Raw genomic sequence first — 57671 nt, forward strand, 5'->3', positions numbered from 1 at the left:
TAAGCCCATTCTCAATACCCACGCAAAGCTTCGAGCTTCAAGCTTCAAGCTTCAAACCTATCCAGAATGTGCTCATATACCGAGCAAACACTCTCAATAGATAAACAAACTTCCAATTCGAACACTAGAATTCGGCAAGGCGCCATACCTCATAAGCCGGCGTCTCATAAGGATGGCTCCCCTTGAGCGCAGCGACGACCTGAGCAATCAGGCCGTCAGCAACCACAAGCTCCACCTTCCACTCCTCCACCACCTCGACCTGGCCAGCCTGCCCAAGGTACGGCTGGCTGCCGTCCAACGGGCGAAACTGCCCCTGGCCCAAGGCCTGCCAAGCGCAGTGGTCATAACCACCGATGCGCCCGCCACCAGCGGCGAACACAGCAGCCTTGACCACCTCCACATGGCTGGCAGGGACAAAGAAGGCGAGCTTGTACACGCCTTAGTTCACCCACACCCGAGCATTGCGGAACATGCGCATCAGTGCCGCGTCTTCCTGCCACTCATCCGGGCGCCAGGAGTTCTGCACGGCACGGAACATACGCTCCGGGTGCGGCATCATGATGGTCACACGGCCATCGCGGCTGGTAAGGCCAGTGATACCGCGCGGCGAGCCGTTCGGGTTAGCCGGGTAGGCTTCCGTGACCTTGCCGTGGTTGTCGACGTAGCGCATTGCCACGCAACCGGAAACATCCGCTTCCACCAATGCCTCTTCGCTGGCGAACTCGGCATGGCCTTCACCGTGGGCGATGGCAATTGGCATGCGCGAACCGGCCATGCCCTGCAAGAAGATCGAGTTGGACTTCTGCACCTCGACCATGGCCACCCGCGCCTCGAACTGCTCGGACCGGTTGCGCACGAAGTGCGGCCAGTACTCGGTGCCCGGGATCAGCTCGTGCAGGTTGGACATCATCTGGCAACCGTTGCACACGCCCAGGGCGAAGCTGTCGCTGCGCTCGAAGAAGGCCTGGAAGGCATCGCGGGCGCGGCTGTTGAACAGCGCCGACTTGGCCCAGCCCTCACCGGCACCCAGCACGTCACCGTAGGAGAAACCACCGCAGGCGACCAGGCCCTTGAAGGCTTCGAAGTCGACACGGCCAGCCAGGATATCGCTCATGTGCACGTCGATGGCGGCGAAACCCGCGCGGTCGAAGGCGGCCGCCATCTCGACCTGGCCGTTGACGCCCTGCTCACGCAGGATGGCCACCTGTGGGCGAATGCCTTTCTTGATGTAGGGGGCAGCCACGTCATCGTTGACGTCGAAGCCCAGCTTCACCGACAGGCCAGGGTTGTCTTCTTCCAGCAACAGGTCGAATTCCTGGTCGGCGCAATCGGCGTTGTCGCGCAGGCGTTGCACCTGGTAGCTGGTTTCGGCCCACTGACGCTGCAGCATGCGGCGGTCGTCGTCGAACAGCACTTCGCCGTTCAGGCTGATGGACACCTCGGCGTTGTTGACCGGCTTGCCGATCACGGCCACGCACTGCTCGCCCAGGCCGGCGGCGCTGAACTGGGCCAGAACGTCCGGGGTGGCATCCTGGCGAACCTGGATCACCGCACCCAGCTCTTCGTTGAAGAGGATGGCGGCCACATCGGCCTTGCTGTCGGTCAGCGGATCGAGCTGCAAGTCCAGACCACAGTGGCCGGCAAAGGCCATTTCCAGCACGGTGGTCATCAGGCCGCCATCGGAGCGGTCGTGGTAGGCCAGCAGGTGGCCGTCTTCGTTCAGGCCCTGGATCACCGCGAAGAACGCCTTGAGGTCTTCGGCGTCGTCGACGTCGGGTGCCTGGGCTGCGATCTTGCCGTAGGTCTGGGCCAGGATCGAGGCGCCCATGCGGTTCTTGCCACGGCCCAGGTCGACCAGAATCAGGTCGGTCTCGCCCTTGTCCATACGCAGTTGCGGGGTGAGGGTCTTGCGGATGTCGGTGACCGGCGCGAAGCCGGTGATGATCAGCGACAGCGGCGAGGTAACGCTTTTCTCGACGCCCTCTTCGCTCCACTTGGTCTTCATCGACATCGAGTCTTTACCGACCGGGATGGTGATGCCCAGTTCCGGGCACAGCTCCATGCCGACGGCCTTGACGGTGTCGTACAGGCGGGCATCTTCACCCGGGTGGCCCGCAGCGGACATCCAGTTGGCCGACAGCTTGATGTCGGACAGCTTGTCGATGCGCGAGGCGGCCAGGTTGGTCAGGGTCTCGCCAATGGCCATGCGACCGGACGCCGGGGCATCCAGCAGGGCCAGCGGGGTGCGCTCGCCCATGGCCATGGCCTCACCGGTGTAGACATCGAAGCTGGTGGCGGTCACTGCGCAGTCAGCCACCGGCACCTGCCAGGGGCCGACCATCTGGTCGCGGGCGACCAGGCCGGTGATGGTGCGGTCACCGATGGTGATCAGGAAGCTCTTGCTGGCCACGGCCGGGTGGTTGAGCACGCGCTGAACGGCGCTGTCCAGGTCCAGCTCGCTAGGGTCGAAGTCATCCCCCAGCTCGGCTTCGCGGGTGACCGAGCGGTGCATACGCGGCGGCTTGCCCAGCAATACGTCCAGCGGCATGTCCACCGGGGTATTGCCGAAGTGGCTGTCGCTTACGGTCAGGTGTGGTTCTTCAGTCGCTTCACCGACCACCGCGAACGGGCAACGCTCGCGCTCGCAAATGGCCTGGAACCGCTCGAAGTCGCCAGCGCTGACGGCAAGCACGTAACGCTCCTGCGATTCGTTGCTCCAGATTTCGTGCGGGGCCATGCCCGGCTCGTCGTTAGGCACGTTGCGCAGTTCGAAGCGGCCACCGCGGCCACCGTCGTTGACCAGCTCGGGGAAGGCGTTGGAGATGCCACCCGCGCCCACGTCGTGAATGAAGGCGATGGGGTTGCTGTCGCCCAGCTGCCAGCAGCGGTCGATGACCTCCTGGCAGCGGCGCTCCATTTCCGGGTTTTCGCGCTGTACCGAGGCGAAGTCCAGGTCAGCCGAGCTGGCACCGGTAGCCACGGACGAAGCAGCCCCGCCGCCCAGGCCGATGAGCATGGCTGGGCCGCCGAGCACGATCAGCTTGGCACCAACGGTGATTTCGCCCTTCTGCACATGGTCTTCACGGATGTTGCCCATGCCGCCTGCGAGCATGATCGGCTTGTGGTAGCCGCGCACTTCTTCACCGTGGGGGGTGTTGATGGCTTGCTCGAAGGTGCGGAAGTAACCGGTCAGGGCCGGGCGGCCGAATTCGTTGTTGAACGCAGCGCCGCCCAGCGGGCCTTCGATCATGATGTCGAGGGCGTCGACGATGCGCTCGGGTTTGCCATAGGCCTGCTCCCATGGCTGCTCGAAGCCGGGGATGCGCAGGTTGGACACGGTGAAGCCGGTGAGGCCAGCCTTGGGCTTGGCACCACGGCCGGTGGCACCTTCGTCGCGGATTTCACCGCCTGAACCTGTCGAGGCACCCGAGAACGGAGCGATGGCGGTCGGGTGGTTGTGGGTTTCCACCTTCATCAGGATGTGCACCGGCTCCTGCACCGCACCGTACTGGCGGGTTTCAGGGTTGGGGAAGAAACGCCCGGCGACGTTACCGACGATGACCGAGGCGTTGTCCTTGTAGGCCGACAGCACGCCTTCGCTGTGCATCTGGTAGGTATTCTTGATCATGCCGAACAGGCTTTTTTCCTGGGCCTGGCCGTCGATGTCCCAACTGGCGTTGAAGATCTTGTGGCGGCAGTGCTCGGAGTTGGCCTGGGCGAACATCATCAGTTCGATGTCGTTCGGGTTGCGCTTGAGGCCCTGGAACGCATTGACCAGGTAGTCGATCTCGTCTTCGGCCAAGGCCAGGCCCAGGTCGATGTTGGCCTTGGCCAGCGCATCACGGCCACCGGCCAGGATGTCTACCGAGGTCATCGGCTTGGGCTGGGCATGGCTGAACAGGTCGGCGGCCTGCTCCAGCTGGCCGAGCACGCGCTGGGTCATGCGGTCGTGCAACTCGGCAGCGATGCGGCCGGCGTCGGCCTCGCTGAGGTTGCCGGCAACGTAATAGGCGATGCCGCGCTCCAGGCGCTGGATCGACTGCAGGCCGCAGTTATGGGCGATGTCGCTGGCCTTGCTCGCCCAGGGCGAGATGGTGCCCAGGCGCGGCACGACCAGGAACAGACGACCGGTGGGTTCCTGTACCGGTACGCTGGGGCCGTACTTGAGCAGACGGCCCAGCACCTGCTGCTGGTCGGCGGTCAGCTCGCCGTCGACATCGGCGAAGTGGGCGAATTCGGCATACAAACCAGTAACAGCGGGGACTTTCTGGCTCAGTTGCTCGAGTAATTTACCGTGGCGAAAGGCAGAAAGGGCAGGAGCGCCGCGCAGGATCAACATCGTCGGGACAGCCTCAGAAGGGGTGTACTTGGAGGCCGTGCATTCTAGCCTAATTCGATGGCTTCGGCACCCGCTCTGCGCCACGCCTGCCAAGCGGCCGAACCGGACTTTCGGGTCAGAAAAGCAGCGGCAAGTTGCAAGCGGCAAGCTGCAAGAAAGAGCGAACTGTGCCGCACCCGCTTTTTCTTGCAGCTTGCCGCTTGCAGCTTGCCGCTTGCAGCTTGCCGCTCAAAAGCCGCTATCAGACTCCCTGGTAGTTGTCGAGATATGGCGCAGCCAGTCCTTTGCGTATACTGCAACCTATGTTCGCCCACACTGCTTTGCGCCAGCGTTGCGCCAAATGGCTTTTCGCAACCGGTCTCTTTCTGCTGCTCGGTGCCTGCGTTGAAAAACCCAGCACCCTCGAGCGCGTGAAGGAGGACGGCGTGCTGCGCGTGGTCACCCGCAACAGCCCGGCCACCTACTTCCAGGATCGCAACGGCGAAACCGGCTTCGAGTACGAGCTGGTCAAGCATTTCGCCGACGATCTGGGCGTGAAGCTGGAAATCGAAACCGCAGACAACCTCGACGAACTGTTCGACGACCTGGGCAAACCGTCCGGGCCAGTCCTGGCGGCGGCGGGGCTGGTCACCAGCGAGCGGCGCAAGGCCCAGGCCCGGTTCTCCCACCCCTACCTCGAGGTGACCCCCCAGGTCATCTACCGCAACGGCCGCCCACGCCCTACCGATGCCCAGGGCCTGGTGGGCAAGAAGATCCTCGTGCTCAAGGGCAGCAGCCATGCCGACCAGCTGGCCGAATTGAAAAAGCAGTACCCCGGCCTGCAATACGAGGAATCCGATGCCGTCGAGGTGGTCGACCTGCTGCGCATGGTGGACGAAGGCCAGATCGACCTGACCCTGGTGGACTCCAACGAACTGGCCATGAACCAGGTGTACTTCCCCAACGTGCGCGTGGCCTTCGACCTGGGCGACACACGCGACCAGCGTTGGGCCGTGGCACCTGGCGAAGACAACAGCCTGCTCAACGAGGTGAATGCATTCCTCGACAAAGCGCAGAAAAACGGCACCCTGCAGCGCCTGAAAGACCGCTACTATGGGCACGTCGACGTGCTGGGCTATGTGGGCGCCTACACCTTCGCCCAGCACCTGCAGCAGCGCCTGCCCAAATATGAAAAGCACTTCAAAAGCTACGCCAAGGTCGAGCAGGTGGACTGGCGCCTGCTGGCAGCCATTGGCTACCAGGAGTCCATGTGGCAGCCGGAAGTCACTTCCAAGACCGGCGTGCGTGGCCTGATGATGCTGACCCAGCGCACGGCCCAGGCCATGGGCGTGTCCAACCGACTGGACCCCAGGCAAAGCATCCAGGGCGGCGCCAAGTACTTCATGAAGATCAAGGCCGAGCTGGACGACAGCATTCAGGAACCGGACCGCACCTGGTTCGCGCTGGCAGCCTACAACGTGGGCACCGGGCACCTTGAAGATGCACGCACCCTGGCCAAGCGTGAAAAGCTCAACCCCAACAAATGGCTGGATGTGAAGAAGATGCTGCCACGGCTCGCGCAAAAGCAGTGGTATCGCCAGACCAAATACGGGTACGCCCGCGGCGGCGAGCCGGTGCACTTCGTCGCCAACATTCGGCGGTACTACGACATCCTGACCTGGGTGACCCAGCCCCAGCTGGAAGGCCAGGTGGCCGAGGGCAACCTGCATGTACCTGGGGTGAACAAGGACAAGCCTGCGGAGCAGGCTCCGCCGATGTAAGCTCGCGGGCCCTGTCGCCTGCAAGCCACCGCACAAGGCTCATGGATTTAGCAGGGCCCTGTGGAGCAACTGTCTTCCACAATAATCTCAAAGTTAGCGCAATCACTGTGGGAGCGGGCTTACCCGCGAACACCGGCGAAGCCGGTGCCATACACCGCGGTGTCTGCTTCGCGGGTAAACCCGCTCCCACAGGTGTCGTGGTGTGCTTGAGAGATCGGTGGCTTGCCGAGATCAGGGCCAGAGCCGCTCAGCCCTTGGCGCGGCGAGCCTTGAAGAACTCGCTCAAGATCTGCCCGCACTCCTCGGCCAGTACCCCGCCCTCGAACATCACGCGATGGTTGAGAAAGCCTTGGTTGAAGAACTGGCCCTGGCTTTGCACGATACCCGCCTTTGGCTCCAGCGCCCCGTATACCACCCGCGCCACCCGCGAATGCACAATCAGCCCCGCACACATGCTGCAGGGCTCAAGCGTCACGTAAAGCGTGCTGCCCGGCAGGCGGTAATTGCTGACCGCGTGCGCGGCAGCACGGATGGCCACCATTTCGGCGTGCGCGCTGGGGTCGCTGTCGGTGATCGGCCGGTTGAAGCCTTGGCCAATCACCTGGCCATGTTGCACCAGCACCGCCCCCACCGGCACTTCACCCAGTTGCGCACCCTCGGCGGCCAGGGCCAGGGCCATGCGCATGAAGTCCTGGTCACGGCTGCGGTCGATGATCTGCGGGCGCATCAAACCACCGCGATCGCGGCCATCAGGCCGGTTTCCATGTGGTCGATGACATGGCAGTGGAACATCCAGGTGCCAGGGTTATCGGCCACCAGCGCCACCTGAGCACGCTCGTTGCGGCCCAGCAGGTAGGTGTCGGTAAACCAGGGCTCCTTGATGTCGTGGCGATTCGACCCGATCACCTTGAAGCTCATGCCATGCAGGTGAATGGGGTGCTGGTACTGGGTCATGTTCTTCAGCTCGAAGATGTAGCTCTTGCCCTGTTTGAGCGTAGCGATCGGGCGGTCGGCGCAGGTCTTGTCGGTGATATCCCAGGCCTGGCCGTTGATCTGCCACAGGCTGGGGGGCTTGCCCTGGTCGGTACCTACCGACACCTTGCCCGCCCATTCGAAATTGAAGTTCAGCTTTTCGGCATTCTCCAGGTCCGGCTCGGCGATCGGGTTGGCGGGCAATGCCGCCGGCCAGTCACCGGGGGTGTCGTTGCTGGCCACCGAACGCAGGGTACCCAAACGTACAAAACCGTCGCGCAGCGAGATCTCTTCACCCGCCTGGGGAATGCGAATGGCCAGGCAGATGCGCATGCCTGGGCCAAGCCAGTACTCATCCTCCAGCGGCCGCGGCGTAATAGGGTTGCCATCCAGCGCATACACCCGTGCCTCGCAGTTGCCCTTGAGGTTGAGCCGGTAGGTCCAGGTGTTGTCCAGGTTCAGCAGCCGTACCCGCACCACTTGCCCGGCCGGCAACTCGGTGACGGCATCGGCCTGGCCGTTGATGGTGATCAGCCGCCCGGCGGTGCCGTTGCGCGCAGCTTCGCGCGGGACGCTGAAGGGCATCCAGGCGCCCTGCTCGTCCACATGCCAGGTTTTCAGGCTGAGGGTGCGCTCGTGCTGGAAGCCCGTGGGCTCGCGCTCCTCGACAATCAGCGGCCCAACCAGGCCACGGCCAAGCTCTTCGGAGCTGCTGACGTGAGGGTGGTACCAATAGCTGCCGGCGTCTGGCACGCGGAACTTGTAGTCGAAATACTCCCCCGGTTTGACCGGCAATTGCGATACGTAGGGCACGCCGTCCATTTCCAGCGGCAGGCGGATGCCATGCCAGTGGATGGTGGTTTCGATCGGCAGGTGGTTGATGAAGCGTACCCGCAGCCAGGTGCCCTGACGCACCCGCAATTCGGTACCCGGGGCGCTGGGGCCAAAGGCCCAGGCCTCGGTCTTGTACCCGGCCACCAGCTCTACCTCCAGCGGCGCCGCAATCAGCTCGTAGTCGTGGCCCGCGTTATCGTCCTCGACCTTGCCCAGCCAGTACCGTGCAGCGCCACCGGCGCCCAGGCCAACCACAACCAGGCCGGTCAGGCCTTTGAGCATTTGTCGACGGGTGAAGGACATGCAGCGGGAACCTCGTGTTAGGCGCTATCAAGCTGCCAGCATGGCTGACGATCAAGGGCGAATACGATACACCTGCATTTGCGAAAGATTAAGTGAAGTGTTGCCGCAGCGCCCACCGCGTCCCGCAAAGCGGGTTGCAATACGGAAAATGCCGCGCTTAATATACGAACAATTCCCATTTACACCTCACTCGACAACCCGACGCCATGAGCATGCAGGACGCCTCTCTCAACACCCAGGTTTCCCACCTTTACCAGGCCCAAAGCCAATGGTTGCACGGCTGGCTACGCCCGCGTGTGAACTGCCGTCACCTGGCCGCCGACCTGGTCCAGGACGTGTTCATCCGGGTGCTCACGGCAGCGGATGCTGCAGCCAAGTTGAGTGCCGTGCGCGAGCCCAAAGGTTACCTGGCTGCCATTGCCCGGCGGCTGATGATTGATCGGCTGCGCCGCGCCCACCTGGAAAAAGCCTGGCTCCAAGTGATGGCCGAACAGCCCGAAGCGTTGCAAATGCCCCCCGAACAGCACTTGGCGTTGCTGGAAACGCTGTATGAACTGGATGCCATGCTTGCCGCCCTGGGAGAACCGGTGCGTCAGGCATTTCTGCTGTCCCAGGTGGAGGGCATGCCCTACAAGCACATTGCGACGACACTGGGCATCTCCGAGATGAGCGTACGGCGCTACATCACCAAGGCCGCTGAACACTGCATGCTCTACAGCCTGAGCCACGGGCTGTGAACCCTGCGCTAGGCCCCGGGCAGTTGGCTGCGTTGCGCCAGGCTGCCGAATGGCTGTGCCAGCTCAACAGCGGCGACGCCCGACAAAGCGATCACCACGCCTGGCAGCAGTGGCACGATGCAAGCCCGGACAACGCCTGGGCCTGGCAGCAGGCTGAGCGCCTGCAGGGCCGCATGACCGGGCAGGCCCTGCCCGTGGCCCGCCGCGTGCTGGACGTCAGTGCCGAGCATCGACGTGCCAGCAGGCGGCGGGTGATCAAGGCAGGCATGGTGCTGCTGGGTGGTACTGCGCTAAGCCTGGGCGGCTATCAGCAACGCACGACCCTGCCTTGGCTGGCCGACTACCGCAGCGGTGTGGGCGAGCAACTCAAGCTGAACCTTGGCAACGGCACCACCGTGCGCCTGAACACAGACACCGCGTTGGATGTGAGCGACACGCCAACGGGCACCCGCCTGAAGCTGCGCCAGGGGGAGATCATGGTGCAGGTGCCCCTCGGCCAGCAGTGCCAGGCGCAAACCACCCACGGGCGCGTAGACACCCAGGCCTGCCGCTTCTCGCTGCGGGTGCTGGAGACCAGCACCCGCCTGAACGTGCATCAGCAGCAGGCACGGGTCACCCTGCCCAGCGGCCAATCACTGGTTGCCAGCCAGCAGCAGCGCTGCGAATTCGACCGTGAGCGCTTCAGCCCGCTGCTCGCCCTGCCGGCCGGCAGCGACGCCTGGGATCAGGGCCTGATCATTGCCAACGGGCTACGGCTGGACCAGCTGTTGGCCGAGCTGTCCCGCTATCGCCCGGGCTGGCTGCACTGTGGGCCGGACGTGGCCGGCCTGCGCGTGAGCGGCACTTTCAGGCTGGACGACACCGAGCAGGCCCTGCGCGCCATCACCAGCGCCCTGCCCGTACGTGTGCAAGCGCGCACGCGCTACTGGGTGACGGTGGTCCGCGCCTGAATTGCTCCGTTACCTGAACACATTGCCTTGGCTCGTTCGACTTACAGGTGATGCCAGCACGGGCTGGCCCGGATCCCTTGAGAGAACACCATGACGCCCAAGCCTCTGCCCCGTTCGCGCACTCACCTGCTGCTTGCTCTGTTGCTCGCCGGCCCTGCCAGCATACTGGCTGCGCCGCTGCAGCAGTACCAGGTAGCACAGGGTGAACTGGATGCAGCGCTGACGCAGCTTGCCGCCCAGGCCGGCGTGGTGCTGTCGTTCGACACGCGCCTTGCCGCCGGCAAGCGCACCCCAGGCCTCAGCGGGCAGTACTCGTTGGACCAGGCCCTGGCGCAGCTGCTGCGTGGCACCGGCCTGCAAGCTATCCGCGAGCGTGACGGCCGCTACAGCCTGGTCAGCGCCCAACAGGGCGACGCCCTGGAACTGGCGCCCAGCACCGTCAACGCCGACGGCCTGGGGGACGTTACCGAAGGCTCCGGCTCGTATACCACCGGCTCGGTTTCGGTGGGCAAAGCGCCCCAGGCGATCAAGGACACCCCGCAAACCGTCAGCGTGATCAGCCACCAGCGTCTGGAGGACCAGAAGCTCACCACCGTGACCCAGGCAATGGCGCAGACCACGGGCATCAGCCTCTATGAGGGCAGCCTGACCTCCACCCGCTACCTGTCACGAGGTTTCGAGGTGACCAACTTCCGCATTGATGGCGGCGCCTCCATGGTCGATGGCGTGTGGAAGAATGCCGACACCGCCATCTTTGACCACCTTGAAGTGCTGCGCGGGGCAGACGGCCTGTTCGCCGGTGCCGGCGAGCCGGGCGGCACCGTCAACTTCGTGCGCAAACGCCCTACCTTCACCCCCCAGGTCAACTTCACCACTTCGGCTGGCCGTTGGGATGACTACCGCAGTGAACTGGATGCCGGCGGCCCTTTGGCTTTTGACGGCAAACTGCGGGGTCGGGCCGTGGTCGTCAGCCAGAACAAGCAGTCGTTTATGGACGATGCCGGCGCCAACCACGACCTGTTCTACGGCGTGCTGGAGGCAGACCTGACCGACAGCACCAACCTGCTGCTGGGCCTGACCCACAGCCGTTATCGCGACAGCGACCAGGCCTATGGCCTGCCCCGCTACAGCACCGGCGCCGACCTGAAACTGCCACGCAGCACGTTCCTTGCAGGCGCCCACGATTACCTGCTGCAACGCAACGACACCTACTTCGCCAACCTGAAGCAGCAACTGGGCGAAGACTGGAGCCTGAACCTGGATACGCTCTACAGCCGTACCCGCTCGCTGCGGGACTACTACAACTTCAACGGCGCCATAGAGCCGTCGACCGGGTCGGGCAGTGCGGCCACCTGGGGCGGCCAGAACGCCAAGGCGCATGAACGGTCGGTGGACGTGTCCCTGCGCGGCACGTTCAGCGCATTGGGCCTGGAACACAGCCTGGTCGCTGGCTGGATGTGGCATGACTACGAAAGCCGTACGCCCTTGTGGTCGTCTGACCCTGTCAGTGTTGCCAACATCTTCAGCTTCAACCCGCACGATTATCCGAGCCTTAAGGGCCAGGGGTTCTATGACGGCAGCAACAAACTGCACCGGCGCAGTGACGGCTTCTATACCAACCTGCGCGTGCAACTGGCTGAACCGCTGCACGTATTCATCGGCGCCAGCCTCACCCACTACCTTGACACCTACGCGTACACCACCCGGGAATCGAACGAATTCATCCCAACCCGCTACGAAGACCGCAATGTGCTGGTGCCCTACACCGGCCTCACCTATGCGCTCACGCCCGAGTGGACCGCCTATGGCAGCATCAGTGAAATCTACAAGTCCCAGGCCGATCGCCTGGCCGGCCCATTGCCAGGCAGCGGTGCGCTGGACCCGATCACCGGCCGCAGCCACGAACTGGGCCTCAAAGGCGCCCTGTGGGACGGCCAGGTCAACACCTACGTGGCGCTGTACGCCATCAAGCGCGAAGGCGAAGCGGTACGCGACCCGAACAGCGGCGCAGCCAGCGACCCCAATACCGGGGCCAGTTGCTGCTATGTGCGTGAAGGCGAGGTCACCAGCAAAGGCATTGATTTCGAAATCAGTGGCCAGGTGCTGGAGCGCCTGCAAGCGACGTTCGGCTACACCTACAACCACCTGGAAAAAAGCAGCAGCGCGCTGAGCTACACCTCGCTGACGCCCAGGCACCTGGCCAAGCTGTTTGCTACCTACCAGCTACCCGGGCAGTGGTCGGCGCTCAAACTGGGCGGTGGAGTGACCACCCAGAGCGCGACTTACGTCGAGGGCACTGCATTGGTGCGCGGCAGCGACGGCAACCTGAGCCAAGGCCAGGACTACAGTTTCAGCCAGGCCGGTTACACGCTGTGGAACGCGTTCGCCAACTACAAAATCGACAAGCACTGGGATGTCGCTGTCAACGTGGAGAACCTGTTCGACAAACGCTACTACTCCACGGTGGGCTACTCGGATTACGCCAACTTCTACGGCGAACCCCGACGTTACATGGTGACGCTCAGCGGGCGCTTCTAACGGTTGCAGCGCGCCCATGCAAAGCGCGCCACAGGCCCTTAACGCCCTGTGCGCGCCGCTGCCCATTCGTGGTGCAGCAAGGCGTACTGCTGGGTGTTTTCGTAGATCGGCAGCCCGTCCTGGTCGTTCTTGAACGTCACGAACTCTTTGAAGACGCCTTCGCGGCGCATGCCGAGCTTCTCGCACAGACGCTCGGATGACCTGTTGGTGTCTTCCACATAGGCGTACAGCCGGCGCGCCGCACGCTGCTCGAACAGGTGGGCGAACAACTGGGCAGCGGCCTCATAGGCATAGCCTTGGCCCCCGAAGGCTGGGTTGAAGTTCCAGCCCACCGAGAACGTATCGTCCTCGGCTTCAGCGAACAGATCGCCAATCAGCTTGCCGGAGGTACGCAAGCATACCGCCAGGTACTTGCTGCCGGATGCCCGGTCCAGCGCTTCGCACTCGGCCGCCTGCAGGTTCGCGAGGGCGAGCGACAAGAAGCAGCTGGAGACGGGTTGATGCAGGTACTCGAAAAGATCAGCCGCATCTTCCTTGGCGAATGGCCTCAAGATCAGCCGCTCGGTTGCAATGACTTCCATCTGCGTCTCCTGGCGCTCAACGGCGCACTGGGTGAGCTGACGATTATATTGACATGCGCCGCGTATGCAAATTAACGTACGCGGCGTATGCGATTTGTTCAGGAAAGCCCATGACCCAGCCACAACGGCGCACCCGCTCCAGCATGATCGAGGAAACCCGTGCCAAGCTGGTGGCGATCGCGCGGCAGGTGTTTGCCAGCCAAGGTTTCGCCAATACCTCAATGGACGACTTCACGGCGCAGGTGTGCCTGACCCGTGGGGCGCTGTACCACCATTTCGGCAACAAAGAGGGGCTGCTGATCGCGGTCATCGAGCAAATCGAGGCGGAAGTGGGCGAACGCCTGCAAGCTGTCTCCGACGCGGCCCCTACGCCCTGGGAGGGTTTCCGCCGCCGCTGCCGCACGTACCTGGAGCTGGCGCTGGAGCCGGAAATACGCCGGATCATCCTGCAAGATGCCCGCGCGGTGTTTGGCGATGTGCCCCCCGCTGCGCGCTCGGTCGGCGTTGCCGCTTTGCAGCAGGCGCTGGACGGGCTGGTCGCCGAGGGCAGCGTGGCGCCACTGCACACCGGGGTGACTGCGCGGATGATCTATGGCGCGGTCACCGAAGCGTCATTCTGGATCGCCGAGCCGGACGCCGAAATCGAAACACGCCTGGGCGAGGCCCTCGACAGCCTGGATCGCCTGTTGGGCAACCTGCTTACCCGCTGACGCCACCCTGCCAGGAGAAACACAATGCAATGGCGCAACACCGCCACCCGTTTTGGCGCCCTCGCCAAGTTTTTTCACTGGACCACCGCCGCCGCGTTCATCGCCGCCTACATCGTGGTCTATTACGTCATCTGGTTCATGGACGACACCTCGCCAGAGTCCTGGCCCGTGCTGAACGTGCATTGGGCGCTGGGTTTGCTGGTAGGTTTCCTGGTGCTGCCGCGGCTGCTGTGGCGCCTGCTGCAGGTACAGCCACATAGCCCGCCTGGCTCGAAGCTCGAGCACCGGCTGGCGCAGGTAGCCCATTGGGGGCTCTACGGGTTGCTGATCGTCATGCCGCTGACCGGCTACTTGGGCACAGGGGCGCCTACGGACTACGGCGTGTTCAGCGTGACAGGCTTCAACGAGACAGCCGCGTTTGCGTGGATCAGTGCCACGTATGGGGTGAGCTATGAAGCGTTCGAAGTTCCCATCGACGATATTCACCACTTCATCGGCAAATGGGTGGCGTGGGGGGTGGTCGGGCTGCACATAGTGGCGGCGGTGTTCCACCATCGGGTACGGCGTGACGATGTACTGGTGCGTATGCTGCCGGGTCACTGAGCCACAAGCGGTACAGGGGTTGCCTCTTCGCGAGCAGGATGCAGGCTTTCGAAGCAGGCATTACCCCTGCAAAGATTACTTATTTCTTGGCAGCCAGGTAATCGGTGAGGAAGGCTTCGGCATTACCCTGCTGTGACAGGCCTTCCGAATAGCCCACCGGGCGCGGCTGCGCTTCGCCGGGCAGGTACAGCTCGCCGCCCCATGTGCCCTGCACGATCAGCGCGACGAATTTCTTGCCGTCAACGGTGGTCCAGTAGCGCGTGTCCTTGCTGGTCTTTTCAACGTGCATTTTCTGAATGCGCATATCCCAGTCGTGGTCGATGCCTTCTACCTGCACCAGCGCCTCGTTGGCGGCGCGGTCGCCAATACGCAGCGTCCAGACCTTGGCACCTTCAGTGCCCAGGTAAGCGACAACATGCTTTGCCACTTCAGGGCGCTCCTCGGCCTGAGCCTGGCCGAACCACAAGCTGAAGCAAGCAGCCAGCAAAGCTGGCCATTTAAGATAACCGGTCATGATTTTGTTTCCTGATGTGCAACAAACGCGTATTGAAAGCCTCAATATGCACGCTGCCAAGCCACCTGCCCGACCCTCACAACAATCAGCCGGCTGATCACAACGGCCATTACCGAAAATGGGCGCGCGGTCCCATTTCTGCCCTACGCAACCCTAACGAGAACCACTGCCGCCATGCAATCGCTGACACCTTACCTGGACACCACCTTCAGTTTCGACAGCCCCGGCTCGCTGGCCCAGGCTGGCGTGCTGGATACGCGTGCAGCGCAGGTAATGGGCAGCGCCACAGGGCACTATCGGGCGCAGACGGTGCGGGAGGGTTTGCAGTACTTCGATTGCCATCTGTATTTTGCAGAACCCCTGCGCATCGACAAGGTGCTACCCGAAAGCCTGTGCATCGTGCAGGTGTTCGACGGGGTATGGCAGCACAAGGTAGATGGCACGCTGAACCAGTACGATGCCGGCCGTTTGCATGTTCTGGGCTTGAGCGAAAGCCTGGAGGCTCAAGACCAGTTGCCGGCCCACAGCCATGCGCGCATGGCGGGTGTGCGTATTGCCGGCGATGCGCTGCGCGAGCTGGCCCAGGACGATGTGCAGTTCAAGCCGCTGCTGGCGCTGATGGGCAACGGCATGCAGTTCAACCAACTGCCCCAAAGCCCCTCCTTGAGCCGTCTGTTCCAACAGCTATACCGCTCGCCCTACCACGGCAGCTTGAGGCGCTTGCACTATGAAAGCCTCAGCCTGGGGATCGTTGTGGAGTTGGCCAGCCATCTGTCTGGCCTGGCCCCAAAACCCACGCTGCACGAAGATCGCAGCCGCAGTGACCTGGCACTGGAAACACGCCGTTTGCTCGACAGCAGCCCTACTGCCCCGCCAACCGTCGCCCAGCTTGCCCGCCAGTTGAACGTGAGCGAAACCACCCTGCGCCGTACGTTCAACCAGCAGTTTGGGTATTCCATCCTGCAGCATGTACGGCGGCAGCGCCTGGAGCTCGCACGGCTGCTCGTGCTGGAGCGCAAGTGGCAGATCTCGCAGATTGCCTACCATGTCGGCTATGCCAACCCGGCCAATTTCTGCCATGCGTACAAGGCCTATTTCGGGCACACCCCGGGTTCCGAATAAGGCCTTGCTCGCCGCGACAGCTTCACACGGTAATGGGGTCGACCTTGTCCACGTCGATTTCCATGTCCGCCAGCGCCTTGGCTACCACATCGCGGCCAAGCACCCCGTCGTCCGCCAACGCCTTCAGCGCTGCCAGCACCACAAATTGCCGGTCCACCTCAAAATGTCGACGTAGCGCCTCGCGGGTGTCGGACTGACCGAAGCCGTCGGTACCCAGCGCCACGAAGCGACGGTTACCCACCCACGGCCTGATTTGATCGGCATGGATCTTCATGTAATCCGTAGCCACCACCACCGGGCCAGGGTGGCCTTCCAGCACTTCGGTCAGGTAAGGCACTTTGGGCTCATCCAGTGGGTGCAACAGGTTCCAGCGCTCGGCCTGCTGGGCATCGCGCCGCACCTCGGTGAGGCTGGTCGCGCTCCAGATTTCGCTGCTGACCCCGTAATCACGTGCCAGGATATCGGCCGCCGCGATGACCTCGGGCAGGATCGAGCCGCTGCCCATCAGCTGGACATGGCGCTTTTCGTTGCTGGCGTGCTCGATGGGCAACCGGTACAGGCCCTTGAGGATACCCGCCTCGCTACCCTGCGGCAGGTCGGGGTGCGGGTAGTTCTCGTTGAGCACGGTGATGTAGTAGTAGATGTCTTCCTGCTCGACGTACATGCGGCGCATGCCGTCGTGCACGATCACTGCCAGCTCGTAGGCGTAGGTGGGGTCGTACGACACGCAGCAAGGCACGGTAGCCGACATCACATGGCTGTGGCCGTCGTCGTGCTGCAAGCCTTCGCCCATCAGCGTGGTGCGCCCCGACGTAGCGCCCAGCAGGAAACCACGGGCGCGCGCATCGCCTGCGGCCCACAGCAGGTCGCCAACACGCTGGAAGCCGAACATCGAGTAGAAAATGTAGAACGGCAGCGTCATGACGCCGTGGTTGGCATACGAGGTACTGGCGGCAATCCACGAGGACGTGGCACCCGACTCGTTAAGGCCCTCCTGCATGATCTGGCCGTCTACGCTCTCTTTGTAGTACGACAGCGTACCGGCGTCCTGTGGGGTGTAGAGCTGGCCCACATGGGAGTGGATGCCGATCTGGCGGAACAGGTTTTCCATGCCGAAGGTACGTGACTCGTCCGGCACGATGGGCACCACAAGCTTGCCGATGTTCGGGTCCTTCAACAAGGTGCTGAGGATGCGCACAAAGGCCATGGTGGTGGAAATGGAGCGCTCGCCCGTGCCCTTGAGCTGAGCGTCGAGCGTGGACAACGGCGGGATTTGCAGCGGCTCCACCTGAGCGTGGCGGGCCGGCACCTGGCCACCCAGGCTGTCGCGGCGGCCTTTGAGGTAGCGGGCCTCTACGCTGTCATCCGCTGGGCGCAGGTAAGGCAGTTCACCGAGCTGGTCGTCAGTCAGTTCCAGGCCAAAGCGATGGCTGAATGCCTTAACCGCATCGGCGCCCATCTTCTTCAACTGGTGGTTGATGTTCTGCCCTTCACCCGCCTCCCCCATACCGAACCCTTTGACCGTTTTGGCCAGGATCACCGTGGGCCTGCCTTTATGACGGGTGGCCGAGGCATAGGCGTTGTAGACCTTGACCGGGTCATGGCCGCCGCGTGACAGCTTCCAGATCTGCTCATCGCTCAGGTCGCTGACCAGCTCCAGCAGCTCAGGGTACTTGCCAAAGAAGTGCTCACGTACGTAAGCGCCGTTCTGCGACTTGTAGGTCTGGTACTCGCCATCCACGCATTCCATCATGCGCTGGCGCAGCAAGCCGGTTTTGTCCTTGGCCAGCAGTGCGTCCCAGCCACTGCCCCAAATCACCTTGATGACGTTCCAGCCAGCGGCGCGGTACAGGCTCTCGAACTCCTGGATCACTTTGCCGTTGCCGCGCACCGGGCCATCCAGGCGTTGCAGGTTGCAGTTGACCACGAAGATGATGTTGTCGAGCTTTTCGCGGCCGGCCAGCGAGATGGCGGCCAGCGACTCGGGTTGGTCCATCTCCCCATCGCCGAGAAACGCCCAGACCTTGCGGCCCTGATGCTCCTTCAGCCCACGGCTTTCGAGGTAGCGCATGAAACGCGCCTGGTACGCCGCAGTGATCGGGCCCAGGCCCATGGATACCGTCGGGAACTGCCAGAAGTCCGGCATCAGGCGCGGGTGCGGATAGGAAGACACACCATCACGGTCGGTTTCGCGGCGGAAGTTGTCCAGTTGCTCCTCGGTCAGACGCCCTTCGGTATAGGCGCGGCCATAGATGCCGGGTGCCGAGTGGCCTTGTATGTAGACCATATCGCCCGCAAAGGTGTCGCTGCGGCCACGGAAGAAGTGATCGAACCCCACGTCATACAGCACCGCCGCCGAGGCATAGGTGGCGATATGGCCACCAACGCCGGAATGCTTGCCGGCGCGCAGCACCATGGTTAGCGCGTTCCAGCGGATGTAGGCGTTCAGGCGTTTCTCGACATCCAGGTCACCCGGGTAAGGCAGCTCGCGCTCGGGGGGGATGCTGTTGACATACGGGGTGGTCACCCGCCCGTGGAAGTCGCCGTGCACGGAAACGTCGAAGTCGAGCAGCTGGTCGATCAGGAAGTGCGCGCGTGGGCGCCCCTCGACCTCGACGACCGATGCAATCGAATCGATCCATTCGCGGGTTTCTTGAGGGTCTTCATCGCGAAGCGGATAGCCCTGCGCCATTGGTCACTCTCCTTGATGTGGCATCAGCTGGTCGTTGTTCAACCAACCCTTAGTTGCACTTGCAATTAAATCTATCGTCAATGTCTGTATGATTGCAACTGCAATGAACAGCCCTGACCTGGAAGAACCCATGACCATCCCGACGCCAGACCTCTGGTACAGCTTCATCCGTGCGCACCGCTGCCTCATCCGGGAAATCGAGCGGCGCCTGGCCGAACAGGGGCTGCCGCCCTACGCGTGGTACGACGCCTTGTGGGGGATCGAAAGCGGCGAAGAGGGCGCGCGGCGCATGCACGAGCTGGCCGACGTCATGGCCATCGAACGCTACAACCTGACCCGCCTGGTCGACCGCTTGGAGAAGGAAGGCTACGTGGCCCGGGAGAAAGCGGCCGAGGACGGACGCGGTGCAATTGCCCGTATCACAGACAGCGGCCGGGACCTGCGCAAACGGATGTGGGCGGTGTACAAGCACTCCGTCGAAGAGCTGTTTCTGGTGGCATTCGACGAGGAACAACAGCGCGTCTTCGCCAGTGCATTGGAGCAGGCGAGCGGTAACGCTCGCCTGTCGCCAACCCCCGGTCAGGCCAAGCGGTAGCGCGACAGCGCCTCGCTCACACTTGCAGTGCCCACTTCGCCACGCTCGGCCAAGGCGCGCAGCACCGTGACCACGATCCAGTGGCGATCGAGGTGCTGGTTAGGGTCCAGGCTATCGGCACCCAATGCCGTGAAGGGCGCCGCGACATAGGCCCCGAGCTGCGCTGCGACGAACTCGGCATAACCCGTGACCGCCACCACCGGCACCTCACTGGTACCCAGGCACTGTTGCAGGTGGCAACTGACAGGCGGCTCGGCGCGCTGCAGGCGCCTGGACCGGGCCTGCCGCTCGGCATCACGTGCCAGCCGTGTGTAGCTGGGGCAACTCCAGACCTCTGCATCAAGCCCCCACTCCCCGTGCAGCAAAGCCGCCGCCGCGCGCACCTCGCGCAGCATCAGCCCTGCTCCCAGCAAGCGCACCTGTGCCACGGCCCCCTCAGATGCCGACGTCAGGCGGTACATGCCCAGGTGCGCGGCCGAACGGTCGCAGGCCAGCCCTTCGCCAGGGATATCGTGCAACGTCATGTAGCAGAAGCCTGGCGCGCCTTCCAGATACAGCTCGTGCAGTGCACCGACCAGAATCGCCTTGGCCTCATCCCCGCAGGCCGGGTCGAACGGCGTGCACCTGCGGTTGGACGCCAGCCACAGAGGCAGCCAGGGATGCGCGCCCTTCGCCCAGCGCGACGGTGAGGACTCGATATCATTGAGGATGATCCCGCGTTCAGCCGTCTGGGCAGTCAGCATGGACACCTCGGCCGACGTCGGTGCCTGGGTCATGTAGAAAAGCGGGCGCTCGTCGCGGCGCGACTGCTCGCTGAACCACAAGGGCCATGCGCTGATCGCCGTACCGCCCTGGGGGTCGGTGGCGCGGTCGTTGATCATCCAGAACTGCCCACTGGTCGTGGCACTGCCCTGCAGTCGCTTGAGCAAATCAAAGACCGTGAACAGCGGCGAGCCGTGAGTGCCCGCCTTGTCCCGGTACCCCCGCTCGATCTCGGCGATGCAGGCTTGAGCGGCCGACATGGTATTGGGGGTGTGCTGTAGGCGCAGGTGGTCCATCCTTGAAACTCCTCATGCAGGTCTTGCGATCTGCAATAGGGATAATGCAGACTGATTGCAAATGCAACCACAAAGGAAGGATCCTATGGCTACGTCTGCATCGCTGCGCCTGTACACCGCCGACACCCCAAACGGCCAGAAAATCTCGATCGCTCTGGAAGAACTGGGGCTCGACTACGAGCAGACCGACCTCGACCTGGGCAAGGGCGACCAGAAGCAGCCCGACTTCGTGAAGCTCAACCCTAACGGCAAGATCCCCGTGCTGGTCGATACCGCACAGGGGCGCACCTTGTTCGAGTCAGCGGTAATCCTCACCTACCTCGCCGAGCAACAGGGGCAACTGGGCGGTGAACAGGGCGTGGACAAGCTGCTGATCCAGCAATGGCTGAGCTTTCAAATCGCTAGCATCGGCCCGATGCTGGGGCAACTGTGGTGGTTCAGGCACGGCACCGATGTCAAAAATGCCCAGGCGCTGGAGCGCTATACCCGCGAGTCCTTGCGCCTGTACGGGGTGGTGGAGGGCGAACTGAGCAAGCGCCCATTCATTGCGGGAGACCGCTACACCATTGCCGACATCGCGCTGTTCACCTGGCTGCGCACCTATGAGGAGCTGGGCCTGGACATCGGCGCCTTTCCCGCGGTGAAGGCATGGCTCGACCAACTGGAACAGCGCCCTGCCGTGCGCCAGGGCCTGAAGAAATCCCGCGCCAACGCCTGAACACTTTCCCGCCTGATATAAAGAAGATGTTGATCATGAATATCAACGCTCACCTTCCCATCAGGCCTGGCCAGGACCCCAACCTGGCCAACCTGATCGAATTGCTGCCCTGCGAAATTGACTGCCCCTTCACCTACACCATCATCGACAAGCGCACGCTTGGCTTGTCGACGTTTCTCTCCAGCTACCCGCTGGCCTGGCAACAGGAGTACTGCAGCAAGGCGCTATACCGCGTTGACCCGGTAGTCGCCCACGGCGTGGAAAGCGTGGCGCCCTATTCGTGGATCGAAGCCTTCCAGCGCAAACCGATTGCCGGGCAAGGCGAGTTCGAAGCGCTGATGCGCCAGTTCTCCCTGGACGACGGCTACACCTTCGTGGTGCATGACCCGCAACACAGAATGGGCCTGCTGAACCTGTTCAACCGCGAACACAGCCCAGACTTCCATGCCAGGATCGATGCGATCAAGGGCACCCTGCAACTGGCTTTGGTGGCTTTCCACAGCTCGCTCAACGTCAGCACGAGCAATGTATCGAGCATCGATCAGGCGCTCACACTGCGCGAGCAAACGATCCTCGGCTGGGTCGCCATGGGCAAGTCCTACAGCGAGATCGCCTGCATCTGCGATATACGCGAGCGGACGGTGAAGTTCCACATGGCCAATGTGGTGCGCAAACTCGACGTTCAAACCGCCAAGCAGGCAGTGTTCGAAGCATCGCGTCTAGGTATTGCCTGACGGCAGCGCGACCCACCCAGCCTGCCCGACAGCCCGGCCTGTACCTAGGTACAGTTATCAAGGGGCGCGGAAACCACAATGATTGAGCAGCACTACTGGTCAACCCAACAAGAAGAAGGGAATCACCATGAACCTGTCAGTCCTGCCCGCCCCCGCCTCCACCAGCCGTGCCTTGGAGGACATCACGCAACACGAGATCTCGGCGCTCAAGACGCGCCACAATCTTGCTGATGCTCACACGCACCAACACCAAAGTGCGAGCCAGGCGGCCATCGTTCGAAAGCTGCCACAGCTGTGGAACCGTGCGCAAAGCCTGACCCAGTACGAAAGCGAACAAGCCTTTATCAAGGCGTTTTATCAATTCCATGGCCAGCATCACGCGCTCAAGCGCAGCGATGAGATCTACCTGGTGTATGCCGCGTCGATCGCCATGCACATCACCGCGACCTACCTGCGCAAGCACAACCTGAGTGTGGGCCTCATCGAACCCTGCTTCGACAACCTGCACGACTTGCTCAAGCACATGGAAGTGCCGATGACGCCCCTGCCCGAAGCCATTCTGGCGGACCCCACCCAGGTGTATCAGTTGCTCGAGAAGCATGCGGCCAAGCTCGATGCGATTTTCCTGGTAGACCCGAACAACCCGACCGGCAGCTCGATGTTCGCCGACGGGCCGGAAACCTTCATCGAAGTGGCGCGCTACTGCCGCGATCACCAGAAGATCCTCATTCTGGACTTCTGTTTCGCATCGTTCATGTAAGGTGGGCCACCGTGACCGCGTCGACGCGTACGCGATCCTGGACGAAGTGGGTACCGACTACCTGGTGATGGAAGACACTGGCAAGACCTGGCCGCTGCAGGACACCAAGTGTGCCACGCTGATGAGCAGCACTCGCCTGAACCCTGAGATCTACAGCATCGTCACCAGCGTGTTGCTCAACGTTTCCCCGTTCATTCTGCAGGTGGTCACCGAGTACATCCAGGACAGCGAGGCCGACGGTTTCGCCTCGGTGCGCGATGTGCTGCAAACCAACCGCAAGGTGGCACGTGAGTATCTTGACGGTACTTTGCTGCGGTATGTGGAGCCTGCGATCGAAACCAGCGTGGCCTGGTTCGAGATTCTGGACAAGGACCTGTCCGGCGACGACTTGCAGGCCTACCTGCTGGACCACCAGGCCTACGTGCTGCCCGGCCGCTACTTCTTCTGGAGCAACCCGGAACAGGGCCGCCATTATGTACGCCTGGCCCTGGCCCGCGACCCGGGTGCCTTCGAAGCAGCCATGCAGGTGATCCGCCATGCCCTGGAGGCCTACAATGCCTAAGCACCTGCCCATCATCGATGCCACCGTGTTCATGGGCATGCACCACACCGATGCGGCCATTCGCAACCAGTCGCTCAATTTCTTCACCGAGCGGTTCAGCGACCAGGTGAGCATGAGTTTCAGCCAAATCGGCATCTGCGACGCCATCATCTGGAAGAAGGCGCGTGAACTACAGGATGTCTACTACCCCTTCATGGATGTGCTGCATTCGGAAATGGCAATCCAGCGCGGCGGTTACAGCGATCGGGTGATCGAAATGGCGGCCAGCAGCGCCGAGCTGTCCGGGCTTGCCCCTGAAAAGCGGCTGCAGGCGGCGCAGGTGCTCGAATCAGAAGTGCCGTTCTACACCCACGACCGCGACTACCACCAATGCATCGCCTTGCGACCGTTTCTGGCCAGCTTCCGCGAAACGGCGGTACCTGGGTCGTTCCATGGGGCGCTGCAGGCCCTCTACCAGGCATCGCTGGCGCTGAGCGTCGCGCCGGAGGACTTCGCGCATGTCTAAGCATCAGGTGTTGGTACCGCTGGTCACGCCCCTTGATGCGCAGGGGGCCGTGTGCCGGCAAAGCGTTCAGCAATTGATACACAGCTGCGCAGGCGTGGTCAGCGGCTTCATTGCCTGCCTGACCTCAGGCGAAGGGTGGAAGCTGTCCGAGCAGCAGTGGGCAGACATGCTGCGCTACACGCTGGAGTTCGCGGGTGACAGCCATCGTGTGGTGGCCGGTATCGAACTGCCCAGCACTGAAGCGGTGATCCAGCGCGCTGCCCTGGCCGAGCGGTTGGGGGCCAAGGCCATCATGGTCACCTCCCCTTTCGGTGGGCAACTGCATCAGGATCAACTGCTGTCGCATTACCATCGCATTCATGAACAGGTCCCGCTGGAGCTGCTGATCTACAACGAGGCGGCACTGTCGGGGAACGAAAAGTCATTCGAGACCCTGCTCCAGATCGCGCGGCTGCCGCGTGTCACGGGGCTGAAGGATTCCCCCACCCAGCCGCCGAGCCAGGCACAGGTGGATCGGCTGCGTAGCGAAGGCATCGACTACTTCATCGGCTGGGAGCACCAGCTGGCGGGCACCTTGGTGAGCGATGGCAACGTGGTCTCGCTGGCGAACATCGAGCCCACGCTGTGTCGCATCGCCGCTGAGTCCCACCAGCCAGCGATCGCCGGGCTGGTGGAAGTACTGGATAAGCGTTACGGGTTGGGCGAGGAAGACTGGTATGCCCATGTGAAACGCGAATTGGTCGGCAGGGGGGTGATCGGTACTGCCCTGACCGTACAGGAGCGAGAACGATGAAAACCTCTCAAAAAGCACTGTTTCGCGCCAACCGGGCGCTGATCGAGCGGATGGTACCTCTGCCGGCCGACCTGGTGCAGTTCGAGCGCGCCTGGATCGACAATGCGATCCGTGAAAGCCAGACGCCAGAACAGCCCGCAAGCTTTGCCGAGCTGCGCAAGATGCTGGCCGCGCTGGTGGAGCAGGACAAGGCCGACGAACCGCCCACGGCACGCTACGTGGCGCAGGACATGGACCTCGACGAGTTCAAGATCCTGGTACAGGAGTTTGCCCTCGATGGCCTGACCGAGGCACAGGTGTTCTACCACCTGATGCCACGCTTGAGCCTGGAGGCCCAGATGCCCATGCTGCGCATGATGATCGACGAGTTCGGCTCCGGTAACATCAAGCGCTCCCACACCACGCTGTACAAGGTGCTGCTCGACGAACTGGGCATGCCAACAGACCTTGAGAGCAACATCAAGGCAAACGGTGAGGCCGGCTGCTCGTTCCCCAACATGTTCTGCTGGTTGACCATGCGGGCCGATGATCCGTCGTATTTTGCCGGGGTGATCACGTACTTCGAGACCGTGGTGCCCTTCTTCTTTGGCTGCTACACGGCGCTGTGCGAGCGGCTGAGCATCAAGGCCCATACCTACTACACCGAACACGTACACATTGACGCTTTCCATGCCCTGGAAGGGCAACGGCTGCTCAAGGCGATGGATAATGATCGCGCACTCGACTACGTCAAGGCGTGGCAAGGCATCTGTATGGGCCGCCTGATCACCAATACCGCGTTCGATGAGGCGGTGTACAAAGCTCAAGCCTCCAAGGCGGGCAAGGAGGTGGCGCATGCTTGAAGAGGCGGACGTCACCCTGCGGCCAGCCACCTTCACCGTGCAGGTAGGTGACCAGACCTACGAGGTGCCGAGCCTGTGCCCGCACAGGCAAGGCTGGCTGGAGCATGGCATGGTCAATCATGACCGTCGCACCATCATGTGCCCCCTGCACTTCTCGGTGTTCAGCCTGGAAACAGGCGAACAGTTGAGCGGCCCGCACTGCGGCAGCCTCGCCTGCCGGAAGCTCACTTAATCCCTGAGCCGCAGCAGCAGCCACTCGACTTAAGGAAACTCCGAACAAGTTGCCCATCAGCCGGAAATGGCGGCTTGGGAATGCTGAAAGAACCGTTTTTCAGCCGCAGATTATTGGAAAACCAAGGCATAGCCTTGGTTTTCTGCCCTCACGGGCGCACCTCTCCCGCAGCAGGCAATAATTGCCGGCGCACCATCCACAGATTCGACAGGGCAAACAGCGTGGTCAGTTGCGCCGAGTTCTTGGCCAAGCCACGGAAGCGGGTTTTCACATAGCCGAACTAACGCTTGATCACACGAAATGGATGTTCGACTTTCGCTCGCGTCTGCGCTTTGACCTTCTCGATCTTGAGTCTGGCTTTGTAGAGCACGCTGCGTCTGCTCAAGTGCTTGTAGGTACTGCGGCGGGCTGCGACCTGCCAGATCACCGGCCGCCCTTCATGCTCCGGTCGCTTCTCTACGCCGGTATAACCCGCATCGGCACAGATAACATTTTCGTCGCCATGCAGCAGGTGAGCGACCTCCGTTACATCAGCCACATTCGCCGCTGTGCCGTGGACGTGGACGTGGACGTGGACGTGGTGCACCAGGCCCGATTTAGCATCGGCACCGATATGCGCCTTCATGCCAAAGAAGTACTGGTTGCCTTTCTTCGTCTGATGCATCTCGGGATCGCGCTTGCCGTCCCTGTTCTTGGTCGAACTGGGCGCGTGAATGATGGTGGCATCGACAATGGTGCCCTGGCGCAACAACAGGCCTTTGTCTCGCAGGTAATGGTTGATGGTTTCCAGAATGCCCGCCGCCAACTGATGCTTCTCCAGCAGGTGCCGGAAATTCATGATGGTTGTGTCTTCGGGGATCGGAGCGCTGAGCGTCAGCCGAGCAAACTGGCGCATCGAAGTGATCTCGTACAGCGCCTCTTCCATGGCAGGGTCGCTCAACGAGAACCAGTTCTGCAGCAGGTGAATGCGCAGCATGGTTTCCAGGGGATACGGCTTGCGACCACCGCCGGCCTTTGGGTAGTGCGGCTCAATTAACGCCACCAAACCGCTCCACGGAACCACCTGCTCCATCTCGGCCAGGAAACGCTCGCGGCGGGTTTGCTTGCGCTTACCAGCGTACTCGAGATCGGAAAAGCTCATCTGACTCATGGGATGGCGGGCTTGTAGAGGGCAGTTGGACGGAGGGCTATTTCAGCACAGGTCAGGAGGCCTTTGCTGACTTGATCGGAGAATCCCTAGGCGATACAGGGTGCGTGATACCCGCATAGCAGCGCTTGGAATTTGGTAGCCACTACCACTCGGCAGCGGCCATCGACGTTATCTTGAGGCCAGCGTACACCACTTACAGCATAGGCGGGTCAATCAAGTGAATCTGCCCCGACCCGCAGTCCGAATCCGATGTTACTACCAAACGGAGAAATTACAGCTCGCAGAAAACACATAAAAGTGGCCTGACTAGCAGTTCATTAACTTAATGACATCGCTGACACTGCCACATAGAGCCTTAAGCAAATTAATCATTAAGACCACTAGAGAAACTAACAAAGTATAAACTCAATACAAAGCCAGACAGTTAATAAAGCCAAGACTCAAAAAATCTTTCTACAACAAAAGCAGATCATTCAATCAAAGAATGAAAGCTCGAGAAAACCATTAAAAACTTAGCCATTAGGTCCTCAGCAATGAACTTTAGTTATCAGCATTTCTTCCGCTGTGTTGCCATTTATTCGTCAACACGATCAGGGCTGATAGACAGAGTCGCGTCAGAATTGATAGGCTCTTAGCTACCTTCGGCAATAACTGCATCGGACCCCTGTTCATGGACGTGAAAGACCCCAACTCCGAAACCCTCCCTAGCGTTAACAAAGAGAACGGAATATCAAATGAAGAGAGAGAGGGAAGATCTCTACTGAACAAATTGCGACAAGAAATGATGTTGGAGATCACCTTTGGCGAAAAACGAGTAGGAACTAGCAAAGAAATTTCCGAGTGGATATTAAAAAAATACCAGGAGAGCGCCTACTCTGGGGATATCTGCCAGGCAGTTTTATATTTAAAAGAAGATTATGTATCTCCCTCAAATGAATTACCAACAATTAAAGCTGCCTTTGAACAGCTCTACGCATTAGAACACTATCCGATTCCCGAATTTTTTTTCGTATCAACCGATTACGAAAGTGAACATGTAGGTTTCTTATTTCAAAGAGAAGCTCTCGAAGGAGGTGGGAGAGTCTATTCTGTGACAGGCTTTAATCTGTGTGGTGGTTATGAAAGAGTTTCTAGATCGGAGTTTCGCATAAAAGAAACAGACCCTGAGCCCTTTGTTTCTTTAATGCAAAACGATGGCTGGGCTCACACCAGCAAAAAAACGCTCAGTGCAAATAATTATATCGAATTAATTTTTAAATGCCTAGCTGCCTACAGCAATTACAGACACCCGAGAATCGATAACAAAGCGGTAGTTGACACTCGATCTATAAAACCAAAAGATAACGAATATCTGGTTCAGCTTATTTGCAAAGCAATCCAAGGAAAAGTTACTTGCACACGTATTAGCGCGCCAATCAACCGTATTAAACCGCGCGATATAGATTATGCACTAAATATTCCTGAAGCTGACATACAGGATTTCATGCGCAGAATCGCAGAGTGGGGCGCACCACTTGCCGAAATCCTGCTGTACGAGAAAAATGGTCAACTTATAATGGATGACGACTATCTGGCCTACTGTGCATATAGAGCTCTGAAAATCGATTCAGTTAAAGCGGTGGTGATAGGAAACTTTAATGAATCAGACATTAAAATTCTGAAGAGGGGGCGTGGGGAGCTTATTCCACCGGTAATCGTTGATAGAGCACCAAAAAAACTGCCGCAAGATAGTTTATCTAAGGATCATATGTTAGACGAGAGATTGTCTTCGTTGATGCCAACGTCTAATTCACGCGCGCAGATGAAAAGGAAATTTACAAATTTTTGCCGTCTTTTAGGGCGTGATTCGACTCCTGAAAAAGATCTACACAATTTCATCAAGCATAATCCCGAGATATTTGACTCTCATTTTGGGCGAATGCACATGGAAGTCCCTATAGGAAACTTCAGGGCAGATATGGTTTTGCAGTATGAGCAGTCACATAGGCGAGTTTTATTAGTTGAGCTGGAAAGGCATGTAGATCAGATTTTCACAAAAGATAATCGCTTGCGCAGCAAAGTGACCCACGCAAGCCAACAAGTTGAGGATTGGATAGGCGAAATTAGATCTGGAAAAAATAACATTCCAGACTGGCTTAAGCGAGAATATGTGGTCGAAGGCGCAGTAGTGATTGGCCGTTCAAAAAACTTAACCGTCAGTCAAAAAGAAACGTTACGCGTAATTAACACTAATCGCATCGTCAAAATCATAACTTACGATGACCTGCTAGAACAGATGATGAGATTAATATCAATCTTGTAATGTCAGCCATTTATAATGCCCTACCAAAATCCAGTGTCCATTGCCGCTTATAGCCGTAAGTGGACACTGGATAATTTCCCATCATTAATCGGTGAAGGAAAATTCCGCCTCAAAATCAAAGCATCAGACCCGGTGAATATTCCAAACCAGAAAGCGTTCAAGTGATTAATTAGAATTTAGCCACTTTATAACAGCCTCGTGGAACTCTGTGATTACCCTACGAGAATAATCAAGCGTATTTTCCACACTGATTTTTGTCGGATATGTTATTAGCCCGCCATGGGCAATGCTATTACGCTGCTCCAACAAGCTATCAAGCCGGCCAAGACTTACGTTAGAAATATCCAAACCAATGATCCTGGCATTCAATTCTGCGACGCTTTTATTAACATTGGAATGCGTCATTACCAATGCATTAAAATCTATTAAATGATCTATGGGACTTCCAAGCCACGTTTTCATCGTGCCAGTAAAATCTGTTAGCACATCAAACTTTCCTGCTCCCTGTTTTTTGGGTGGAGTCCCAAGAGTCATCGTATTGAGGAGCTTTTGTAAGAAAGAAGCGAGAAAGCCTTCTTTCTGCAACCACAGGGCAGCATAAATATTTGGTAAGCGCTCCATGAACCCTACCTAACCAATACTGGGCAGAGCACCTAGCTGTGTATTTGAGGTGTGCAATTCCAATGTAGCAGCGCTTCGTAGTCTTCCACTGAGCACGCCTGCGGCAGGCGCTCCAGTGCGTGGCGCAGCCACGCATAGGGCTCTTGGCCGTTGGCTTTGGCCGTCTCTACCAGGCTGTAAAGTTGTGCGCTGGCAGTGGCACCTCTGGGCGTGTCACTGGACAACCAGTTCTTTCTGCCGATGACAAACGGGCGGATCGCACGCTCGGCTGCGTTGTTGTCGATCGGCAAGTAGCCGTGCTCGACGTAACGCTTCAACTTGCTCCAGTTGTTGGCCAAGTAGGCGATGACCTTGCCCAAAGCATTCTGCGTCGTGACTTGAGGTTGCGTTTTCTCTACCCAGCTTTTCAGCTGAGCCAGCAATGGCAGGCTGCGCTCCATTCGGGCAGCCTTACGATCTTCATCGCTGCCGTCCTTAAGGTCGCGCTCGATGCCATACAGCTTGTTGATCAAATTCAGGTCGATGTCTGCGCGCCCGGTTTTACCCTTGGGCTGCACTTTCTGCGCTTCGACGAACTTGCGGCGTGCGTGCGCCCAGCAGCCCAACCGCTCCACGCCGTCCTGTGCAGCCAGCGCGTTGTAACCGGCGTAGTCGTCGGTCATGACATAGCCGCGGTAGCCATCCAGCAGGCGCGTCGGCACCTCCTGCGCTCGGCTGGTGGCGTAGTCGAAAAGGATCACTGGCCGATCAGGTGGGCCGCCGGTTTGTACCCACATCCAGGATTGGCTACTGGGCTCACGGCCAGGCTCCTTCAACACCTGCACACGTGTTTCATCACAGTGGATGATCCGACCGCTCAACAGGCTTTCGCGTATCAGATTCAGCAGCGGTTGGAAGTGCTCGCTGCATTGAATCACCCAGCGTGCCAGGGTTTGGCGCGGGATATCGATACCGTGACGCCCCAACACTTTTTCGAAGCGATGAAGCGGTAGGCCATCTGCGTATTTGGTGGTCAGCAGCATGGCCAGCACACTAGGGCTAGCCATACTTTTCTCAATCACTTGGGCAGGCTTGTCCGCCGTTACGGGCGCTGACTCGCAGTCGCGGCAGCCATACACCTTGCGAACATGTTTGATGACGCGAATCTGCATCGGGACGATTTCAAGCTGTTCGCTGACCTCTTCACCAATGGCATGTTTGCGGCAGCCACAAGCGCAAGTCAGTTCATGCTCGGGCAGTTCGTGGACAACTTCGATACGCAGCAAATCAGCCGGCAGCGGCTTGCGTTTGCCACGGCGCTTGGTCGGCGCAACGACTTCTTCGTCGTCAGCTTCATCCAAGGTTTCTGCCAGGCTTTCCGCTTCGTCGAAGAGCGGCAACTGTGGCGTCGCCGCATCGCCTGTCTGCTCGGTCTTGCGCCCGAACAAGCGCTGACGCAACAGCGCAACTTCCTCTTCGAGATGAACGATCTTGCCCTTGTCCGATGCGCGCTCGCTGATCATCTGCTCGAGCAATTGCTTGAGCAGATCAGGATCGTCAGGGAGGGTTTCGGGCATGGATATCATGCCGCGGATTATACCGAATCAGGCGACGTATCGAGGCGTCAAAACCTGATGCGGACGGTTGCGCCAGAGGTCGAAGCCGTCGAGTAGCCAGTTCAGTTCCTGGACGGTCAGGACAATGACTTCGTCAGTGACATCGGGCGAGGTTTTGAAACGTTCGGACTCCAAGCGTTTGAGCCAGAGGCAGAAGCCGTTGCGTTCCCAGTACAAGATCTTCACGCGGTTGCGCGGCTTGTTGAGGAAGACGAAAAGCACCGGGTCGAACACCACCACTTTGATATCGAGCTCGACCAGCGCGGCCAGGCCATCGATGGACTTTCGGAAGTCGACGGGCTTGGGATAGAGGTAAACTTTTTCGACTTTGGCGTCGGGTCGCATCATGGTGAGCGAGCTCCAGAAAGAAAGCGGGAGCACAGCATCGGGGATCAGGTAAGCGCTTTGAATGTGGGGTTCATGGAGCGCTTACATACGAACTGGATGCCTGCTTCACTCAAAGTAGGCCGTGGGGGATCCAGGGAGGTAGTCATCACAGCATGCGTCCTTGCGGCTTTGATCATGATCGGTCAGAGCCTGACCCTTAAGGGCTAAAAGCGATGCGCCGTGCGTACAGAAAAATGACTGATTTGCAGCGTGTGATGGTACTGACGCTGCTTCACCTATATTCGCCAGGAAAGGACGATTTTTACCTGATAGGTGGCTGCCCGACCAAGATTTCTGCAGTTGAAGCCCTTGAAGTTTTGCGAGCCGATGGCAATGCGATAAGGGAGTGGGGACTGCTCGTAACTCATTACGCAGGGTGGTGATGGCTAGCATGAACCAGCGCTCCATCTAAGACTTGAGCTACTGACCACCAGTGTGCGTAAGAATATCGAATCGATCCCGTCCCCAACTGGCACGGACGGTAGCTGTCAGGGATAGGTTCCAACCCGGCCCATTCCAGCCAGTCATCGGCTGCGCTCGCCATGGGTGTGGTAGATGTCCCCCGCGGCTCAACAGCCACTCCCCTACCGGAAACTATTGCCACCTGAGGCCTTGCGAGCCCGTTCACGTGGTTGCGGTAGTCCACATATTCATCTGATGTGACTTTAACGTCGGCGTACACCAGAAGCATCTCAGACGCCTTGAGTCTCGATGCTTAAGCCGCTAATAACCAGTCCTTGCGCAGAGCTGGCTACGCTCCCTGTCCACTTAAAGGGTGCATGCTCCGGGCTGACCATTGTTCCAGGGTGAGGCCGCTTTAAACTGGTGATACGAAAAACAAGATGTGGGTAATTCATGCCGCCCCCAAATTCAGTCCCTCCCGACATTCAGCTTGTGGTACTTTCGTTTGCGGCTCATACTTCCATGCAGAACAGGGCGTCGACCACTGCGCTTACATACCCTCTAGACGCTAAGTCCCCTAGAGTAAATCCAGGTCTGAAAGGTCGATATCCTCTTCATCAGAACCAGACGCTGTTGAGCTATCAAAATATTCCTCATCCATTTCGTCGAAATCAAAGCTGCCTTCAATACCAGCGTCCAAGTCAAAAATACTCAGATCGACATGATCTTCATCTTTGAACGTAAAGATTGGCGAGCATCTCAGATCTGGATTATAGAAAAACACGTTATGCCGAAGCAACGCAGTAAAATGAGTTTCCTGTTTGATGTAGGAGTGGTTAGTATTTCCAAGCCAACTTCGCCTCCCCCCTTCAAATGCCAGCAACCAGCTAGTAGAAAGCAGTGCTTCCTTCTTGGCAAATTTCTCTAGGTACGCGGGCTTGAATCCAGCTGCCAACAGGCCTGAATTGTGCAAATCAAGTGCAATCAACGTGCAAACGGAGTTGTCCATCTTTTGCAACTCTCTAACAGCGTCGGCCTTGACCACAATCGACAGCTCCTTGCAAATCCAAAGAAGCCAGGAAACCTCGCCATGATGGTCAGCAACTGCGTGGCTTTTGATCGAGGTGTTACAGAAACGTCCAATGGCTTCCACATTCAGCGGATACTCGTAGCGTTGGTAGGTCGCCAAAATTTGGCAGATGACCTGTAAAGTGTTGGGATAGCTGAATCCGCACTTCAATAAGTACGCTTCGTAAATCTCCCAGTTAGACTTCTTAATGATTACAGAAGACAACTGCTTCAAACCATATTTTATGAGACTTTCATCGGAGTACCTTTTTTCCAGAGAAAACAGATTCTCAAAGAAATTGTGGATATCGTTTCTCTGTCGACGCGTTTGGCTGGATACTGTCAATGATTTGAGGGAGTACTTCCACGTCTCCTCCACCAATTCCTTCACTTCAACGATGCGGGTTTTGGCAGGATTCATCTGAAGTTCATAATTGGTGATGCATTTTGCCAGCTGGGCTAAGCACTTCTCCGCTTCCTCACGACTTTCGAAAAACAGGAAATAATCATCAACGTACCGGAAGCCGCTCGGCCATTTTTTCATCATGGCTTTCAGCTCTAGATCAATAGCGACTCCGATTATCTCAGCAACGATGTGCGATGCATCAGGGCCAATCGGCAAACCTATGGTCTGGCCGTCCTGTATATCAGCACATCGGCTATCTAGGATATTACCAAAATACTTTTGGCCACGCTCTTTCTTGACGACTTCTTTACCATGCAGAGCCCAAGGAATCGTGTGCGTATAAATACTGGGAAAGAAACTGGAAATATCAGTGATCAAGACAAAGCGATAGCCGCTTGATTTCTTGACTTTTTCCTCGTACAGCTCACTAAACTTGCTGATATTGATGGCCCGTAGTTTAGGCTCAACCGTAGGTCGACTGAGGGAAATCTTGCTGCGCTTGTAGTGCCTTTCGATTTTGCTCCAATGCTCAGCAATTTGACTAGCCAAGTAGTAATAGGAAGCTGGATTAGCGATACGCACAGGGCGCCGATAGTAGGACGAACGTGCTACAGAGTATTTTTCGAGCAAGGTCTTGGGTGACCTATGCACATTCCAAGTTGTGGAGTATTTCGCAAGCGCTTCTGCGAAGGACTCCGAGTTAAACCCAGGTGGTAGTTGAACTGGGAAGAAGCCCTTGCCCAGCAAGCCTTTCAAAATCTCCAATCACCCTACTCCCGAGCCCTGTTCTCGTTAAACCACCAGCATCCAGCCCTCATGGCGGTGGCAGTCATGATCGGCAAATTGCCAGCATCCCACAACCCCCGACCCTACCCCCCCTTGGTAAACCGATCAGCACAGCCAGCTAACAAGCCTCACCAAGCTACAAATTAGGCAGAGGGAACTGAAGGATCGGGCTTGGTGAGGAGATCGTCAGGGAATGCTTCGCCCGCGAGATGGCGACGTAGAATAGCTTCGCGGCGGCGAACTGTTGTTTGACGAAGTGACTGGCATCCGGAATGAGTACGTGATCGAACTCCAGCCCTTTGAGCAACAATGGTGTCGATATCGTCCGGGCAACCGGCGCTCGACCCACGATGCTCAACCGGTGCCTGACTGCCTCGCACGCTGCGACCATGCTGCTTTGCCGCCCGGCAGCCACATCGCCGATGGCCCGCCGAGCGTCGCCAAGCAGCTCCCCCCTAAAAGCCCGGGCAGTCTCTTGCGCTCGCTCCAATTTGATCACCTCCAGCGCATCACATGCCATTCCTGTCTGGCAGAAGTGGCACCACGCAGCAGGAAGCGCGGCGTCGTCGGTCACCGAAGTCGCGGACGCATGCGTCATGACATCCTCCAACAGCGTTCTCAGGGCCTGACCACGCAGGTGCGGATTGGCTTGCGCCTCATCCCACGCCTGGGCGAACTCAATCAAGCGCTGGGCTGCGATTTCCTCGATCGACTGATAGGCACCCCGCGTCACCTTGGCGAGCTCGTTGCAGGTTCTGCGCCAGCAATAGATCGCCGCTGTCGATCCTGCGCGTCCCTCCATACCGTCGAAGAACAGGCTCATGTCGAACGGGTTGTTGGTCGCCACATAGGTCAGCGGGCCATCGCGTAGGTCGATGGGCTGCCCATTCATAAGTTTCTGCCGGGTCTGCGCGATCCAATCGCCCAAATCTGGATTGCTGCTTGCCCAGCGATGGGGAACCTGAAGTTCGTAGGCGTGGCTGAAGCTATTCGCAACACTGTTGGCCCAACTGATCCTGGAAGGCACGAATTCAAAAATGCCCTGCATCGGATCGCCGAAGATCACGGTGGGCACGATGCATGACAGCTGCATCGCAATCGCATGCTGATACTGTTCGCAGTCTTGGTATTCATCGATGAGGATCCGATCATAGGAGGCCCGGATCACTTGCTGCACAATCGGACTGCTGAGCAGTGATAACGCACCCAGATAGACAGCATCCCAGTCACGCCCCCGGGGGTTGAGTGGCGGTTGATTCGCGCGGCGCGGGAACGCTTGAACGTAGCGGCACGCCCAAGAAGCAATCGTGTCTACCGAGACATCCCGGTCAAGAACAACAAGCCGGTTGAGTCTCGCCCTTATGGCATGAACACCCGCGTGGGTGTGAGTCAGCACCAATGTCCGCTGCCCCATGGCGGCGGCCTTGGCGATCAGTTCAGTCTTGCCATGACCGGCGGGGGCGATAACGGCTCTGCGGCTCAACGAGAGAATGGCTTCAGGCGTCGACATAGAACCACTGCTCGATGTTGAGTAGACACTGGGCCAGCGCTGAAGCTGCGTTCTCTTGGATGATGTTCAAAACAGCAGGTGCAATAGCTCGGCCACGCTCCTCGTTCTTGAACCACTTCATTTTGATCGCCAGGTTAGCCAGCGCTAGCCTGTGAGCTATAGCGTTGAGCGGCGGGCCCCACTCACTGAAGTCTTCTTCTACCGGTGTGCGAGGAAACGCCCCACGAAGGTGATCCAGCAGGGTCGCCTCACTGATGCCTTCCTTCACAACGGTCAACAGATCTTCAACGCTAGCGTCCGGTGCCGACAGGAATACCGCCTGCTCGGTATTCATTGCATTCATGTACTCAAGAACAGGCACTTGGTACTTGGAGAGATAGCCGGCCCACTTCTGATCCAGAGGTCTGTCCGAGTCTCTGAACAACGCAACCTGATAGCCCAGCCATGCCAACGCTGCTGCCAAGGGAGGAGCAGCTGCACCTTGTCCATTGATAATAGCGCCGCCCAGCTGCTCGATCGGCACATTGTCATGCCTGCCCGCGTAGGTTTGGCGCAATCCGAGCATCAATCCTAGCTCCGTGGCACCTTCGCAAACCAGAATCCGACGTGCAAACAAGGCGCGGGGCGCATGCTTCATGATGCGAGACAGGTCTCCGCCCGCGCACGCTTGCTTGATCCCGGACAGGGACTGGTCTTTTCGATGCATCACGAAGAGTGCAGGAGGTGGTAGCTCTCCGATCACGACATCAGAATGGGTCGTCATCAGAATCTGACCTCTCGGGAGATTGTCTTTCTCGGCTTCAGCCTGCCACTTTCGAAGCTGAGCCATCGCCCCCATGACCCGATGCGGCTCGAGCCCCTGCTCGAGCTCATCCACCAGGACAATGGCGCCCTCACTGATGGCAGAACGCTGAACCGCCAGCGTGGCCAACCTTCGCGTACCCAGGCCTGCAAGGCGAAGCGGTACTAGGCCATCATGCAGCGCAATGGCGCCCGCGTTGAATCTACCTCGGCCCAGCTCCAGATCAGGGCCATACTCAGAACTCACGTACGCACCGAGCTTGCGGGCGGCTTTTTCGGCTGCACCAGCAGCCATAGACAGCTCAGCGACAGACTTCAAATTGGCGCTTGTCCGGGCGGTACGATATGCCTGAGCAAGCAGCTGGGCCGTTTCATCGTTGGCTCCTGTGATCTTCGAAAGCACGGAGCCCTGCGTCCAGGTGAGGTGCCTTGCTTCGTCTCCGGCCAGGCGAACCAGACAGAACATGCCCCTGTCCCTGTTAGACAGGATTCGAGGTTCGGCGTATCGATCACAAACCAGCGACCAGACGGGCTCCATCGTTGCATCGACAGAAAGTCGAACCGTCAAGACTGGTTGATCACTATCTTCTGGTTCGTCATTGATGCTCCCGTCTTCAGCGAGACCTCGGAGGTACAAGCCGAAGCGGCCATCGGCGAGCAGCGTGTTGGAAAGCTCGCCGATGGTGACCTCAATGAGAATCTCCTGGCTCGTGTCAACTTCATGAAAATCCGCTTCGTTGAAGGTGATCCAGCGTGGCGATAAAGCCGCTTCTGCTGCATCCAGAACTGTGGTCTTGGCACTGTCACCTGCGCCGATCAGGCAACAAATGGGTTGCCCTTTTAGCGACCATTCCAGCGTTTTGATGCCACGAAAGTATCTAACTGACAAACGCTCAATCCGCATTACGCACCTGACTGATGGCTCTGTGCGATCAAGCGTAGCCGCTCACCCTTTGGATGCAAAACGCACAGACCCGTCCATCCGGTTTTAGGGAGCATCTACGTTACTTGCGTACCACGTCCATGAAAAAACCCAAAGCGGTTTTCAACGTTCTCACTTTAGTCATTCGCCACGCCGTCACTGCACTGAGTACAAATGTTCTCCTCAAGAGCCACCCGCGATATACTGTATGTATAAACAGAAACCGGCCTATCCTACCTATCCGGCTCGCCACATGGGGCTGCCGTTGATAGAGTGAAAATGGCTCTAGCGCGGTGGGTTCAACGTGAAGGTCACTGAAGACACGCACAGATGGAGGAACCGTCCATGTCACTGAAGTCGTCGTTCGCCACCGTACTCAGGACGCTTCGAAGCAAGCGAAACATCTCCCAGCGCGACTTTGGCGACACGAGTCGCACGTACCTGAGCAAGCTTGAAGGGGGTCAATGCAGCATTACGCTGGACAAGCTCGAGTTGGTCAGCCAACGGCTGGAGCTGAGCCCATTGACGATGTTGAAACTCACCTTGAGTCTGGAGTCTGGCAAACCTGCAGTCGAGCTCATCGACCACTTGCGTTTGGAGATTGAAAGCTTGAACTGCGATGGTGATACACCAGGACTGGATCAGGCAATGCAGGGCACTGCAGTGCGTATGCCCCGCACACTCCAGACCTCCGATGCTTCGCATGCCCTGTAATCAGAGATCGGCTTTCCAACACCTGAAGGCACAGGGCACCCTGCTCGCTCGCCCCACAAGCGAAAGAAGAATAGAGCCGAGCAAACACAAAGGCTTAAGACCGGCAGCATTTCTTGTGTGTTGTCCCGCTAGCACATGGGCACGCGTCAATACGTCCCGCGTCCACGCTTTTCACGCCTCAGTCCAAGATCTTCATCGCAGCGTTCATGCGGATAGGCTTATGCCTTGCGTCAACTTGTCCATGAACTACGCACTTTGCATCCCATAAACCTTACAGCCATAGAGCAACTCATAACTCTGGAGACGCGCATGGCGCGCCCCGAAGCACTTGATCGGAATCTGCTCACTGCGAGCTATCGCCAATCTCATCAACTGCTTAATGCGTCATAAATATCTGCATACATTTTACCCAACACATACTTGCTATAGCCGGCCCGATCAAATCTGAGCAAAGTCGTCTCATCCAGTAAAAAGTTGAGCTGAGTATTAAGAATTGCCTCATCATAATTCTTCTTAGCCAGATAGAATTCAATCGCCTCGACACTCAACGTCTCATACCGCTCATTGATTACAAAAGTGTGTAGCGAGCTTTCGGAGTCAGGGCAGACTCTAATAGCCTTTGCTTTAACTACCACATCATCACGCCGACTCTGTATCGCCTCACCAAGCTCTGAGGGTGCTCCGTCTGCAGTAAGATAAAATTGTATGTTCTCCTCATCAAAGAGCGGATTTAAATGAGACTCCTTGAAAAAATCTTTTTGGCCTTTCAAACTCGAATTACAAGAGGAGCAGCTAGGCACCAAATTGTAAAGCGAGAGCGCTAAATGTGGATACATATCCTTATAGTAGAAATGGTCAAGCGTGGGGCGAAAATCGCCACTATCACTCTGCACGGTGAATGCATATGCATGATTGCAATAAGGACAAATTCGTGCCTTGGATTTTCTGCACAGAGCGTAAGCGTTCCATCCCGAGCCTTTAGCTGTGAACCGTTTGTAGTTGAACACCTCCTCAACCGCGTCAGCAAACTGCGCACCATTCTTGCCAAAAACGGCTTTGGCTTTATTATAAAGATCGATACTTAACAGGAAACTCTTGCGATCATGGGACAGAACCAAAGGCTCTATCTGCTGGACAAAGTAGTATGCAGCCACCTTAGCAACACTTTGTGGCCCTATGAAATCATGAGTAGCCTCGTAATATTTCTTCAGCAAATCACTCAAGTAGTGCTTATGCTGAGTTTCCGCTTCAGACCAATTTTCAATAATTGACAAAATCATCAATAGCCACCCTCACCCCGAACTCGCCGCAGCACCTCTGCTTTTATGATGGGGTTATCAATACTTGAAATGACAAATTCATCGATAGCTGACACCCTACCTTGTTTCGAGTTAATGACGACTTCATTAATCTTTTTTGAAGCGAAGTCCCCCACTGTTTTTGCACCAAATGACTGGCTTAATAGCTCATGCAACGGAGCCGCAAAGGCACTTGGGGCAATTTCATCCCCTTTACCCTCCATCCTGCAGATAAATTCTTTGGGCACATCAGTGGCCAAAAGTGGTGAGTGAGTCGCCAAGATCAACTGTATTGACTCCATTGCGTGCTCTCTCTTGAGCCTCGCAAGCATTCGATTCAGGTGACCGATATACATTCTCTGCCATTCCAGATGGAGAAACGCATCACCCTCGTCAACCAGGAGCAACACTTTCTTAACGTCGCGCTCGCTGAACGTTTTGATAGCATCGGAAATCAGTGATAACTGAGCAAGAATAGCCAACTGCCCTGAACTCATATTTTGAAAACCAACTTCGAGCAAATGCTCAACTCGCCATGTTTTGAGTGGCTCGCTATCATACGGATCCAGCTCCGCCTCTATAAAACCTCTGATACCCATTTTCAGTACATGGGTATGGGATTTGGCAAACCGAATCAAATTTTCAATTTCATCGAAAGCCTTAGAGGCTACTCTGCTGGGCACATAGTCCAACAACGGATATCGATGACTAAATACATGATCAACGACAGTCTTAGTAACCTCCGCACCCTTGATACCGTTATCAACGTAGCGCCCAAGAACAGCAAATATACAAAACCCCTCCAACTCGCTACCTACAACGTCCATTAGCGCGTGATAAAACCTAGCCGCTGCCGATTCGATTAATTTTTTTTCAGTATTTTCCTTTTGGCTTAGCTCCCGACTGGTCAGTTCCTCAATAACACCCCCTTTCGTAACAGTAAGAAAGTCCAGGAGCTCAGTTGCGATACTATCCTTAAACATTTCATCAACGTGTGGAAAAGAATCAACAACAAAATATCTATAATCACCCGACAAATCTTTCGAACCTCAACCTCTCTCCGAGCATAAACTTTTGGAGAAATCTTGAATTCCTGGAGAATATCTTCATGCGCTTTCAAATCGAAGATGGACAGCGGTTTAGACCAATTGGGCGATGCATCAATTAGATTTTTTGTCGAGTGGATACGACGACCATAGGGTATCGGAGAGTAATAAACAGCACCCCATTCAGCACGCATTTCGTGAAACCCCATCCTCCTGCCATGGCTCATTTCTATATCGCAAGAAAAACGATCATTTTTTGCCCTAGGTGTAAACTTATCCAATATTTTGTTTAGATAACATGTTTTACCAGATCCATTATTACCGATAACCAGCGAAACGGAGTCGATGTCAAAAATATTCGGAACACCTTCAAGCTCTTGATTCAGCTTAATGAGGCGATCGTCGACAAGAATTGATGATATAAGCACTATTTCCCCCATTACTCCGCTAACCATGATCGCGACTAGCACTGCATCATGCGACTGCTAGGCCATGAAGATCATAAATTTAACTCACCTAGCCAGCAAAAAGCCATCACCATTAGATTTTGGTCGCAGCCAACTGAAAGAAGTGAGGGGAGCGATTTGATAACGAGAAATAGATCGCCGGAATTCCACGACAGATCGGGCTCGAACTCAATAAGAAAAATGGTACGAGCGGTTGTCTCAAGCCATGGCGCGACGCGTCTTTAGTTTGCGCCAGATGGTCAACCTTACGATCAACCCAGTTCCCGAAGCGAGCCTGGCAAGATAGGAATAGTGCTACACAGCTCTCTTGAGATCGCTCACACCTGATTTTGATGACTGCAGTTCTTGAGGCCTGTAGGGACGAGAAACAGACGTGCAAAGCGATGAATGTCCGGCAACAAGGTTGCTCTGAGTGCTTTCGCTCCGTACACCCGGTCATCACCTGAGGCTCGCCCGCGGAGTGTCGGGCATGATCGTTAGGTCAGGCAGCTGGCTTCCCGCCCTCACCTTGATCGTGTCCCGAGAAGTGGTGTAACTGAACCAACCGAAGGCGCCCTGTGGGCGAAAGAGAGTGGTCATCGTGGTTCTTGGCTAACGTTGAGTTTGCGAAGACCTAACACTCACCAGGGAAACCACGATGACCAAGCCCACTATCGCACTGACCGAGTTGGTTGAGAAAGGGGCAGACGCTGATCTGCTCAAGCAAATGATCCAGTTCGTTGCCCAGCGCATGATGGAATTCGATGTCGAAAGCCTGTGCGGCGCCGGCTTCGACGTTAAAAGCCCTGACCGGATCAACAGCCGCAACGGCTACCGGGATCGCCTCTGGCAAACCCGCGCTGGCGATGTCGATCTCAAGATCCCGAAACTGCGTCAGGGCAGCTATTTACCCGGCTTTCTTGAGCCTCGTCGTACTGCCGAGAAGGCCATGGCGGCGGTGATCCAGGAAGCCTATATCCAAGGCGTTTCAACGCGTTCGGTGGACGAGCTGGTCAAGGCCATGGGCATGACCGGCATTTCCAAGAGCCAAGTGTCACGGCTGGCTGGCGAGATCGATGAACGCGTCCACGCCTTCCTTGATCGCCCTTTGGAAGGCGACTGGCCTTACCTGTGGATCGACGCCACATACGTCAAGGTGCGGGAGGCGGGACGCATCGTCTCGGTCGCCGTAATAATCGCCGTGGCCGTGAACACGGATGGTGGCCGCGAAGTCTTGGGCATGCGGGTTGGGCCGTCGGAGGCCGAGCCGTTCTGGACGGACTTCCTGCGAAGCCTTATGCGGCGCGGCCTGTGTGGCGGGAAGTTGGTCATCTCCGATGCCCACGAAGGTCTGAAGGCTGCGGTTTCCAAGGTCTTCAACGCGACCTGGCAGCGCTGCCGCGCGCATTTCATGCGCAACGCCATGGCCCATGTCGGCAAGGGCCAGCGCACCATGGTAGCGGCGCTTCTGCGTACGGTTTTCGCCCAGGATAGCCGCGCTGAATGCCACCAACAGTGGCGCTTGGTTGCAGACCAACTGCGCGAAAAGTACCCCAAGATCGCAACACTCATGGACGGGTGCGAGGACGAGGTGCTGGCGCACATGGCGTTTCCCAAAGCGCATCGACAGCAACTGCACAGCACCAATCCACTGGAGCAGCTCAACGCAGAGATCAAGCGCCGCACCGACGTCGTGGGCATCTTCCCCAACGATCCTGCGATCACACGGCTGGTAGGGGCGATGCTGCTGGAGCAGAACGACGAATGGTGCCTGCAACGGCGATATATGCAGTTGGAGGCCTTTGAATCCGTCAGCGATAATCCACAGGCCAAGCTGTCGGCCGTGATCAACTAAACGGCAAACTCAGTGGCCAGAGCCATGATGAGTTACACCACTTCCTGGGACACGATCTTGTACACGGCTCAATCTCGCTCAAAGGTGAGAGCTCACCCCTGAGCGGCTCGATCGCAATTCAGAATGATTTTTTTGCTCCCCCATATAACCTGATTAGCAAATGGTCAGAAGAGCTATGCGTCCTGAGTTCGAGGCTCTTTAGCGGGGGAGAATTCCACCGTGATGAAGTACTCGGTCTCCTCCTTCGTGCTTGCGGTGATCTGCGCGTTTGCGCCTCCTTGCAGCATTTGAGCTTGGATTTGGAACTCTATATTGCGGTCGTTCGAGAACGACGTGGTCTCTTTGATTTCGAGCGACGCTACTTCACACGCACCGATTTCACGAGCCATCACCACCGCTGCCCAAGATGGTTCAAAGGCCAACCAGAAGTAATCCGCTCTGGTCAGGCGGTCGCCCTCATGCCATTGCTTACCTCTAAGCCGAAACTCCCTGGAGTCCATAGCATTCCTAGCCTGATCGTTCTTGCTGGAGTAGGACGCACTACCACCGCCGTAACCAGCAACGTCAGTGGATGCAGATCCGTCGATTGAGCTACGGGCCACCTCAGCAGATTTTTTTGAGATCTGGATTCTGGTCGCTCCCATGTCGACCAGCATTTTGATCAGCTCTGCTTCACGCTCAGCGAGCAAAATTTGGTCATACCGCTCGCTTGGGATGTACAGGTTACGCTTGTCATGGGTTGCGGCACCTGCCAGCGGATGACGCTTGTAGACTTTTCCAACTAGCGGGTGCCCTGGCTCGAATCGGAACCCAGCCTTCTCGGCCAGGGCGGGAGTTACAGAGTGCTTACGCATATACGCTGCAAATCGAGCTGCTTCTAGTGCCTGAGCTTCGTTCAACTGTTTTCGTTCTTCCGCATTCGCTACCGCATAGCGGGATATCAATTGAACGAAAAATGGGCTAACTGCCGCTGCGCCGACTGCAGAGACTAAAAGCCCAATCGGGGTGGTCCGCATCGTAGCGATAGCGGCAAGGCTCAATCCACTCAACGCCAGCTTATCCCAGCTTTTTTCATCTGGTGAGATTGGACTTAGCGAGCCCTCTACATCTTTGACTGGGGCACCTTCTGTCACGTAGATGTGATCAAGCACTAAAGGCCCAAGGGTCTCGTCTTCACTAGGAAGATTGATTACATTCACTTGCGATCACCTCTGGGTATGATTGGTCATATCTGCTTCGGCTGATTTTCCGTTTACTTAATTTTTGTGATGAGCGTGCTGTGAAGGCACGGGCGTGGAGCATGGCTGGTCACTGGTGTCTGGACAGCGCCCACCCATTTGTTTTCCGAGGTTTCTTAAGCGTCCACTCATCAATCATGTCGGCCCAATCCTGCAACATGGCTCGACGCTGATCACGATACTCGGCTTTGTTGTACACGGCTCGCACACCTTTCTGCTCGTGCGCGAGGCACTTCTCGATCCAGTCTGAGTTGTAGCCCGCCTCATGCAACAGCGTGCTAGCCGTACGTCGCAGGTCGTGGGGACCGAACTTGCCTAGGGGCACTCCTTCCTTTTGGGCAAGGCGATAGGTCAGCGTCAGTACCTGGTTAATCGTGGCCGCACTCATTGGCAAATCAGAGTCGTACCGTGACGGCAAAACGTAGTCTGAACCTCCTGCCAAGGTTTTCAACGCGATGAAGAAATCCAATGCCTGCTGGGACAGAAACACCAAATGAGGGTTACGACGCCTCATCCGCTCTTTGGGGATCGTCCACAGCGCCTCGCTGAAATTGATCTCACTCCACGTCGCGTTGGTCAGTTCGCTCTTACGCACCATTGTCAGCAGTAGGAGTTTGGCCGCTGCGCGAACCGAAGTCGCAGTGCCGATTCTGTCCATGTACTGGTACATCGGCGCAATTTCATCGGGCATCAACGCACGGTCGCGCGGCTCAAATTTCGCGATGCTGGCAGGCCGCACCAGATCGGCAGGGTTTTCAACCTTTTGGCCACGCTCAATGGCCCAACGGAAGACTTGCAGCACGATCTCCCGTGAGTGGACGGCGGTTGCAGGGGCACCCCGCTCCACTATGGCATCCGTCAGCGCAAGCAGATCCTCATGGGTGATTTCGACTAGCTTCTGATTGCCAAATTTCGGCTTCAACTCACGCTCGTAGACTGATCGACGCATGTCTCGCGTCGAGTCCGCCATCTGGTAACCGCGCAGCCATTTTTCAGCCCAAGCGTCAAAAGTCTCAGCACCCTTCGTGCGCGCCTTCGCACGCGCTTTTTCCTTAGCTGGAGACTTGCCAGCGGCGACCATCTCCTTCGCCTCCCCTAGCCGCTCGCGAGCCTCTGCCAGAGTGATCCCCCCTAAGCCGTAACGACCGAAGGTGATGGTCTCCTGCCGGCCGTTGATGGAGTAGTTGTAGCGAAAGGAGATTGAGCCGGCTGGGGTGACAGCCACGTACAAGCCGTCACGGTCAATCACCTTGTAGAGCTTGTCCTGGGGCTTGAGATTTCGAAGCTTGGTATCGGTGAGCATGGCTTCCACTATTTCAATGAAAAAATATCATGCTCTGAAAAGCGCGGGAAAATGGGGTCGATCCCCAGTAAAACGGGGCCTCTAGGCCAACTCGATACCATGCCAACACTGAGGCAAAGGACATGGTATTGAGCGTCATGCATGGCATTAGATGCAGTCAATACCCCATACCATGCCACACAAAAACCGTGCTTGGCGATGCAGAACGCTACCCGAATTTGCCAGACCCAAAAAGCCAAAAGCCCGCAATTACGCGGGCTTCAGGGCATTTTTTGCTAGATCGTGCCGGGCCATGCCGGACGCAGGATCACTCCCACTCAATCGTCGCAGGCGGCTTGCTCGACACGTCGTAGGTCACCCGCGAAATACCTTCGATTTCGTTGATGATGCGGCCGCTGACGGTTTCCAGCAGTTCGTACGGCAGGTGTGCCCAACGGGCGGTCATGAAGTCTACGGTTTCGACGGCGCGCAGCGCCACGACCCAGGCGTAACGGCGGCCATCGCCTACCACGCCCACCGACTTCACCGGCTGGAACACCACGAAGGCCTGGCTGGTTTTATGGTACCAGTCAGCCTTGCGCAGCTCTTCGATGAAGATATGGTCCGCACGGCGCAGGATGTCGGCGTATTCCTTCTTCACTTCGCCGAGGATGCGCACGCCCAGGCCCGGGCCTGGGAATGGGTGGCGGTAGACCATGTCGTACGGCAGGCCCAGTTCCAGGCCGATCTTGCGCACTTCGTCCTTGAATAGCTCACGCAGTGGCTCGACCAGCTTGAGGTTCATCTCTTCCGGCAGGCCACCCACGTTGTGGTGCGACTTGATCACGTGGGCCTTGCCGCTCTTGGCGCCAGCCGACTCGATCACGTCGGGGTAGATGGTGCCTTGGGCCAGGAACTGGATGTTCGGCAGCTTGCTGGCTTCGGCATCGAAGATGTCGATGAAGGTGCGGCCGATGATCTTGCGCTTCTTCTCGGGGTCGGCTTCGCCGGCCAGGTTGTCGAGGAACTGCTTTTCGGCATCGGCGCGGATCACCTTGACGCCCATGTTCTCCTTGAACATGGCCATCACCTGGTCGCCTTCGTGCAGGCGCAGCAGGCCGTTGTCGACGAACACGCAGGTCAGCTGGTCGCCGATGGCACGGTGCAGCAGCGCCGCAACCACCGAGCTGTCAACACCGCCGGACAGGCCCAGCAGCACGTTGGCCGAACCCACCTGCTCACGCACCTGGGCAATGGCGTCTTCGACGATGTTGGACGGGGTCCACAGGGCTTCGCAACCGCAGATGTCCTGCACGAAGCGGGACAGAATGCGACCGCCCTGCTTGGTGTGGGTCACTTCCGGGTGGAACTGCACGCCGTAGTAACCACGGTTGTCGTCGAACATGCCGGCGATCGGGCAGCTGGGGGTGCTGGCCAGCACGTGGAAGTCGGCTGGCATCTGGGTGACCTTGTCGCCGTGGCTCATCCACACGTCCAGGCCTAGCACGCCGTCAGCGTCGATATGGTCTTCGATGCCGTCGAGCAGGCGGCTTTTGCCTACCACGTCGACACGGGCGTAACCGAACTCACGCAGCTCGGAGCCTGCAACCTTGCCGCCCATCTGTTCGGCCATGGTCTGCATGCCGTAGCAGATGCCCAGCACGGGCACGTTCAGGTCGAACACTGCCTGCGGCGCACGGGGGCTGTTGGCTTCGTGAACCGACTCGGGGCCACCGGCGAGGATGATGCCGCGCGGGTTGAATTCGCGGATCGCTTCATCGTCCATGTCGAACGGGTGCAGTTCGCAGTACACACCAATCTCGCGCACGCGGCGGGCGATCAGCTGGGTGTACTGGGAGCCGAAATCGAGGATCAGGATACGGTGGGCGTGAATATCGAGGGCCATGGGGGAATCTCTGATTCAGCTGCGAGCTTGAAGCTGCAAGCTGCAAGTTGATCGGGGAAAACGCGGCAGCTGCTGAACGCAGCCACCGCTTGGAGCTTGAAGCGCGAGGCTTACTGCTGGCGGCAATCAGCCGACGCGGTAGTTGGGGGCTTCCTTGGTGATCTGTACGTCGTGCACGTGGGACTCGGCCATGCCGGCACCGGTGATGCGCACGAACTCCGGCTTGGTGCGCATCTCTTCGATGGTCGCGCTGCCGGTATAGCCCATGGACGAACGCAGGCCGCCCATCAGCTGGTGGATGATCGCGGCCAGCGCGCCTTTGTACGGCACACGGCCTTCGATACCTTCCGGTACCAGCTTCTCGGCACCGGCCGAGGAGTCCTGGAAGTAGCGGTCGGACGAGCCTTGCGCCTGCGCCATGGCCCCCAGCGACCCCATGCCGCGGTAGGCCTTGTAGGAACGGCCCTGGAACAGCTCGACTTCGCCTGGAGCCTCTTCGGTACCGGCAAACATCGAACCCATCATCACGCAGGACGCACCGGCAACGATGGCCTTGGACAGGTCACCGGAGAAGCGGATACCGCCGTCGGCGATCAGCGGCACGCCTGTGCCTTCCAGCGCAGCGGCAACGTTGGCGATGGCGCTGATCTGCGGCACGCCGACACCGGCAACGATACGGGTGGTGCAGATGGAGCCTGGGCCGATACCGACCTTGACCGCATCGGCGCCCGCTTCGGCCAGGGCCTTGGCAGCAGCGCCAGTGGCGATGTTGCCGCCGATTACCTGCACGTGCGGGTAGGTTTCCTTGACCCAGCGAACGCGGTCTATCACGCCCTTGGAATGACCGTGGGCGGTGTCCACCACCACCACGTCCACACCGGCAGCGACCAAGGCGGCTACGCGCTCACCGGTGTCCTTGCCAGTGCCGACTGCGGCGCCGACACGCAGGCGACCCTGGTCGTCCTTGCTGGCCAGCGGGTAGGCCTTGGCTTTTTCGATGTCCTTGACGGTCATCATGCCCTTGAGGCTGAACTTGTCGTCGACGATCAGCACCTTTTCAAGGCGGTGCTTGTGCAGCAGCTCGCGCACTTCGTTTTTGTTGGCGCCTTCGCGCACGGTGACCAGCCGCTCTTTGGGCGTCATCACGTCGCGGACCTTGGCGTCCAGGCGGGTTTCGAAGCGTACGTCGCGGGAGGTGACGATACCGACCAGATCACCGTTCTCCAGCACCGGAACGCCGGAGATGTTGTTCAGGCGGGTGAGGTCGAAGAGGTCGCGCACGGTGGCGTCGGCTTCGATGGTGATCGGGTCCTTCACCACGCCAGCCTCGAACTTCTTGACCTTGCGCACTTCGCCGGCCTGCTGTTCGATGGTCATGTTCTTGTGAATGATGCCGATGCCGCCTTCCTGGGCCATGGCAATGGCCAGGCGCGCTTCGGTGACGGTGTCCATGGCGGCGGAGACCAGCGGAATGTTCAGCTCGATGCCACGGGTCAAACGGGTCTTGAGACTGACTTCATTGGGCAGTACCTCGGAGTAGCCAGGTACAAGGAGAATGTCGTCGAAGGTCAGGGCTTCTTGGCTGATACGCAGCATCGCGGGGGCTCCCGGGCGGGAAAAATGGAAGCGCGCCATTATACTGATGCACGGCGCGCCGCTCAATGTAAATCAAGCTTCAAGTTACAGGCGGCAGGCTACAGAACGGTGTGTGCCACAGGACCCAGGCCTTGACCGACTGGCACTGGCTTACGCCTTGGCGTTCACCTGCACCACTGCCACCGGCTGGTCGAGCCAGTCGGCGAAGTTATCGAGGAACGCCTGGGTGAAGCCGGCCTCGCCCCAGTTGTTGAACATGAAGCCCAGGTTCGAGAAGGCGCAGGGTTGCAGGAAGATGAAGCCATTGATGTCATCTTCGAACCCACACAGCGGGCAGGTGAAGTTGTCGCTGACCCCCGGCATCCACTCTTCGAGGCTTTCGAACAGCGGCTCGCCCACCTCGCGCCGGCATTCGGGGCAACCGGCTTCTTCAAGAAACCCCTCGGTGGGGGTATAGATGCAGCGCTTGAGCATCACTTCAAGGCCGTTCACCGCTGTGCCAAACGGCAGCTTTTCGGGGTGCAGGGCCACCTTGCGCGCCCCTTCGGCCAGGGCATGGCCCATGCGATTGCCGGCAACCCCGCAGGTGGTCAGTTGCTCCTCGACGACCTTTTCCCGTACCAGCCAGCGCAGGATGGCACGGGCACGTGCCTCGTGCACGGGGACGGTAGACAGCCGGGGAACGATGATGCTCTGGGTATTCATGAACGGTACAGGCCTGGGAAGCTGCAAGGGTCGGGCTATTCTACCCCCTGCTCAGGTGCTCAGGTACCGGCCGATGAGCGCCAGGCCGCTGGCAAGTACCAGCCAGGTGACCAGCCGAACGAACGCTTCGCGCGACAAGCGACAGGCGAGCCTGCGCCCGCACCACAGGCCAACGAACATCACTGGCAGCAAGCACAGGGCGAGCAACAGCAACCCCTTGTCGGCATACACCCCGGCGAGCATGAACAGCGCCAGGCGCACCACCGTGCTGCAACTGATCAAGGCGCTCTGGGTGGCACGCACCTGCTCCTTGGCCTCCAGCCGCGCGCTCAGGTAGAGGGCGTAGAGAAACCCGCCACTGCCGAACAGCGCCCCGAACAAACCGCCCACCGTACCCATCGGCGCCGCCCACCAGCCGGCCAGGGTGGCCGGCCGCACCTTTACCGCCAACCCGTACAGGGCATACCCCGTCACGAACAGCCCCATCAACAACAGCAGCACGTCCGACTTGAGCTTCAGCAGGAACACCACGCCCAAGGTACAACCGATGGCCATGAACGGCAGCAGCCGCAGCAACTCGCCACGCACTACATCGCGACGCGAAGGCAGCAGGTTGCCCAGGGCTGCCACAAAGTCCAGCAACACCAGCAGCGGGATGAGCCGGGACAACGGCATGAAGTTGATCAGAATGGGCCCGGCCACCAGCGCGGTACCAAAGCCGGCAATGCCGAATACCACATAGGCCGCAGCCACCCCCAGCAGGATGGGCAGCCAGCCGAACGGGCTGAACGGCAGTTGGGCGAGCAGGTCAGCGAGCATCCGGGCCACACCTTCTAGTCATTTCAACCTACCTTAACCAGACCACAGGCATGCCGGCTAATATCCAATATCGCCACCCGCCATCTCGAAACGGCATAGCCCATGATCTCTACCCGCCAATTACGCTACTTCGTCGAAATCGCCGAAAGCGGCAGCTTCAGCGCCGCTGCCGAACGCCTGTACATTGCCCAGTCAGCCCTCAGCCGCCAGGTCAAGGAACTGGAGCAGCAACTGGGCACGCCGTTGTTCGAGCGCACCGCCCGCCTACCTCGACTGACGGCCGCCGGCGCGGCATTTCTACCGCGTGCGCGCAACGTGTTGCAGGACCTGGAAAAAGCGGGTGACCTGGCCCGCGCGGTCGGCCAGGGCCTGCGGGGTAGCCTGCGGCTCAGCCATTCCAGCACCGTGCCGCTGACCGGGCTGCTGTTGCAACGCCTAAGTGGCTACCTGCAGGAAAACCCAGAGGTGTGCATGGAAATCGCCCAGCTGTCCTCTGAAGGCCAGCTAGAAGAGCTGGCCCACGGGCGCCTGGATATCGGAATGCTGCGGCTGCCGGTACTGCGCCAACACGAAGGGGTATGCATCGAGCCACTGTTCGATGAGCCGCTGTTATTGGCGGTGGCGGGCCACCACGCCCTGGCCAACCGAAAAAGCATTGGCCTGAACGAGCTGCGTGAGCAACCGTTCATCTCCATCCCCCATCACCAGCGCGGCGGGTTGAGCTACCTGTCGGCAGAACTGTGCATAGCCGCGGGGTTCTTCCCACGGCCGGCCCAGGTGGTTTCGCGCAAGACCACCCAGTTGCAACTGATTCAGGCCGGGTTCGGGGTGGCGTTGCTGCCGCGGTGCGTGCAAGACATCGCCCCCGCTGCACTGCGGTTCATCCCTGTGAACGACCACGGTTGCGTCAGTACGGTGGCGGTTGCCTACCGTCGGGATGCCGGGGCACTGGTGAGGCAATTCAAGGATCACCTGGGCGGCGGCGCTTGACCTTGAAGTAGCTACAGGGTCCACGCTAGGCAAAACACGGAGGTTTTGCAATGAGCATTCAACAGCATTATCTGCAGCCCACGCCGATACTCGACTTCGACGCGCCGGCAATCAGCCGCCTGATTGAAACCCGCGGCTGGCGACAGCTGCCGCCGCAGCGTGGCGCCCAGGCAGTCTACGAGTTTTGCCGCGACGAGATTCTGTTCGGCTACAACGCCGGTGCCGACAGCACACCTGCGTCAGTAACCCTCGAAGAGGGGCTGGGTCACTGCAATACCAAATCGACCCTGTTGATGGCCTTGCTGCGTGCCCTGGGCATCCCTTGCAGGCTACGCGGCTTCACCATCGACAAGCGCCTGCAAAAAGGGGCGCTGACAGCATTTGTCTACTGGCTGGCGCCCCAGGAAATCCTGCACACCTGGGTCGAAGTTTTGCTGGACGGCAGTTGGGTGGTACTGGAGGGAGTGATTCTCGACCAACAGTACCTGCAGGCCGTGCAGGCCCGGTTCAGCGATTGCCGGCATGCTTTCGTGGGGTATGCGGTGGCCACTCCGTCCCTGGCCGAGCCACCTGTTCAATGGACCGGGCGCGACACCTACATACAACGCGAGGGCATTGACCGCGAACTGGGGCTATATGCTTCGCCCGATGCGTTCTATCGCGAGCACAACACCAACCTCAGCGGGGTCAAAGGTTGGTTGTACCGGCACTTTTTCCACCGGCAGCTGAACGCTAACGTGCAACGGATTCGCGCAGGCGCAAAGGGTGAGCGGCCCTGCGACCACGCCGGTCGATGACCCGCTTGCAAGCACTCGGCAACTGGCAACTACCACACAGGCACGACACCCTGCCCCGCTATCCTTTATAGTGCCGCCCATGATCAGAGACCCTTTCGAACGCCTCGGCCTTGACCGGGAAGTGCTCACCGTCAGCCAACTCAACGGCCGCGCCCGGGTGCTGCTGGAAGACGTATTCCGCAGCGTGTGGGTGGAGGGTGAAATCTCCAACCTGGCCCGCCCTGCCTCCGGGCACATGTACTTCACCCTCAAGGACAGCGGCGCCCAGGTGCGCTGTGCGCTGTTCCGGCAAAACGCCACGCGGGTGCGACAGGCATTGCGCGATGGCCTGGCAGTGCGCGTGCGCGGCAAGGTTTCGCTGTTCGAGGGGCGCGGTGACTACCAGCTCATTCTCGACACGGTCGAGCCGGCCGGTGACGGCGCGTTGCGCCTGGCCTTCGAAGCACTGAAGGAAAAACTCGGCGCCGAGGGGCTGTTCAGCACCGAGCGCAAGCAACCCCTGCCGGCCCACCCGCAGCGCATCGGTATCGTGACTTCCCCCACCGGTGCGGTGATCCGCGACATCATCAGCGTGTTTGCCCGGCGTGCACCGCAGGTGGAATTGAACCTGATCCCCACTGCCGTGCAGGGTCGCGACGCCATCGCGCAGATCGTGCGGGCCCTGCGCCTGGCCGACAGCCAAGGCTTCGATGCGTTGATCCTGGCCCGCGGCGGCGGCTCGCTGGAAGACCTGTGGTGCTTCAACGAAGAAGCCGTGGCGCGGGCCGTGGCCGCCTGCCGCACCCCTATCGTGAGCGCCGTAGGCCACGAAACGGACGTCTCGATCAGTGACTTTGTCGCCGATGTACGCGCGCCAACCCCTTCGGCTGCCGCCGAGCTGCTGGCCCCCGACAGCAGCGGCCTGCAACATCGCCTCGATGGCCTGCAACGGCGCCTGCTGCTGCGCATGCAGAACCGCCTGGCCCATGACCGCCTGCGCGTCGAGTCGCTGGCCCGGCGCCTGCGCCACCCAGGCGAGCGCCTGCGCCAACAGGCCCAGCGCCTGGACGACCTGGACATGCGCCTGCGCCGTGCATTCATGCACACCCTCAACCAGCGCCGCGAACGCATGGTGCGCCTGGAAACCCGGCTGGCCGCGCAGCACCCCGGGCGTGCGCTGAAGTTACTCGGCCAGCGCCTGGACAGCCTGGCCGAGCGCCTGCCACGTGCCATGCGCGACGTGCTCAAAGACCGCCGGCAGCGTTTTCAGGCACAACTGCAGACCCTGCAGGTGGTCAGCCCGCTGGCCACCCTGGCACGCGGCTACAGCATCCTGCTGGACGAACGCGGCCAGGCCGTGCGCAGCGCCGAGCAGACCCACAACGGCCAGCGCCTGACGGCACGCCTCAACGAAGGCGAGCTGCATGTACGCGTCGAAGACAACCACCTGACCCCGGTCACGCTCTCTTTACTGGACTGACACATGCCACGTCTGCTCGCCCCCCTGTTTGCCCTCACCCTCACGCTGCTGGCGACCGGCGCCCAGGCCAGCTACATCACCCGCACCCTCGACAAGCCGGTGCCCGGTGGCGTTGCCGTGGTCGACCTCGGCCCGGCCGTCAGCGCCCCCAGTGCGCGCTTCGACGGCAAACCGGTACTGGTGGTGAAGGAGCAGGGCAACTGGCTGGCCATCGTGGGCATACCGCTTACTCAGAAACCCGGCAGCGCTGTGCTGCAGCAAGGCAGCCGTAACCTGCCGTTCACCGTGGGCACCAAGCAGTACCCCGAGCAGCGCATCACCCTCAAGAACACCCGCCAGGTGAACCCCAACCCAGCCGACCTCAAGCGCATCGACCGCGAGCTGGCCGAACAGATCAAGGCCTACCGCAGCTTCAGCCCTGGCCTGCCCAGCAACCTGATCCTCGACAAGCCGGTGAGTGGGCCGCTGTCGAGCAAATTCGGCGTGCGCCGCTTCTTCAATGGCGAAGAGCGCAACCCGCATGCTGGCCTGGACTTCGCCGTACCAGCCGGCACGCCGATCAAGACACCCGCCAACGGCAAGGTGATCTTGGTGGGGGACTATTTCTTCAACGGCCGCACGGTGTTCGTCGACCATGGGCAGGGCTTCATCAGCATGTTCTGCCATATGTCCAAGATCGATGTGAAGGTTGGCCAGCCCTTGCGGCGCGGGGACGTGGTGGGGCGCGTGGGCTCGACCGGGCGTGCGACCGGGCCGCACATGCACTGGAATGTCAGCCTGAACGATGCGCGGGTGGACCCGGCCATTTTCATCGGGGCGTTCCAGCCCTGAGATCGGCGGCAGGGCCAGCACGCGCTCTGCTTCCCTCGATTTGCGCCATCGAAAAATACCCAGCAAAAATACAAAAGCCTGAGCCGGATTAGTGCCATAAAATCTCGCAAAATGGCTTTTTTTAAGCATTCCTCTCAATTTTTTTCAAGCGCTTGCCATCCCCCACCCCACTGGTTAGGGTTGAGGGCATGAAAACCTTCAGCACCCTCATTCTGCTCCGACAACATCGCAGCCTTTGCCTGGTCAGCGCTCGACTACCAGGCTGAATCGCGTCGCCTCGCCCCTTACCTCGTTATTGCCCGGCAGGCCCGACCTCGGCCGCACACAAAAGGATTGCTTCCATGACCATGCTCAAAGACCCTTCGAAGAAATACCGCGCGTTCCCGACCATCGACCTGCCTGACCGTACCTGGCCGTCGAAAACCATCACTGCCGCGCCCATCTGGTGCAGCTCGGACCTGCGTGATGGCAACCAGTCGCTGATCGAGCCGATGGACGCGGAGAAGAAGCTGCGTTTCTGGAAGACCTTGGTGCAAGTCGGCGTGAAGGAAATCGAAGCCTCGTTCCCGTCCGCCTCGCAGACCGATTTCGACTTCGTGCGTACGTTGATCGAAGACGGCCACATCCCGGATGACACCACCATTCAGGTGCTCACCCAGGCCCGTGAAGACCTCATCGCCCGTACCTTCGAGTCGCTGCGCGGTGCCAAGAAGGCCATCGTGCACCTGTACAACGCCACCTGCCCGGCCTTCCGCCGCATCGTCTTCAACCAGGACAAGCAGGGCGTGAAGGACATCGCGGTGAACGCGGCCAAGCTGTTCGTCAAATATGCTGCCCAGCAGCCGGAAACCCATTGGACCTTCCAGTACTCGCCCGAAACCTTCAGCGCGACCGAAATGGAATTCGCCAAGGAAGTGTGCGATGCGGTGATCGAGGTGTGGAACCCCACCCCGGAGCACAAGCTCATCCTCAACCTGCCGGCCACCGTGGAAGTTGCCACGCCGAACATCTACGCCGACCAAATCGAGTGGTTCTGCCGCAACATCAACCGCCGCGATAGCGTGATCATCAGCCTGCACTGCCACAACGACCGTGGCACCGGCATCGCCGCCACCGAACTGGGCCTGATGGCCGGCGCCGACCGTGCCGAGGGCTGCCTGTTCGGCAACGGCGAGCGTACCGGCAACGTCGACCTGGTCACCCTGGCCCTGAACCTCTACACCCAGGGTATCGACCCGTTGCTGGACTTCTCCGACATCGACGGCGTGCGCAAGGTCGTGGAAGAGTGCAACCAGCTGCCGGTTCACCCACGCCATCCGTATGTGGGTGACCTGGTACACACCGCCTTCTCCGGCTCGCACCAGGATGCTATCCGCAAGGGCCTGGCCAAACAGCAGGAAGGCGCATTGTGGGAGGTGCCTTACCTGCCGATCGACCCGGCCGATATCGGCCGCAGCTACGAGGCTGTCATCCGTGTGAACAGCCAGTCGGGCAAAGGTGGCATCACCTACCTGCTCGAACAGGAATACGGCATCAGCCTGCCGCGCCGCATGCAAATCGAGTTCAGCCAGGTGGTACAGGGCGAAACCGACCGCCTGGGCCTGGAAATGACCGCCCAGCAGATCTACAGCCTGCTGCACAAGGAATACCTCCAGGCCAACGCGCCCTATGCCTTGGTCAGCCACCGCCTGCAGGAAGAAAACGGCCACAGCGCCGTGGAAGTGGAGGTCGCCGGCGAAGGCGAAACCACCCTGCACTGGCGCGGCAAGGGCAATGGCGCCCTGGAAGCCCTGGTGGCAGGCCTGCCAGTGGCCGTGGAAATCATGGACTACAACGAGCACGCCATTGGCGCGGGCACCAATGCCAAGGCCGCGGCGTACATCGAGCTGCGTGTGGCAGGTGGTCGCCCGGTGCACGGTGTGGGCATCGATGAAAACATCACTACAGCCAGCTTCAAAGCCCTGTTCAGCGCGCTGAACCGCTCGCTGAGCCAGCAGCAAGCCAAGGCGGCCTGATCAGCCATTGCGAGCAAAGCTCGCTCCGCCGAATGCCCCACTTACCGGCAGGAGCGAGCAAAGCTTGCGATGCGCCGCCTGCGGCGCACCTTCCCCAGGCCAAAAAAAAGGGCGCCGACCAAGCGCCCTAAAAGCCGTAAAGCACACAACAAATTCAGTTGCCTTCAACCAGGGCCATCGCCTCGGCGCTGCAGGCCTGGATCCGCGCCCAGTCGCCGTTCTTGACCCAGTTGCTGTCCAGCATCCAGGTCCCCCCCACGCACATCACATTCGGCAGCGCCATGTAATTGCGCACATTGGCCGGGTTCACGCCGCCCGTTGGGCAGAAACGGATATCGCCGAACGGCCCGCCGAAGGCCTTGATCGCGGCAACCCCGCCACTGATCTCCGCCGGGAACAGCTTGAAGCGGCGATAGCCCAGCGCATAACCCATCATGATCTCGGACGGTGTGCTGATACCCGGCAGCAGCGGGATCTCGCTCTCCACACCCGCCAGCAGGATGTCCTGGGTAATGCCCGGGGTCACCACGAACTGGGCACCAGCAGCCTCGACCGCGGCAAACATTTTACGATCGAGCACGGTACCTGCGCCCACGCACAGCTCTGGGCGCTGCTCACGCAGCACCTGGATGGCCTTCAGCCCGTGCTGCGAGCGTAGCGTTACTTCCAGGGTGCGGATGCCACCTGCTGCCAGCGCGTCAGCCAGTGGCAGGATGTCTTGCTCGCGGGCAATGGTAATCACCGGCAGGATGCGCGCCGCTTCGCAGATGGCGTCGACCCGGTCGGCTTTCCCGGCCATGGAAAGCAGGGGCTGTGGGCGTTCAAGGGTGGTCATGACTGTGGATCCTTGGCTCATGGGCACCAGTAGATGTCCAGGGGGGCATGTAGAAAGGCGCGAATCGGCATTTGCGCGAGGTCGTTGTCAGCCAGCGCGGCGCGCAGGGTAGCGAGTTTGCCCTGCCCTTGCACGGACAGCGCAGTGAAAGCGGCGCCCGCCAGCAGCGAGCGGGTCATGGACAGCCGCTGGTGCGGCACCACCGGCGCGAGCATTGGCAAACAGCGACGCGGGTGGGTTGTGTCCAAGCCAAGAGCCAGGTTGGGGCTGCCGGGAAAGAGCGAGGCGGTGTGCCCGTCATCCCCCATGCCCAGCACCAACACGTCTATCGGCGGCAGCTCGCCCAATGCCTGGTCGGCCAGCTCGGCGGCCGCCTCGAGGTTGGGCGCCTGCTGGTACAGGCCGAGGAAGCGGGCCTTGGCAGCAGCCCCCTTG

At 59.2% G+C, this 57671-nt stretch carries 47 protein-coding genes and 2 pseudogenes (1 of these 49 running past the window's edge); 23 read left to right on the forward strand and 26 right to left on the reverse strand.

Annotated elements, in window-relative coordinates:
• Positions 1–124: 124 nt before the first annotated feature.
• Both PPA02S_RS09455 and purL read right to left on the reverse strand, forming a co-directional pair.
• Positions 125–436: a YqfO family protein gene (locus tag PPA02S_RS09455; RefSeq protein ID WP_028634831.1), complete on the reverse strand. Its 312-nt coding sequence runs from the start codon at positions 434–436 to the stop codon at positions 125–127.
• Positions 437–439: 3 nt separating this feature from the next.
• Positions 440–4339, reverse strand: coding sequence for a phosphoribosylformylglycinamidine synthase (gene purL, locus PPA02S_RS09460; RefSeq protein WP_028634830.1), 3900 nt, complete (start codon positions 4337–4339; stop codon positions 440–442).
• A gap of 302 nt (positions 4340–4641) precedes the next feature.
• On the opposite strand from purL, the gene mltF reads away from it, so the two are divergent.
• Entirely contained in the window at positions 4642–6099 is a 1458-nt protein-coding gene (gene mltF / locus PPA02S_RS09465) for a membrane-bound lytic murein transglycosylase MltF (RefSeq protein WP_028634829.1), read from the forward strand.
• 247 nt (positions 6100–6346) lie between these two features.
• On the opposite strand, the gene tadA is transcribed toward mltF, so the two are convergent.
• Together tadA and PPA02S_RS09475 are read right to left on the reverse strand one after the other, a co-directional pair.
• Positions 6347–6826 carry a tRNA adenosine(34) deaminase TadA gene (tadA, locus tag PPA02S_RS09470; RefSeq protein ID WP_028634828.1) on the reverse strand — a complete coding sequence of 160 codons (480 nt, stop codon included), beginning with the start codon at positions 6824–6826 and terminating at the stop codon, positions 6347–6349.
• Complete coding sequence (locus PPA02S_RS09475; protein WP_028634827.1) at positions 6826–8208, reverse strand: multicopper oxidase family protein; 1383 nt, start codon at positions 8206–8208, stop codon at positions 6826–6828. Before PPA02S_RS09475 ends, tadA begins: the two co-directional genes overlap by 1 nt.
• 206 nt (positions 8209–8414) lie before the next feature.
• Here PPA02S_RS09475 and PPA02S_RS09480 point away from each other — a divergent pair, with 206 nt between their 5' ends.
• The 3 genes from PPA02S_RS09480 (at position 8415) to PPA02S_RS09490 (ending at position 12433) form a co-directional block, all read left to right on the forward strand.
• On the forward strand, positions 8415–8945 hold the full coding sequence (locus tag PPA02S_RS09480; protein WP_028634826.1) for a sigma-70 family RNA polymerase sigma factor: 531 nt from the start codon (positions 8415–8417) through the stop codon (positions 8943–8945).
• Positions 8942–9895 (forward strand): DUF4880 domain-containing protein, encoded by a 954-nt coding sequence (locus tag PPA02S_RS09485; RefSeq protein WP_033728169.1) that lies wholly within the window; start codon positions 8942–8944, stop codon positions 9893–9895. Before PPA02S_RS09480 ends, PPA02S_RS09485 begins: the two co-directional genes overlap by 4 nt.
• 90 nt (positions 9896–9985) lie before the next feature.
• Positions 9986–12433: a TonB-dependent siderophore receptor gene (locus tag PPA02S_RS09490; RefSeq protein ID WP_028634824.1), complete on the forward strand. Its 2448-nt coding sequence runs from the start codon at positions 9986–9988 to the stop codon at positions 12431–12433.
• A gap of 38 nt (positions 12434–12471) precedes the next feature.
• On the opposite strand, the gene PPA02S_RS09495 is transcribed toward PPA02S_RS09490, so the two are convergent.
• Positions 12472–13014, reverse strand: a complete 543-nt coding sequence (locus PPA02S_RS09495) for a GNAT family N-acetyltransferase (protein WP_028634823.1) — start codon at positions 13012–13014, stop codon at positions 12472–12474.
• A 110-nt stretch (positions 13015–13124) separates the two neighbouring features.
• On the opposite strand from PPA02S_RS09495, the gene PPA02S_RS09500 reads away from it, so the two are divergent.
• Both PPA02S_RS09500 and PPA02S_RS09505 read left to right on the forward strand, forming a co-directional pair.
• A complete protein-coding gene (locus PPA02S_RS09500) occupies positions 13125–13724 on the forward strand; it encodes a TetR/AcrR family transcriptional regulator (protein WP_033728168.1) in 600 nt (199 codons plus the stop codon).
• A gap of 24 nt (positions 13725–13748) precedes the next feature.
• Positions 13749–14327 (forward strand): cytochrome b, encoded by a 579-nt coding sequence (locus tag PPA02S_RS09505; protein ID WP_028634821.1) that lies wholly within the window; start codon positions 13749–13751, stop codon positions 14325–14327.
• 79 nt (positions 14328–14406) lie between these two features.
• Here the strand turns inward: PPA02S_RS09505 and PPA02S_RS09510 are convergent, their stop codons facing one another.
• Positions 14407–14841 carry a hypothetical protein gene (locus tag PPA02S_RS09510; RefSeq protein WP_033728165.1) on the reverse strand — a complete coding sequence of 145 codons (435 nt, stop codon included), beginning with the start codon at positions 14839–14841 and terminating at the stop codon, positions 14407–14409.
• Between the two features lie 174 nt (positions 14842–15015).
• Here PPA02S_RS09510 and PPA02S_RS09515 point away from each other — a divergent pair, with 174 nt between their 5' ends.
• A complete protein-coding gene (locus tag PPA02S_RS09515; RefSeq protein ID WP_028634819.1) occupies positions 15016–15963 on the forward strand; it encodes a helix-turn-helix transcriptional regulator in 948 nt (315 codons plus the stop codon).
• Between the two features lie 22 nt (positions 15964–15985).
• Here PPA02S_RS09515 and aceE read toward each other — a convergent pair whose 3' ends face one another.
• Positions 15986–18655 carry a pyruvate dehydrogenase (acetyl-transferring), homodimeric type gene (gene aceE, locus PPA02S_RS09520; RefSeq protein WP_028634818.1) on the reverse strand — a complete coding sequence of 890 codons (2670 nt, stop codon included), beginning with the start codon at positions 18653–18655 and terminating at the stop codon, positions 15986–15988.
• 130 nt (positions 18656–18785) lie between these two features.
• On the opposite strand from aceE, the gene PPA02S_RS09525 reads away from it, so the two are divergent.
• A complete protein-coding gene (locus PPA02S_RS09525; protein WP_028634817.1) occupies positions 18786–19250 on the forward strand; it encodes a MarR family winged helix-turn-helix transcriptional regulator in 465 nt (154 codons plus the stop codon).
• On the opposite strand, the gene PPA02S_RS09530 is transcribed toward PPA02S_RS09525, so the two are convergent.
• On the reverse strand, positions 19235–20308 hold the full coding sequence (locus PPA02S_RS09530) for a transketolase-like TK C-terminal-containing protein (protein ID WP_028634816.1): 1074 nt from the start codon (positions 20306–20308) through the stop codon (positions 19235–19237). The two genes, PPA02S_RS09525 and PPA02S_RS09530, sit on opposite strands and share 16 nt — an antisense overlap.
• An 85-nt stretch (positions 20309–20393) precedes the next feature.
• Between PPA02S_RS09530 and PPA02S_RS09535 the strand changes: the two genes are divergently transcribed.
• The 7 genes and pseudogenes from PPA02S_RS09535 (at position 20394) to PPA02S_RS09565 (ending at position 25454) form a co-directional block, all read left to right on the forward strand.
• Positions 20394–21026 carry a glutathione S-transferase family protein gene (locus PPA02S_RS09535; RefSeq protein WP_028634815.1) on the forward strand — a complete coding sequence of 211 codons (633 nt, stop codon included), beginning with the start codon at positions 20394–20396 and terminating at the stop codon, positions 21024–21026.
• 35 nt (positions 21027–21061) lie between these two features.
• Positions 21062–21760 (forward strand): LuxR family transcriptional regulator, encoded by a 699-nt coding sequence (locus tag PPA02S_RS09540; protein ID WP_236403161.1) that lies wholly within the window; start codon positions 21062–21064, stop codon positions 21758–21760.
• Between the two features lie 127 nt (positions 21761–21887).
• Positions 21888–23082 (forward strand): annotated as a pseudogene (locus PPA02S_RS09545) (aminotransferase class I/II-fold pyridoxal phosphate-dependent enzyme).
• Complete coding sequence (locus PPA02S_RS09550; RefSeq protein WP_028634813.1) at positions 23075–23587, forward strand: DUF6190 family protein; 513 nt, start codon at positions 23075–23077, stop codon at positions 23585–23587. The pseudogene PPA02S_RS09545 and the gene PPA02S_RS09550 overlap by 8 nt, the downstream one beginning before the upstream one ends.
• The gene (locus PPA02S_RS09555) at positions 23580–24380 is read left to right on the forward strand and encodes a dihydrodipicolinate synthase family protein (RefSeq protein WP_028634812.1); all 801 of its coding nucleotides are present in this window, start codon (positions 23580–23582) and stop codon (positions 24378–24380) included. Before PPA02S_RS09550 ends, PPA02S_RS09555 begins: the two co-directional genes overlap by 8 nt.
• A complete protein-coding gene (locus PPA02S_RS09560; protein WP_028634811.1) occupies positions 24377–25222 on the forward strand; it encodes an iron-containing redox enzyme family protein in 846 nt (281 codons plus the stop codon). The genes PPA02S_RS09555 and PPA02S_RS09560 overlap by 4 nt, the downstream gene beginning before the upstream one ends.
• Positions 25215–25454, forward strand: a complete 240-nt coding sequence (locus tag PPA02S_RS09565) for a Rieske (2Fe-2S) protein (RefSeq protein ID WP_028634810.1) — start codon at positions 25215–25217, stop codon at positions 25452–25454. Before PPA02S_RS09560 ends, PPA02S_RS09565 begins: the two co-directional genes overlap by 8 nt.
• Positions 25455–25602: 148 nt before the next feature.
• Here the strand turns inward: PPA02S_RS09565 and PPA02S_RS09570 are convergent.
• Positions 25603–26604, reverse strand: a pseudogene (locus PPA02S_RS09570) (IS5 family transposase).
• A gap of 670 nt (positions 26605–27274) precedes the next feature.
• On the opposite strand from PPA02S_RS09570, the gene PPA02S_RS22600 reads away from it, so the two are divergent.
• Positions 27275–28906 (forward strand): Shedu anti-phage system protein SduA domain-containing protein, encoded by a 1632-nt coding sequence (locus tag PPA02S_RS22600; RefSeq protein ID WP_080667893.1) that lies wholly within the window; start codon positions 27275–27277, stop codon positions 28904–28906.
• A gap of 165 nt (positions 28907–29071) precedes the next feature.
• Here PPA02S_RS22600 and PPA02S_RS23015 read toward each other — a convergent pair whose 3' ends face one another.
• From PPA02S_RS23015 to PPA02S_RS09600, 6 genes are all read right to left on the reverse strand, one after another.
• Complete coding sequence (locus PPA02S_RS23015) at positions 29072–29527, reverse strand: HEPN domain-containing protein (protein WP_154660094.1); 456 nt, start codon at positions 29525–29527, stop codon at positions 29072–29074.
• Between the two features lie 32 nt (positions 29528–29559).
• Positions 29560–31092 (reverse strand): IS66 family transposase, encoded by a 1533-nt coding sequence (gene tnpC, locus PPA02S_RS09580; protein ID WP_042141547.1) that lies wholly within the window; start codon positions 31090–31092, stop codon positions 29560–29562.
• Positions 31093–31110: 18 nt separating this feature from the next.
• On the reverse strand, positions 31111–31470 hold the full coding sequence (gene tnpB / locus PPA02S_RS09585; protein WP_042141549.1) for an IS66 family insertion sequence element accessory protein TnpB: 360 nt from the start codon (positions 31468–31470) through the stop codon (positions 31111–31113).
• Between the two features lie 1018 nt (positions 31471–32488).
• A complete protein-coding gene (locus PPA02S_RS09590) occupies positions 32489–34150 on the reverse strand; it encodes an RNA-directed DNA polymerase (RefSeq protein WP_050577097.1) in 1662 nt (553 codons plus the stop codon).
• 157 nt (positions 34151–34307) lie between these two features.
• Positions 34308–35681, reverse strand: coding sequence for a UvrD-helicase domain-containing protein (locus tag PPA02S_RS09595; protein ID WP_028633714.1), 1374 nt, complete (start codon positions 35679–35681; stop codon positions 34308–34310).
• Positions 35668–37386: an ATP-dependent nuclease gene (locus PPA02S_RS09600; protein WP_028633713.1), complete on the reverse strand. Its 1719-nt coding sequence runs from the start codon at positions 37384–37386 to the stop codon at positions 35668–35670. The genes PPA02S_RS09595 and PPA02S_RS09600 overlap by 14 nt, the downstream gene beginning before the upstream one ends.
• A gap of 363 nt (positions 37387–37749) precedes the next feature.
• On the opposite strand from PPA02S_RS09600, the gene PPA02S_RS09605 reads away from it, so the two are divergent.
• Positions 37750–38118, forward strand: coding sequence for a helix-turn-helix domain-containing protein (locus tag PPA02S_RS09605; RefSeq protein WP_033728037.1), 369 nt, complete (start codon positions 37750–37752; stop codon positions 38116–38118).
• Positions 38119–38212: 94 nt separating this feature from the next.
• On the opposite strand, the gene PPA02S_RS23485 is transcribed toward PPA02S_RS09605, so the two are convergent.
• The 3 genes from PPA02S_RS23485 to PPA02S_RS09615 form a co-directional block, all read right to left on the reverse strand.
• Complete coding sequence (locus tag PPA02S_RS23485) at positions 38213–38293, reverse strand: SEC-C metal-binding domain-containing protein (protein WP_080667853.1); 81 nt, start codon at positions 38291–38293, stop codon at positions 38213–38215.
• 193 nt (positions 38294–38486) lie between these two features.
• Entirely contained in the window at positions 38487–39398 is a 912-nt protein-coding gene (locus tag PPA02S_RS09610) for an HNH endonuclease family protein (protein WP_028633712.1), read from the reverse strand.
• The gene (locus PPA02S_RS09615; protein WP_154660072.1) at positions 39398–40453 is read right to left on the reverse strand and encodes an AAA family ATPase; all 1056 of its coding nucleotides are present in this window, start codon (positions 40451–40453) and stop codon (positions 39398–39400) included. The genes PPA02S_RS09610 and PPA02S_RS09615 overlap by 1 nt, the downstream gene beginning before the upstream one ends.
• A gap of 1113 nt (positions 40454–41566) precedes the next feature.
• Between PPA02S_RS09615 and PPA02S_RS09625 the strand changes: the two genes are divergently transcribed.
• A complete protein-coding gene (locus PPA02S_RS09625) occupies positions 41567–42763 on the forward strand; it encodes an IS256 family transposase (protein WP_042141551.1) in 1197 nt (398 codons plus the stop codon).
• A 173-nt stretch (positions 42764–42936) separates the two neighbouring features.
• Here PPA02S_RS09625 and PPA02S_RS09630 read toward each other — a convergent pair whose 3' ends face one another.
• The 6 genes from PPA02S_RS09630 to PPA02S_RS09655 all read right to left on the reverse strand — a co-directional run bounded on the left by PPA02S_RS09630 (position 42937) and on the right by PPA02S_RS09655 (position 50297).
• On the reverse strand, positions 42937–43962 hold the full coding sequence (locus tag PPA02S_RS09630) for a hypothetical protein (protein WP_154660039.1): 1026 nt from the start codon (positions 43960–43962) through the stop codon (positions 42937–42939).
• Between the two features lie 109 nt (positions 43963–44071).
• Positions 44072–45304, reverse strand: a complete 1233-nt coding sequence (locus tag PPA02S_RS09635) for a tyrosine-type recombinase/integrase (RefSeq protein ID WP_028631456.1) — start codon at positions 45302–45304, stop codon at positions 44072–44074.
• Between the two features lie 307 nt (positions 45305–45611).
• A complete protein-coding gene (gene guaA / locus PPA02S_RS09640; protein WP_028631457.1) occupies positions 45612–47189 on the reverse strand; it encodes a glutamine-hydrolyzing GMP synthase in 1578 nt (525 codons plus the stop codon).
• Between the two features lie 126 nt (positions 47190–47315).
• Complete coding sequence (guaB, locus tag PPA02S_RS09645; protein WP_028631458.1) at positions 47316–48785, reverse strand: IMP dehydrogenase; 1470 nt, start codon at positions 48783–48785, stop codon at positions 47316–47318.
• 150 nt (positions 48786–48935) lie between these two features.
• Positions 48936–49490, reverse strand: coding sequence for a hypothetical protein (locus tag PPA02S_RS09650; protein WP_028631459.1), 555 nt, complete (start codon positions 49488–49490; stop codon positions 48936–48938).
• 51 nt (positions 49491–49541) lie between these two features.
• The gene (locus tag PPA02S_RS09655; RefSeq protein ID WP_028631460.1) at positions 49542–50297 is read right to left on the reverse strand and encodes a sulfite exporter TauE/SafE family protein; all 756 of its coding nucleotides are present in this window, start codon (positions 50295–50297) and stop codon (positions 49542–49544) included.
• Positions 50298–50411: 114 nt separating this feature from the next.
• Between PPA02S_RS09655 and PPA02S_RS09660 the strand changes: the two genes are divergently transcribed.
• The 5 genes from PPA02S_RS09660 (at position 50412) to leuA (ending at position 56401) form a co-directional block, all read left to right on the forward strand.
• The gene (locus tag PPA02S_RS09660) at positions 50412–51299 is read left to right on the forward strand and encodes a LysR family transcriptional regulator (protein ID WP_028631461.1); all 888 of its coding nucleotides are present in this window, start codon (positions 50412–50414) and stop codon (positions 51297–51299) included.
• Positions 51300–51349: 50 nt separating this feature from the next.
• Positions 51350–52096: a transglutaminase-like domain-containing protein gene (locus PPA02S_RS09665; RefSeq protein WP_028631462.1), complete on the forward strand. Its 747-nt coding sequence runs from the start codon at positions 51350–51352 to the stop codon at positions 52094–52096.
• 79 nt (positions 52097–52175) lie between these two features.
• Positions 52176–53555 carry an exodeoxyribonuclease VII large subunit gene (gene xseA, locus PPA02S_RS09670; RefSeq protein WP_033727885.1) on the forward strand — a complete coding sequence of 460 codons (1380 nt, stop codon included), beginning with the start codon at positions 52176–52178 and terminating at the stop codon, positions 53553–53555.
• Between the two features lie 3 nt (positions 53556–53558).
• Positions 53559–54386 (forward strand): M23 family metallopeptidase, encoded by an 828-nt coding sequence (locus PPA02S_RS09675; RefSeq protein ID WP_028631464.1) that lies wholly within the window; start codon positions 53559–53561, stop codon positions 54384–54386.
• Between the two features lie 341 nt (positions 54387–54727).
• Complete coding sequence (gene leuA / locus PPA02S_RS09680) at positions 54728–56401, forward strand: 2-isopropylmalate synthase (protein ID WP_028631465.1); 1674 nt, start codon at positions 54728–54730, stop codon at positions 56399–56401.
• Positions 56402–56555: 154 nt separating this feature from the next.
• Here leuA and PPA02S_RS09685 read toward each other — a convergent pair whose 3' ends face one another.
• Entirely contained in the window at positions 56556–57236 is a 681-nt protein-coding gene (locus PPA02S_RS09685) for a bifunctional 4-hydroxy-2-oxoglutarate aldolase/2-dehydro-3-deoxy-phosphogluconate aldolase (RefSeq protein ID WP_028631466.1), read from the reverse strand.
• Between the two features lie 17 nt (positions 57237–57253).
• Positions 57254–57671, reverse strand: partial view of a 6-phosphogluconolactonase gene (pgl, locus tag PPA02S_RS09690; RefSeq protein WP_028631467.1) — the 3' portion only. 323 nt of this gene lie beyond the right edge of the window; only the last 418 of its 741 coding nucleotides appear in the window; its start codon lies beyond the right edge, outside the window; its stop codon occupies positions 57254–57256.

Origin of the sequence: Pseudomonas parafulva NBRC 16636 = DSM 17004 (assembly GCF_000730645.1) — a bacterium.
Taxonomy (GTDB): Bacteria; Pseudomonadota; Gammaproteobacteria; order Pseudomonadales; family Pseudomonadaceae; genus Aquipseudomonas; species Aquipseudomonas parafulva.

Bases quoted from the DNA above. Each gene is read 5' to 3' on its own strand.
- purL (WP_028634830.1), bottom strand. From the start codon at position 4,339: ATGTTGATCCTGCGCGGCGCTCCTGCCCTTTCTGCCTTTCGCCACGGT.
- mltF (WP_028634829.1), top strand. From the start codon at position 4,642: ATGTTCGCCCACACTGCTTTGCGCCAGCGTTGCGCCAAATGGCTTTTC.
- tadA (WP_028634828.1), bottom strand. From the start codon at position 6,826: ATGCGCCCGCAGATCATCGACCGCAGCCGTGACCAGGACTTCATGCGC.
- PPA02S_RS09475 (WP_028634827.1), bottom strand. From the start codon at position 8,208: ATGTCCTTCACCCGTCGACAAATGCTCAAAGGCCTGACCGGCCTGGTT.
- PPA02S_RS09480 (WP_028634826.1), top strand. From the start codon at position 8,415: ATGAGCATGCAGGACGCCTCTCTCAACACCCAGGTTTCCCACCTTTAC.
- PPA02S_RS09490 (WP_028634824.1), top strand. From the start codon at position 9,986: ATGACGCCCAAGCCTCTGCCCCGTTCGCGCACTCACCTGCTGCTTGCT.
- PPA02S_RS09495 (WP_028634823.1), bottom strand. From the start codon at position 13,014: ATGGAAGTCATTGCAACCGAGCGGCTGATCTTGAGGCCATTCGCCAAG.
- PPA02S_RS09500 (WP_033728168.1), top strand. From the start codon at position 13,125: ATGACCCAGCCACAACGGCGCACCCGCTCCAGCATGATCGAGGAAACC.
- PPA02S_RS09505 (WP_028634821.1), top strand. From the start codon at position 13,749: ATGCAATGGCGCAACACCGCCACCCGTTTTGGCGCCCTCGCCAAGTTT.
- PPA02S_RS09510 (WP_033728165.1), bottom strand. From the start codon at position 14,841: ATGACCGGTTATCTTAAATGGCCAGCTTTGCTGGCTGCTTGCTTCAGC.
- PPA02S_RS09515 (WP_028634819.1), top strand. From the start codon at position 15,016: ATGCAATCGCTGACACCTTACCTGGACACCACCTTCAGTTTCGACAGC.
- aceE (WP_028634818.1), bottom strand. From the start codon at position 18,655: ATGGCGCAGGGCTATCCGCTTCGCGATGAAGACCCTCAAGAAACCCGC.
- PPA02S_RS09525 (WP_028634817.1), top strand. From the start codon at position 18,786: ATGACCATCCCGACGCCAGACCTCTGGTACAGCTTCATCCGTGCGCAC.
- PPA02S_RS09530 (WP_028634816.1), bottom strand. From the start codon at position 20,308: ATGGACCACCTGCGCCTACAGCACACCCCCAATACCATGTCGGCCGCT.
- PPA02S_RS09535 (WP_028634815.1), top strand. From the start codon at position 20,394: ATGGCTACGTCTGCATCGCTGCGCCTGTACACCGCCGACACCCCAAAC.
- PPA02S_RS09540 (WP_236403161.1), top strand. From the start codon at position 21,062: ATGAATATCAACGCTCACCTTCCCATCAGGCCTGGCCAGGACCCCAAC.
- PPA02S_RS09550 (WP_028634813.1), top strand. From the start codon at position 23,075: ATGCCTAAGCACCTGCCCATCATCGATGCCACCGTGTTCATGGGCATG.
- PPA02S_RS09555 (WP_028634812.1), top strand. From the start codon at position 23,580: ATGTCTAAGCATCAGGTGTTGGTACCGCTGGTCACGCCCCTTGATGCG.
- PPA02S_RS09560 (WP_028634811.1), top strand. From the start codon at position 24,377: ATGAAAACCTCTCAAAAAGCACTGTTTCGCGCCAACCGGGCGCTGATC.
- PPA02S_RS09565 (WP_028634810.1), top strand. From the start codon at position 25,215: ATGCTTGAAGAGGCGGACGTCACCCTGCGGCCAGCCACCTTCACCGTG.
- PPA02S_RS22600 (WP_080667893.1), top strand. From the start codon at position 27,275: ATGGACGTGAAAGACCCCAACTCCGAAACCCTCCCTAGCGTTAACAAA.
- PPA02S_RS23015 (WP_154660094.1), bottom strand. From the start codon at position 29,527: ATGGAGCGCTTACCAAATATTTATGCTGCCCTGTGGTTGCAGAAAGAA.
- tnpC (WP_042141547.1), bottom strand. From the start codon at position 31,092: ATGATATCCATGCCCGAAACCCTCCCTGACGATCCTGATCTGCTCAAG.
- tnpB (WP_042141549.1), bottom strand. From the start codon at position 31,470: ATGATGCGACCCGACGCCAAAGTCGAAAAAGTTTACCTCTATCCCAAG.
- PPA02S_RS09595 (WP_028633714.1), bottom strand. From the start codon at position 35,681: ATGTCGACGCCTGAAGCCATTCTCTCGTTGAGCCGCAGAGCCGTTATC.
- PPA02S_RS09600 (WP_028633713.1), bottom strand. From the start codon at position 37,386: ATGCGGATTGAGCGTTTGTCAGTTAGATACTTTCGTGGCATCAAAACG.
- PPA02S_RS09605 (WP_033728037.1), top strand. From the start codon at position 37,750: ATGTCACTGAAGTCGTCGTTCGCCACCGTACTCAGGACGCTTCGAAGC.
- PPA02S_RS09610 (WP_028633712.1), bottom strand. From the start codon at position 39,398: ATGATTTTGTCAATTATTGAAAATTGGTCTGAAGCGGAAACTCAGCAT.
- PPA02S_RS09625 (WP_042141551.1), top strand. From the start codon at position 41,567: ATGACCAAGCCCACTATCGCACTGACCGAGTTGGTTGAGAAAGGGGCA.
- PPA02S_RS09635 (WP_028631456.1), bottom strand. From the start codon at position 45,304: ATGCTCACCGATACCAAGCTTCGAAATCTCAAGCCCCAGGACAAGCTC.
- guaA (WP_028631457.1), bottom strand. From the start codon at position 47,189: ATGGCCCTCGATATTCACGCCCACCGTATCCTGATCCTCGATTTCGGC.
- guaB (WP_028631458.1), bottom strand. From the start codon at position 48,785: ATGCTGCGTATCAGCCAAGAAGCCCTGACCTTCGACGACATTCTCCTT.
- PPA02S_RS09650 (WP_028631459.1), bottom strand. From the start codon at position 49,490: ATGAATACCCAGAGCATCATCGTTCCCCGGCTGTCTACCGTCCCCGTG.
- PPA02S_RS09660 (WP_028631461.1), top strand. From the start codon at position 50,412: ATGATCTCTACCCGCCAATTACGCTACTTCGTCGAAATCGCCGAAAGC.
- PPA02S_RS09665 (WP_028631462.1), top strand. From the start codon at position 51,350: ATGAGCATTCAACAGCATTATCTGCAGCCCACGCCGATACTCGACTTC.
- xseA (WP_033727885.1), top strand. From the start codon at position 52,176: ATGATCAGAGACCCTTTCGAACGCCTCGGCCTTGACCGGGAAGTGCTC.
- PPA02S_RS09675 (WP_028631464.1), top strand. From the start codon at position 53,559: ATGCCACGTCTGCTCGCCCCCCTGTTTGCCCTCACCCTCACGCTGCTG.
- leuA (WP_028631465.1), top strand. From the start codon at position 54,728: ATGACCATGCTCAAAGACCCTTCGAAGAAATACCGCGCGTTCCCGACC.
- PPA02S_RS09685 (WP_028631466.1), bottom strand. From the start codon at position 57,236: ATGACCACCCTTGAACGCCCACAGCCCCTGCTTTCCATGGCCGGGAAA.